At 30.0% G+C, this 55,418-nt stretch carries 59 protein-coding genes; 30 read left to right on the top strand and 29 right to left on the bottom strand.

The window, feature by feature from the left end:
* Positions 1 to 724: 724 nt before the first annotated feature.
* On the bottom strand, positions 725 to 1,330 hold the full coding sequence (locus Q0684_RS13460) for a DUF4294 domain-containing protein (protein ID WP_366140217.1): 606 nt from the start codon (positions 1,328 to 1,330) through the stop codon (positions 725 to 727).
* Between the two features lie 191 nt (positions 1,331 to 1,521).
* Entirely contained in the window at positions 1,522 to 3,519 is a 1,998-nt protein-coding gene (ligA, locus tag Q0684_RS13455; protein ID WP_299017874.1) for an NAD-dependent DNA ligase LigA, read from the bottom strand.
* Between the two features lie 79 nt (positions 3,520 to 3,598).
* Between ligA and Q0684_RS13450 the strand changes: the two genes are divergently transcribed.
* Positions 3,599 to 4,261 carry a hypothetical protein gene (locus tag Q0684_RS13450; RefSeq protein WP_299017870.1) on the top strand — a complete coding sequence of 221 codons (663 nt, stop codon included), beginning with the start codon at positions 3,599 to 3,601 and terminating at the stop codon, positions 4,259 to 4,261.
* Between the two features lie 148 nt (positions 4,262 to 4,409).
* Here Q0684_RS13450 and Q0684_RS13445 read toward each other — a convergent pair whose 3' ends face one another.
* The 3 genes from Q0684_RS13445 to Q0684_RS13435 form a co-directional block, all read right to left on the bottom strand.
* Positions 4,410 to 4,973, bottom strand: coding sequence for a hypothetical protein (locus Q0684_RS13445; protein WP_299017867.1), 564 nt, complete (start codon positions 4,971 to 4,973; stop codon positions 4,410 to 4,412).
* 483 nt (positions 4,974 to 5,456) lie between these two features.
* Entirely contained in the window at positions 5,457 to 6,899 is a 1,443-nt protein-coding gene (locus Q0684_RS13440) for a glyceraldehyde-3-phosphate dehydrogenase (protein ID WP_299017864.1), read from the bottom strand.
* A 153-nt stretch (positions 6,900 to 7,052) separates the two neighbouring features.
* Entirely contained in the window at positions 7,053 to 8,450 is a 1,398-nt protein-coding gene (locus Q0684_RS13435; RefSeq protein WP_299017858.1) for a trypsin-like peptidase domain-containing protein, read from the bottom strand.
* A 131-nt stretch (positions 8,451 to 8,581) separates the two neighbouring features.
* Here Q0684_RS13435 and dapF point away from each other — a divergent pair, with 131 nt between their 5' ends.
* Positions 8,582 to 9,352: a diaminopimelate epimerase gene (gene dapF / locus Q0684_RS13430; RefSeq protein WP_299017855.1), complete on the top strand. Its 771-nt coding sequence runs from the start codon at positions 8,582 to 8,584 to the stop codon at positions 9,350 to 9,352.
* A gap of 19 nt (positions 9,353 to 9,371) precedes the next feature.
* On the opposite strand, the gene Q0684_RS13425 is transcribed toward dapF, so the two are convergent.
* Both Q0684_RS13425 and Q0684_RS13420 read right to left on the bottom strand, forming a co-directional pair.
* The gene (locus Q0684_RS13425; RefSeq protein WP_299017852.1) at positions 9,372 to 9,833 is read right to left on the bottom strand and encodes a DUF6702 family protein; all 462 of its coding nucleotides are present in this window, start codon (positions 9,831 to 9,833) and stop codon (positions 9,372 to 9,374) included.
* Positions 9,830 to 12,412: a sulfatase-like hydrolase/transferase gene (locus Q0684_RS13420; protein ID WP_299017849.1), complete on the bottom strand. Its 2,583-nt coding sequence runs from the start codon at positions 12,410 to 12,412 to the stop codon at positions 9,830 to 9,832. Before Q0684_RS13420 ends, Q0684_RS13425 begins: the two co-directional genes overlap by 4 nt.
* 124 nt (positions 12,413 to 12,536) lie before the next feature.
* Between Q0684_RS13420 and Q0684_RS13415 the strand changes: the two genes are divergently transcribed.
* From Q0684_RS13415 to Q0684_RS13400, 4 genes are all read left to right on the top strand, one after another.
* Positions 12,537 to 13,070 (top strand): GNAT family protein, encoded by a 534-nt coding sequence (locus Q0684_RS13415; protein ID WP_299017847.1) that lies wholly within the window; start codon positions 12,537 to 12,539, stop codon positions 13,068 to 13,070.
* A gap of 25 nt (positions 13,071 to 13,095) precedes the next feature.
* Positions 13,096 to 14,121, top strand: a complete 1,026-nt coding sequence (mltG, locus tag Q0684_RS13410; RefSeq protein WP_299017844.1) for an endolytic transglycosylase MltG — start codon at positions 13,096 to 13,098, stop codon at positions 14,119 to 14,121.
* Between the two features lie 163 nt (positions 14,122 to 14,284).
* Complete coding sequence (locus tag Q0684_RS13405) at positions 14,285 to 15,145, top strand: DUF2279 domain-containing protein (protein ID WP_299017841.1); 861 nt, start codon at positions 14,285 to 14,287, stop codon at positions 15,143 to 15,145.
* A gap of 80 nt (positions 15,146 to 15,225) precedes the next feature.
* On the top strand, positions 15,226 to 15,822 hold the full coding sequence (locus Q0684_RS13400) for a peptidoglycan-binding protein LysM (protein ID WP_299017878.1): 597 nt from the start codon (positions 15,226 to 15,228) through the stop codon (positions 15,820 to 15,822).
* 46 nt (positions 15,823 to 15,868) lie between these two features.
* On the opposite strand, the gene Q0684_RS13395 is transcribed toward Q0684_RS13400, so the two are convergent.
* The 3 genes from Q0684_RS13395 to dnaA all read right to left on the bottom strand — a co-directional run bounded on the left by Q0684_RS13395 (position 15,869) and on the right by dnaA (position 18,638).
* The gene (locus tag Q0684_RS13395; RefSeq protein ID WP_299017838.1) at positions 15,869 to 16,576 is read right to left on the bottom strand and encodes an SAM-dependent methyltransferase; all 708 of its coding nucleotides are present in this window, start codon (positions 16,574 to 16,576) and stop codon (positions 15,869 to 15,871) included.
* Between the two features lie 89 nt (positions 16,577 to 16,665).
* A complete protein-coding gene (locus Q0684_RS13390; protein ID WP_299017835.1) occupies positions 16,666 to 17,115 on the bottom strand; it encodes a low molecular weight protein-tyrosine-phosphatase in 450 nt (149 codons plus the stop codon).
* A gap of 95 nt (positions 17,116 to 17,210) precedes the next feature.
* On the bottom strand, positions 17,211 to 18,638 hold the full coding sequence (gene dnaA / locus Q0684_RS13385; RefSeq protein WP_299017832.1) for a chromosomal replication initiator protein DnaA: 1,428 nt from the start codon (positions 18,636 to 18,638) through the stop codon (positions 17,211 to 17,213).
* 170 nt (positions 18,639 to 18,808) lie between these two features.
* On the opposite strand from dnaA, the gene Q0684_RS13380 reads away from it, so the two are divergent.
* Positions 18,809 to 19,207 (top strand): thioesterase family protein, encoded by a 399-nt coding sequence (locus Q0684_RS13380; protein ID WP_299017829.1) that lies wholly within the window; start codon positions 18,809 to 18,811, stop codon positions 19,205 to 19,207.
* Here Q0684_RS13380 and Q0684_RS13375 read toward each other — a convergent pair.
* The 5 genes from Q0684_RS13375 to Q0684_RS13355 form a co-directional block, all read right to left on the bottom strand.
* Positions 19,204 to 19,806, bottom strand: a complete 603-nt coding sequence (locus tag Q0684_RS13375; protein WP_299017827.1) for a YigZ family protein — start codon at positions 19,804 to 19,806, stop codon at positions 19,204 to 19,206. The genes Q0684_RS13380 and Q0684_RS13375 overlap by 4 nt on opposite strands.
* Before the next feature lie 179 nt (positions 19,807 to 19,985).
* Positions 19,986 to 20,846, bottom strand: coding sequence for a GRP family sugar transporter (locus Q0684_RS13370; protein WP_299017826.1), 861 nt, complete (start codon positions 20,844 to 20,846; stop codon positions 19,986 to 19,988).
* A 1-nt stretch (position 20,847) separates the two neighbouring features.
* A complete protein-coding gene (locus tag Q0684_RS13365; protein WP_299017822.1) occupies positions 20,848 to 21,453 on the bottom strand; it encodes an HAD-IA family hydrolase in 606 nt (201 codons plus the stop codon).
* Positions 21,446 to 22,516 (bottom strand): bifunctional diaminohydroxyphosphoribosylaminopyrimidine deaminase/5-amino-6-(5-phosphoribosylamino)uracil reductase RibD, encoded by a 1,071-nt coding sequence (gene ribD, locus Q0684_RS13360; RefSeq protein WP_299017820.1) that lies wholly within the window; start codon positions 22,514 to 22,516, stop codon positions 21,446 to 21,448. Before ribD ends, Q0684_RS13365 begins: the two co-directional genes overlap by 8 nt.
* A 14-nt stretch (positions 22,517 to 22,530) precedes the next feature.
* On the bottom strand, positions 22,531 to 22,989 hold the full coding sequence (locus tag Q0684_RS13355) for an LEA type 2 family protein (protein WP_299017817.1): 459 nt from the start codon (positions 22,987 to 22,989) through the stop codon (positions 22,531 to 22,533).
* A gap of 51 nt (positions 22,990 to 23,040) precedes the next feature.
* Between Q0684_RS13355 and Q0684_RS13350 the strand changes: the two genes are divergently transcribed.
* From Q0684_RS13350 to Q0684_RS13325, 6 genes are all read left to right on the top strand, one after another.
* A complete protein-coding gene (locus tag Q0684_RS13350) occupies positions 23,041 to 23,532 on the top strand; it encodes a GNAT family N-acetyltransferase (RefSeq protein ID WP_299017814.1) in 492 nt (163 codons plus the stop codon).
* 24 nt (positions 23,533 to 23,556) lie between these two features.
* Complete coding sequence (gene prmC / locus Q0684_RS13345; RefSeq protein ID WP_299017811.1) at positions 23,557 to 24,456, top strand: peptide chain release factor N(5)-glutamine methyltransferase; 900 nt, start codon at positions 23,557 to 23,559, stop codon at positions 24,454 to 24,456.
* A 93-nt stretch (positions 24,457 to 24,549) separates the two neighbouring features.
* A complete protein-coding gene (locus Q0684_RS13340; RefSeq protein WP_299017808.1) occupies positions 24,550 to 26,106 on the top strand; it encodes an FAD-dependent protein in 1,557 nt (518 codons plus the stop codon).
* Positions 26,107 to 26,166: 60 nt separating this feature from the next.
* Complete coding sequence (locus Q0684_RS13335; protein ID WP_299017805.1) at positions 26,167 to 26,607, top strand: RimK/LysX family protein; 441 nt, start codon at positions 26,167 to 26,169, stop codon at positions 26,605 to 26,607.
* A complete protein-coding gene (gene rimK, locus Q0684_RS13330) occupies positions 26,604 to 27,479 on the top strand; it encodes a 30S ribosomal protein S6--L-glutamate ligase (protein ID WP_299017802.1) in 876 nt (291 codons plus the stop codon). The genes Q0684_RS13335 and rimK overlap by 4 nt, the downstream gene beginning before the upstream one ends.
* Positions 27,469 to 28,419, top strand: coding sequence for a succinylglutamate desuccinylase/aspartoacylase family protein (locus Q0684_RS13325; protein ID WP_299017799.1), 951 nt, complete (start codon positions 27,469 to 27,471; stop codon positions 28,417 to 28,419). Before rimK ends, Q0684_RS13325 begins: the two co-directional genes overlap by 11 nt.
* A gap of 6 nt (positions 28,420 to 28,425) precedes the next feature.
* On the opposite strand, the gene Q0684_RS13320 is transcribed toward Q0684_RS13325, so the two are convergent.
* Positions 28,426 to 29,796 (bottom strand): tetratricopeptide repeat protein, encoded by a 1,371-nt coding sequence (locus Q0684_RS13320; RefSeq protein WP_299017794.1) that lies wholly within the window; start codon positions 29,794 to 29,796, stop codon positions 28,426 to 28,428.
* Between the two features lie 191 nt (positions 29,797 to 29,987).
* Here Q0684_RS13320 and pyrR point away from each other — a divergent pair, with 191 nt between their 5' ends.
* Genes pyrR through Q0684_RS13295 form a run of 5 tightly spaced genes read left to right on the top strand, consistent with a single transcriptional unit; the run spans position 29,988 to position 33,049 of the window.
* Entirely contained in the window at positions 29,988 to 30,527 is a 540-nt protein-coding gene (gene pyrR / locus Q0684_RS13315) for a bifunctional pyr operon transcriptional regulator/uracil phosphoribosyltransferase PyrR (RefSeq protein ID WP_299017791.1), read from the top strand.
* A 1-nt stretch (position 30,528) separates the two neighbouring features.
* Complete coding sequence (locus Q0684_RS13310; protein ID WP_299017790.1) at positions 30,529 to 31,458, top strand: aspartate carbamoyltransferase catalytic subunit; 930 nt, start codon at positions 30,529 to 30,531, stop codon at positions 31,456 to 31,458.
* 1 nt (position 31,459) lies between these two features.
* Positions 31,460 to 31,792 carry a hypothetical protein gene (locus tag Q0684_RS13305; RefSeq protein WP_299017788.1) on the top strand — a complete coding sequence of 111 codons (333 nt, stop codon included), beginning with the start codon at positions 31,460 to 31,462 and terminating at the stop codon, positions 31,790 to 31,792.
* A 10-nt stretch (positions 31,793 to 31,802) separates the two neighbouring features.
* The gene (locus Q0684_RS13300; protein WP_299017784.1) at positions 31,803 to 32,135 is read left to right on the top strand and encodes a T9SS type A sorting domain-containing protein; all 333 of its coding nucleotides are present in this window, start codon (positions 31,803 to 31,805) and stop codon (positions 32,133 to 32,135) included.
* Complete coding sequence (locus Q0684_RS13295; protein WP_299017780.1) at positions 32,132 to 33,049, top strand: ribonuclease Z; 918 nt, start codon at positions 32,132 to 32,134, stop codon at positions 33,047 to 33,049. The genes Q0684_RS13300 and Q0684_RS13295 overlap by 4 nt, the downstream gene beginning before the upstream one ends.
* Here Q0684_RS13295 and Q0684_RS13290 read toward each other — a convergent pair.
* Positions 33,046 to 33,408 (bottom strand): CoA-binding protein, encoded by a 363-nt coding sequence (locus tag Q0684_RS13290; RefSeq protein WP_299017777.1) that lies wholly within the window; start codon positions 33,406 to 33,408, stop codon positions 33,046 to 33,048. The genes Q0684_RS13295 and Q0684_RS13290 overlap by 4 nt on opposite strands.
* Positions 33,409 to 33,656: 248 nt before the next feature.
* A complete protein-coding gene (locus tag Q0684_RS13285) occupies positions 33,657 to 34,472 on the bottom strand; it encodes a GLPGLI family protein (RefSeq protein ID WP_299017775.1) in 816 nt (271 codons plus the stop codon).
* A gap of 193 nt (positions 34,473 to 34,665) precedes the next feature.
* Between Q0684_RS13285 and Q0684_RS13280 the strand changes: the two genes are divergently transcribed.
* A complete protein-coding gene (locus Q0684_RS13280; protein ID WP_299017772.1) occupies positions 34,666 to 35,121 on the top strand; it encodes a DUF302 domain-containing protein in 456 nt (151 codons plus the stop codon).
* Positions 35,122 to 35,266: 145 nt separating this feature from the next.
* Here the strand turns inward: Q0684_RS13280 and Q0684_RS13275 are convergent, their stop codons facing one another.
* Positions 35,267 to 36,274: a beta-ketoacyl-ACP synthase III gene (locus Q0684_RS13275; RefSeq protein WP_299017769.1), complete on the bottom strand. Its 1,008-nt coding sequence runs from the start codon at positions 36,272 to 36,274 to the stop codon at positions 35,267 to 35,269.
* A gap of 295 nt (positions 36,275 to 36,569) precedes the next feature.
* Between Q0684_RS13275 and htpG the strand changes: the two genes are divergently transcribed.
* The 5 genes from htpG (at position 36,570) to Q0684_RS13250 (ending at position 41,617) form a co-directional block, all read left to right on the top strand.
* Positions 36,570 to 38,477 carry a molecular chaperone HtpG gene (gene htpG, locus Q0684_RS13270; RefSeq protein WP_299017766.1) on the top strand — a complete coding sequence of 636 codons (1,908 nt, stop codon included), beginning with the start codon at positions 36,570 to 36,572 and terminating at the stop codon, positions 38,475 to 38,477.
* Between the two features lie 250 nt (positions 38,478 to 38,727).
* Positions 38,728 to 39,138, top strand: coding sequence for a carboxypeptidase-like regulatory domain-containing protein (locus Q0684_RS13265; RefSeq protein WP_299017763.1), 411 nt, complete (start codon positions 38,728 to 38,730; stop codon positions 39,136 to 39,138).
* Positions 39,138 to 40,151, top strand: a complete 1,014-nt coding sequence (locus tag Q0684_RS13260) for a transglutaminase domain-containing protein (protein WP_299017761.1) — start codon at positions 39,138 to 39,140, stop codon at positions 40,149 to 40,151. The genes Q0684_RS13265 and Q0684_RS13260 overlap by 1 nt, the downstream gene beginning before the upstream one ends.
* Before the next feature lie 32 nt (positions 40,152 to 40,183).
* Positions 40,184 to 41,080, top strand: coding sequence for a neutral zinc metallopeptidase (locus tag Q0684_RS13255; RefSeq protein WP_299017758.1), 897 nt, complete (start codon positions 40,184 to 40,186; stop codon positions 41,078 to 41,080).
* 21 nt (positions 41,081 to 41,101) lie between these two features.
* Positions 41,102 to 41,617, top strand: coding sequence for a GNAT family N-acetyltransferase (locus tag Q0684_RS13250; RefSeq protein WP_299017756.1), 516 nt, complete (start codon positions 41,102 to 41,104; stop codon positions 41,615 to 41,617).
* A 9-nt stretch (positions 41,618 to 41,626) separates the two neighbouring features.
* Here the strand turns inward: Q0684_RS13250 and Q0684_RS13245 are convergent, their stop codons facing one another.
* Positions 41,627 to 42,670, bottom strand: a complete 1,044-nt coding sequence (locus tag Q0684_RS13245) for an RluA family pseudouridine synthase (RefSeq protein ID WP_299017753.1) — start codon at positions 42,668 to 42,670, stop codon at positions 41,627 to 41,629.
* Between the two features lie 113 nt (positions 42,671 to 42,783).
* The gene (locus Q0684_RS13240) at positions 42,784 to 43,338 is read right to left on the bottom strand and encodes a PASTA domain-containing protein (protein ID WP_299017750.1); all 555 of its coding nucleotides are present in this window, start codon (positions 43,336 to 43,338) and stop codon (positions 42,784 to 42,786) included.
* A 93-nt stretch (positions 43,339 to 43,431) separates the two neighbouring features.
* Here Q0684_RS13240 and Q0684_RS13235 point away from each other — a divergent pair, with 93 nt between their 5' ends.
* From Q0684_RS13235 to Q0684_RS13210, 6 genes are all read left to right on the top strand, one after another.
* On the top strand, positions 43,432 to 44,403 hold the full coding sequence (locus Q0684_RS13235; RefSeq protein ID WP_299017747.1) for a D-alanine--D-alanine ligase: 972 nt from the start codon (positions 43,432 to 43,434) through the stop codon (positions 44,401 to 44,403).
* A 202-nt stretch (positions 44,404 to 44,605) separates the two neighbouring features.
* Entirely contained in the window at positions 44,606 to 44,965 is a 360-nt protein-coding gene (locus tag Q0684_RS13230) for a four helix bundle protein (protein ID WP_299017744.1), read from the top strand.
* Between the two features lie 64 nt (positions 44,966 to 45,029).
* Positions 45,030 to 45,485, top strand: a complete 456-nt coding sequence (coaD, locus tag Q0684_RS13225) for a pantetheine-phosphate adenylyltransferase (RefSeq protein WP_299017742.1) — start codon at positions 45,030 to 45,032, stop codon at positions 45,483 to 45,485.
* Positions 45,486 to 45,491: 6 nt separating this feature from the next.
* Positions 45,492 to 47,234, top strand: coding sequence for a M14 family metallopeptidase (locus tag Q0684_RS13220; RefSeq protein ID WP_299017740.1), 1,743 nt, complete (start codon positions 45,492 to 45,494; stop codon positions 47,232 to 47,234).
* A complete protein-coding gene (locus Q0684_RS13215) occupies positions 47,234 to 48,331 on the top strand; it encodes a lactonase family protein (RefSeq protein ID WP_299017738.1) in 1,098 nt (365 codons plus the stop codon). Before Q0684_RS13220 ends, Q0684_RS13215 begins: the two co-directional genes overlap by 1 nt.
* A 17-nt stretch (positions 48,332 to 48,348) precedes the next feature.
* A complete protein-coding gene (locus Q0684_RS13210) occupies positions 48,349 to 48,720 on the top strand; it encodes a hypothetical protein (RefSeq protein WP_299017736.1) in 372 nt (123 codons plus the stop codon).
* Between the two features lie 40 nt (positions 48,721 to 48,760).
* On the opposite strand, the gene Q0684_RS13205 is transcribed toward Q0684_RS13210, so the two are convergent.
* From Q0684_RS13205 to Q0684_RS13170, 8 genes are all read right to left on the bottom strand, one after another.
* Positions 48,761 to 49,198: a MarR family transcriptional regulator gene (locus Q0684_RS13205; RefSeq protein WP_299017733.1), complete on the bottom strand. Its 438-nt coding sequence runs from the start codon at positions 49,196 to 49,198 to the stop codon at positions 48,761 to 48,763.
* Between the two features lie 214 nt (positions 49,199 to 49,412).
* A complete protein-coding gene (locus Q0684_RS13200) occupies positions 49,413 to 49,661 on the bottom strand; it encodes a glutaredoxin (RefSeq protein WP_299017730.1) in 249 nt (82 codons plus the stop codon).
* A gap of 3 nt (positions 49,662 to 49,664) precedes the next feature.
* The gene (locus Q0684_RS13195; RefSeq protein ID WP_299017725.1) at positions 49,665 to 50,201 is read right to left on the bottom strand and encodes an NAD(P)H-dependent oxidoreductase; all 537 of its coding nucleotides are present in this window, start codon (positions 50,199 to 50,201) and stop codon (positions 49,665 to 49,667) included.
* Between the two features lie 29 nt (positions 50,202 to 50,230).
* Positions 50,231 to 50,623, bottom strand: a complete 393-nt coding sequence (locus tag Q0684_RS13190) for an OsmC family protein (protein WP_299017723.1) — start codon at positions 50,621 to 50,623, stop codon at positions 50,231 to 50,233.
* On the bottom strand, positions 50,623 to 50,976 hold the full coding sequence (locus Q0684_RS13185; protein ID WP_299017721.1) for a DoxX family protein: 354 nt from the start codon (positions 50,974 to 50,976) through the stop codon (positions 50,623 to 50,625). Before Q0684_RS13185 ends, Q0684_RS13190 begins: the two co-directional genes overlap by 1 nt.
* 261 nt (positions 50,977 to 51,237) lie before the next feature.
* Positions 51,238 to 52,926, bottom strand: coding sequence for a hypothetical protein (locus tag Q0684_RS13180; protein WP_299017718.1), 1,689 nt, complete (start codon positions 52,924 to 52,926; stop codon positions 51,238 to 51,240).
* Between the two features lie 210 nt (positions 52,927 to 53,136).
* Complete coding sequence (locus tag Q0684_RS13175; protein WP_299017715.1) at positions 53,137 to 53,661, bottom strand: hypothetical protein; 525 nt, start codon at positions 53,659 to 53,661, stop codon at positions 53,137 to 53,139.
* A gap of 256 nt (positions 53,662 to 53,917) precedes the next feature.
* On the bottom strand, positions 53,918 to 55,153 hold the full coding sequence (locus Q0684_RS13170) for a DUF6638 family protein (protein WP_299017712.1): 1,236 nt from the start codon (positions 55,151 to 55,153) through the stop codon (positions 53,918 to 53,920).
* Between the last annotated feature and the right edge of the window lie 265 nt (positions 55,154 to 55,418).

Here is a 55,418-nt window from a genome sequence, read left to right as displayed (position 1 = left end):
CTCCTTTTTACTTACACAACCCTTTTGTGAAAAAACTTGCAAAGTTTTTTAAAATAAAGCGCAAAAGACTGTAAATGATAATATTATAAAATGAAAGTTTTTTGAAAGAATTGTAAGATTGTTTAACTACTTGAATTTACTCCTAAACAACAACTCTTATAAAGTGAATTTGATTGGGTTTCTATTTCATCTATACCTAGTAAATTTTTGTCTAAATAACTTTTTAACTACTCTTTTTGGAATAAATAATCTTCTTTTTTAACTAAAAAAACTCTAATGGTGTTTGTTTTATCTTCTATAAATGTATTTTACTCTTGTAAAAAAGCTTTTAATTTTGCGTGAAGTTTATTGCTTTTTGTTTTTCTATAATTCAAATTTAATTGAGTGTATATATATTAAGGTATAAGAATATGTGATACTATACTTTATAACGCTCTGTTTATATGTTACTTTTAAAACTATATAATAAGTTTAACTTGTCTTTTTTCTTATTAAATACTACTGTAGATTTTTGATATATACACTGGCTCTTTTAAGAAGGACTGCAGCCCGTGTTAAGGATTGAAGTGGAAATCCTTTTTATGACCAGTTGATATTGATATATGTCTTTTAGCAGCAAATATCTTTCTAAGAAGGAACAAAGGTTTCTACAAATTGATAATAAAAAGATTGCAACGTAAAGCCTGACCGCGCTTTTTTGCGTGGGAACACCCAAATACTTGTTCTAACTTTTCTTCTTCTTTTTCTTTTTCATTTTAGCGAACATGGCTTTGTACTCGTCTACATTTATTTGTGCTTTTTTTTGTGTGACGATTTCTAAAAAATCGAATTTAAGCTGAGATGCTTGCTTTTGTAAACGGCCATTTGTAAACGCAGTTTGTAGAATTTGCTCTATTAAATAGTCTTCGTTATTGTTTGCAGGATTGTACTCTGATTTTAAAGAGAGTTTAAATACGTTTGCTGTTGTGTTGTACCAAAAGGCTTTCCAACCGCTTCTTACATTTTTAATGTTTTCGAAGGCAGTTTTGCCTGTTTGCCTGTGAATTAATTTAATAAGCAGACGCCCCTCTGTAGTAGTCATCTTTTTGATTTGATCTGTAAATTCGCCTTCTACAAATTTTTGTATTTGTTTGGTGTATTTTCTCTTTTTTCTTTTCGATTTTATCTTATCTAAACTTGTATTTAAAGAATCTAATCTTTCTGATGCCAATTTTGCAAATGGATAGGCTTTGAAAACTTTACGTTTGAACCATAGGTAATAACGTATGTCTTCTTTTGCATTAAATTTAGGTTTTGGTAAGAGTGTAATTTCATTTAATTGAATTACCACTGAATCTCCTGGTTTTACAAAAATATAATCGTCTATATTTTTTGGTAACGAGTCTAATTCTCTTTCTTGGGAAAAAGTAAGTAAAGAAAAAAAGGTTATATATATGTATAGAATTTTTTTCAGTGAAAAGGTTTTGGATTATTGAGTTTTATCTATAAGTATGTACTTCAAACTAAATGCCAAAATTAATTTTAGTTTATTTTGTCTATAAAATCTTGTTCGGAAATTATTGAAATACCTAAATCTTGGGCTTTTGTTAGTTTTGATGGCCCCATATTATCTCCAGCAACTATAAAGTTTGTCTTTTTAGAGATTGATGAGCTTACTTTACCTCCATTATCTTCTATAGCTTTTTTAAGTTGGTTTCTAGACATTTGATGAAAAACACCAGATACTACAAAGACTTGCCCTGCTAACTTATTGGTTTGATTTTCTAAACTTTCTGCGGAAACTTCTAATTGTAAACCATAGGTTTTTAATCTTTCTATTAATTGCATGTTTCCTAAATCGTTAGAAAAATCTACAATACTTTGTGCGATTCTGTCTCCAATTTCATCTACATTAATTAATTCTTCTAAGGTTGCTGCCATTAAATTATCTATAGATTTAAAATGTTTTGCTAATTTTTTGGCTACAGTTTCTCCTACAAAACGAATTCCTAGAGCAAATAGTACTTTTTCGAACGGAATTTCTTTTGACTTTTCGATTCCAGAAATCATATTTTGAGCAGATTTTTCTGCCATACGTTCTAAAGGAATAATTTGTTCTACTTTTAAATCGTATAAATCTGCATAATTAGAAATTAGATTTTCTTTACGAAGTAAATCTACAGTTTCTCCACCCAAACCATCTATATCCATTGCTTTTCTAGAGATAAAATGCTGAATTCTACCTGTAATTTGTGGAGCACAACCAAATAAATTTGGGCAATAATGTTTTGCATCGCCTGTTGTTCTTACCAATTCTGTATTACATTCTGGGCAATTGGTTGCGTATTTTGTGGGTTTTGAATCTTCTGGACGTTTTGTAAAATCTACTCCAATAATTTTAGGAATAATTTCGCCTCCTTTTTCTACAAAAACAGTATCATTTTCTCTAATGTCTAATTTTTCTATTTGGTCTGCATTGTGCAAAGAGGCTCTTTTAACTGTGGTACCTGCTAATTGCACAGGTTCTAAATTTGCAACTGGCGTAATTGCACCTGTTCTACCAACTTGATATGTAATTTCATTTAAAACAGTAGAAACTTGTTCTGCTTTAAATTTATAAGCAATTGCCCATCTTGGGGCTTTTGCTGTGTAACCAAGTTCTTCTTGCTGTTGTAAATTGTTTACTTTAATTACAATTCCGTCTGTTTCGTATGGTAAATTGTGCCTTTCTGTATCCCAATAATTTACAAATTGATAAACTTCTTCTATTGATTTTGCTAATTTTATGGTTTCTGGAACCTTAAAACCTACATTTCTAGCAGTTTCTAAAATTTGGAAATGTGTTTTGTATTTGCGTTCTTCTGTAACTACTTGATACAACAAACAATCTAAAGGTCTTTTTGCAACCTCTGCACTGTCTTGTAATTTTAAACTTCCGCTTGCTGTATTTCTTGGATTTCTATATTCTTCTTCGCCATTTGCTACTCTTTCTATATTCATTTTATGAAAACCATCTATAGGTAAAATGATTTCTCCTCGCATTTGAAAATTTTGAACAAAATCTTGATGGATACTTAAAGGAATAGATTTTATTGTGCGAATATTATTGGTTACTTCATCTCCTTGAAAACCATCTCCTCTTGTAACTGCTTTTACAAATTGCCCGTTTTCGTAGGTTAAATTTATGGAAGCTCCATCGTATTTTAATTCGCAAGTAAATTCTAAATTAGATCTACCTAGGCCTTTTTCTATTCTTTTTTCCCAATCTAACAAATCTTCTTTAGAATAAGAATTGTCTAAAGAATACATTCTGTTTTTATGAACTACCGTATTAAAATTTTTGGTAATGGTACCTCCTACTCTTTGTGTGGGCGAATTGGCATCGAAAAAAATAGGATTTTCTTTTTCTAATTTTTCTAATTCCTTCAATTTAACATCAAACTCAAAATCTGTAATTGTAGCATTGTCTAACACATAATAGTTGTAATTATGTTTGTTTAACTCTTCTCTAAGTTGATGAATTTTCTCTTCTGCAGTCATAAATATATCGATAGAAAAACTTGTTTTTATTTTTTAATATTTGTATTTTAAATACTCATTCAAAAATGAAAAAATTAAAATGAAATACGCTGTAAAAATACATAAAATTTCTAACGTTGATGAGCTTGAAAATTCTTGGGATTTGGAAGATTATAAACAACTTTTAACTCTTTTTGAGTTGCCAAATACAGAAACTACAGACATACAAGAATTAAGAGAATTACTATTTATGGCAATTGCAGACAAAGACCCAAGTGAAGCTGCTAGAATTGTTTTAGATTACAAACTAGCTGACCAATTAAATGAAGGGCAAATAGACTCTCTTTCTTATGAAATGTTGGTTGATAAGATTTCTGAAGAATACCCAAAAATTGATTTGCATTGTGAATTGTTTAAGATAAATCAGCTTTTATACAAGGCTTTTAATGGAACTTTTCCGAATGCAAAGGCTACAATTGTAGATTTTGAAATTAAACCGTTGTTAAATTCTGATGCCAATATTACCAAAGAAATTGCTTTAAAATGTTTTGCGAAGAATTTAGATAGTCATAATATAATTATACGATTATTTGGCAAACAACTAAATGCAGAGGAAGCTTTTGAAGAAGCTAACGATATTATTTGGAGTTTAGAGTCTAAAAAAAATGGTTACCAATTAATTACTTCTGAATATTTTATGGCTAAAGCCGAATTTATACAGCCAGAATTTGAAGCAAAAATTGTGTTTTTTGATGAGGAGTGAAATATTAGTTTCTAAAAAGTAAATTAGCTTTTTTATGAGATTTCTCCCAAAAGGTCGAAATGATAATTTTAGATGCAAATTATGTTTTTATACTTCTTAATTAGGTGAAAATAATACTTTATTAGTAAGATTTTTATAAAAAAAATTCTTACTCTCTAACCGTTCCAGAAAAGTGATTTACTTTTGAATTGATAGGATTGCCAGAAGAACGTCTAAAAGTTGCAACTTGACCTGTGTGCCAAATAGCATCTGCAATTGGGCCATTTATTACATTAAAAAACGGAACGCTTACTGCACCATCTTTTATAACGGATAATTTTGCTAAATCTTCAGTTGCTTTTATGCTTTTGCTTATTGCTTCTATATTTAATAAGGTTTGTTTTCTTAATTCTGAAAACGTCATTTGGTCTTTTTCTTTTGCTTGTTTAAAATCGGTTTTTGTTAAGCGCAACATCATATTAGATAAATCGTATAAATGATTTATTGTAGATTGGCAATTTCTACCTTCTCCTGCTGGTTGATATTTTAAATCTTCTGCTCTTAAACCTTCTGTTGCCCAAAAATACCTAAACCCCAAACCATCTATCATTCTACCCACTGTATTTTGTGGTGTGTAACTTTCTTCCAATTTAGGAATTTCGTAATATGGTAATTTGTCTTGAGCATTCATAAAAGAAACAGTAAATATTAAAGCGAATAAAATAGTTTTCATAGTGGGTGTTTTAAAAACAAAGTTATTTTTTTTAAAGGAATATCGCATGTTTAAAAAACAATTAATCTAATAAACTTGTATTAGTTGGCAAACAAGTTTAGCCGCGATTGAAACGACATCCTTTTTATGCCTTTTAATTTTAAGACATTTATTTACTTCAAATATAAGGTTTTATATAAAAAAGAGTTTTGATTTAAGAAAATAGGCATAAAAAGATATAGTGGAAAGCGTGAAATAGCTTCAAAAAAATCTGAAAAAAACCCGAAACAAATTCTGAATCGGGTTTACACTTTCAATTTTTGTTGACTTAATTTACACAACGTGTGTTTTGAAATGTTTTTTTTTAAATAAGCTAGATTAGTTCAACTGGCAATTTTTAATGCGTTGCTTCTATTTCCAATTTAAGATCCCGCTAAAAAGCGGGATTAGTTCAACTGGCAATTTTTAATGCGTTGCTTTGCAACTTTTAAAAATTGAGTTTCACTAATAGTAAGTAAATCTTCTAACTTTGGCAATGTGTTTTGCCAAACGCATTACTTGATGAGAATAGCCATATTCATTATCATACCAAATGTAAATTACTATAGTTTCATTATTTACAATAGTGGCTTTACTATCGAAAATTGAAGGCGCTGTAGTTCCAATAATATCTGATGAAACTAACTCATTATCTAAAGAATATTTAATTTGTTCTACCAACTCTCCTTCTAATGCGTACTTTTTTACTATAGCATTTATACGTTCTGTAGTTACTTCTGTGCCTAATTGTAAGTTTAAAATTGCCAAAGATCCGTTTGGAACAGGCACTCTAATTGCATTAGAAGTTAATTTGCCTGCTAAACTTGGTATGGCTTTTGAAACTGCGGCACCTGCACCTGTTTCTGTAATTACCATATTTAATGCGGCAGCTCTACCTCTTCTGTATTTGCTATGCATATTGTCTACCAAATTCTGATCGTTAGTGTAGGCGTGAATAGTTTCTAAATGACCTTTTTTAATACCAAAATTGTCTTCTAAAACTTTAAGAATTGGTGTGATTGCATTGGTTGTACAAGATGCTGCTGAAAAAATATCTACTGTATCTGGATTGTATTTTTTGTGATTTACACCATGAACAATATTTGGGATACCTTTTCCTGGTGCTGTTAATAACACTTTTGATGCTCCTACTGCTTTTAAATGCCTACCTAAAGCTTTATTATCTCTAAAAGCACCTGTATTATCTATAACTAAAGCGTCTTTAATATCGTATTTTGTATAATCTATATCTTCTGGATTGTTTGCAGAAATCATATAAACTGTGGTGCCATTTATGCGTAAAGCCTTTTTTTCTATGTCTGTTTGCACGGTACCTAAAAAATTACCATGTACAGAATCTACAGCCAATAATGATGCCCTTTTTTCTAAAACGGTTTGGTTAATTTCTCCGCGAGTTACAATAGCTCTTAACCTTAATTGAGAACCTTTGCCCATTTTAGACATTAACTCTCTTGCTAATAAACGCCCAATTCTACCAAAACCATACAAAACCACATCTTTAGGTGTTATATTTTTAAATGTTGTGGCATCTTGTAATTTGTGTTTTACAAATTCTAATTTACCTGTATATTTTTTGGGATTTAAATAAAATTCATAAACCAATTTACCTATGTCTAATTTAGAGCATGGTAAATCTAATTTTTGAATTGCGGTTGCAATTTCTAAAGCATCGTCTATTGTAATTGGTTTGTTTACAAATTCTTTGACATAATCTATTAGGTTTAAAACTTCATTGGCCTGTTTATCTACTAAAGTATTTCTAAATAGCACCAATTCTATTGATTTGTCATACCACAAATTATTTACAACTTTTATAAACGCTACCGTTGTTTTTTTAGTTTTTGTGTGCAACGCAACTTGTTCTTCGTAATTTAAAATTTCTGCCATCTTTTACCACTTTTTTATTATTTCTATAATTTATTAAGAGTTTTTACAAAAGTATTTATTTTTATGACAATACGAAATGGATTTCGTTATTTTATATGAACAAAAAAAATCCTAATCTTACAATCAGGATTTTATAATTTATTAAGTAAATGCTTATCTATACGTATACCGTTCTTTTTCTCCTTTTGGATTTATCATTTCTAGAATAACGTCATAATTATTTAAACCAAGTTTATCTAGTAAAGTAGCCGTATATTTTGCGTTTTTTACAGGTACATTATTTATTTTGGTAATTGTATAGCCCATTAGCTCTTCTTCTGAACTTTTAAAAGTCTTGAAAATTTTTACTCCATTTTCTAGTTTTAACTTTTTAAGCTCTTCAGTTGTTAAGTCTTTTAGTTCCCATTTAAAAACAGAAGTTATGTGCCTTTCTGCTGGCTTAATAAACTTAGATAATTTTATTTTTTTCACCAATGTTTCTCCATCTCTATTAATGGTGACATCTACGTATTCACCAGGTCTTTTGGCTGTTAATTGTCCCTTTAAATCAGAAAATTTAGAAATTTTTACATTATTTATTTTCTTAATAATATCTCCTGCTTTTAAATCTACATTTTTAGCATTTTCAGTTTCTTCTGCAACACCTGCAACTTTTACACCACCTTCTTTAAAGTTAACGTCTACATTTATTCCTAAAATAGCTTGTTGTACTTTACCAAACTCTAAAATATCATCAATAATTTTTTTAGCAATGTTAGATGGTACTGCAAAAGAATAGCCAATAAAAGAGCCTGTTTTAGAGGAAATTGCAGTATTTATTCCTATTAATTCTCCTTTTGTATTTACCAATGCTCCTCCACTATTACCAGGATTTACTGCAGCATCTGTTTGTATAAAAGATTCTATATTTCTATTGCCTTCTAAATCTCTACCTTTTGCAGATACAATACCTGCTGTTACTGTAGATGTTAAGTTGTATGGATTACCTACAGCTAAAACCCACTCGCCTATTTTTACAGAATCTGAGTTTGCAAATGGTGTGTAAGGCAAATCTACATCTGCTTCTATTTTTAATAATGCAATATCATTAGAAGGATCTGTACCAATTAATTCTGCCGGATATTTTTTTTGATTATTTAAGGTGATTTCTATATCGCTTGCATCTTCAATAACATGATTATTGGTTACAATATAACCGTCTGCAGAAATTATAACTCCACTACCTGTGCCTTCTTGCTGGTATTTTCTACTTCCACTGCCACTGCCATAAAATAATTCTGCCCAAGGATTAGACTGTGTTCTTATTGCTGTGTTTTTTATGTGCACCACAGTATGTACCGTTTTTTCTGCGGCCATTGTAAAATCTGTAGTTGTTTCTATAGAGTTTACATGCTTGTAAGTAGGTACATAATTGGTATTTATTATTTGTGAAGAAGGATTTTGTACAACATTTTCTACCACAACTTGATCATTAAAAAGCAATTTATAGCCGCCTAAAGTAAGTGCTCCTCCTAAAATTGCCATTCCTAGAAAACTTAGTGCTTTTTTCATTTTATATTAATTTTTATCTACTCAAATATATAATTTTAACAGATTAAAAAAATCTGTTTAACTTGTTTTTAACGCATTTTAACCGCTTTTTAACACCTCTTTTTTAGCTCCTAAATACCTATATTTGTTGCATGAATTTGAAGTTTTATAAATACCAAGGAACGGGTAATGATTTTGTTATGATAGATAACAGAACAAAAAGCTTTCCAAAACAAAATACTGACATTATTGCACAATTATCTGACAGACATTTTGGTGTTGGTGCAGATGGAATTATTTTAATTGAAAATGACGATACGTTTGATTTTAAAATGATTTATTTTAATGCAGATGGAAGTGAAACTTTCTGTGGAAATGGTGGAAGATGTGCAGTAGCTTTTGCTAAACATTTACAAATTATAGAAACAAAAACAAATTTTATTGCTTTTGATGGCCCTCATTTTGCTGAAATTAAAGATGACATAATATCGCTAAAAATGATTGATGTTGACCAAATTGAAGTAAAAGAAAACTCAGTTTTTGCATATACAGGTACACAACATCATGTAGAAATAGTTGAAAATTTAAATGATTATCCCGTTTTTGAAAACGGAAAAAACATAAGATATTCTTACGAAAACCCTGGTAGTAATGTAAATTTTGCAGAGCAAATAGATGATAAAACATTTAGAGTAAGAACCTATGAAAAAGGTGTAGAAAACGAAACTTTAGCATGTGGCACAGGTGTTACTGCTGTTGCTATTGCCATGCACAAAACTGGTAAAACAAAAAGTAATCATATTGCTTTACCTGTAGAAGGTGGCAATTTAGCCGTTTCTTTTACAGAGAAAAACGGCATTTATACCAATGTATTTTTACAAGGACCTGCTACTTTTGTTTTTAAAGGTACCATTGAAATCTAAATAGTTTTAGTTCTTATATTTAATTATAGTTTACTTCTATTTGTGTTCTCCCTTTATGCAACCTAAAATCTTTATAACTATTATTTAAATCGAACTTTATAATGTTGGCCTGATCTTTAACATCAATTAAAAATTCGTTTTTAACCTTTACTGTTTTTACGTTTTTTCTTGCTTCAACTAAAAAACAAAGTACTTTAGCATGTTCTCTTTGAGATGTAATTGTTAAAACTTGAGGAGTTGTCTCTTTACCATCAAAATACCAACTTGTGGTTTTATTTAAGTACTTTTCTAAGTCTTGTTTTGTAACCTCAAGGCTATTTGCATCACCAAACTTTATATAATTTTCCTCATCAAATTCAATTTCTAGCAATAAAACGTGTCCTTTTTTAATAATATTAAACGTTGCTGAAACAGAATCGTGCGTTGGCTTTGTGCTACTAATAGTTAGCAAAACAATACATATAATAATTAGTACTCTCATTCTACAATTACTTTAATTGTTCCCAATAATTTGCCTTTTGTAACTATTCTAGCCAAATAAACTCCAGAAGATTTTATAGTATTGAATTGTAAAACTCCTGTACCTGTCTTTTTAGCAACTAATCTTCCGTCTAAAGAAAAAATTGCTACTTGATATTTTTCTATGGTAGTAGATATAATAGAAAAATCTCCTTTATTAGGGGTTGAACTTACATAATATCCTAATTCTTCTAAACTTAATTCTGTAGTACTTAAAGTAGCGCCACAACTTTCATCTACTGCTGTTGCAGGATTATTTGTTGCAAAAGGATTTATGTTTGCATTTGTATCATCACAATCAAAGGCACTTACAAAGCCATCAGCATCATTATCTACATCATTTAAATCACCTGCTCTACTTTCAAAACTAGCATTAAAATTCCCTTTCATACATCTAGAAATTTGAGGAAAACTTTGTGTTACCACATAATAATATTCAAAAGTTTCTTCACCTTGTGCAGTTGTTAAAGTTATAGAAGCTGCTATTCCATTACAATCGTCCAAATCTCCTTTTCCTGCAATGTATTCAAAATCGTTTGTGTATTTTCCAGAATATGGTCCACAAGGTGCAGCAATACCATCTCCTGGTCTTAAACCGCTTTTTAACTGAAAACTAGGCAACATTTCTTTGATGTTACCCTCTATATCTGGTCCAAATCTGTATACTATAGGAAAACCATCTGCTGCCCAACCTACTTGTAAAATATTTTCTGGAGGTGTGTTTGTTGTAGAAATTCCTGTTTGTAATTGTTCTACATATTCAAACATATTTCCATGATAATGGTAACCCGAGTTTGGATTAACATGAGCTGTAGCACAATCTAAACTTACAAAATCTCTACCTTCTCCAATATTTGTTGTAGGTTCAAAAACCCAATCCCAGTTGTATTGTCCAGTATTTTTATCTTCAAAAATAAAGGGAGTTGCAGGTGCTGGCATCATATAAACACCGTTTAAACTAATTCCAAAAAAGTTTAAAGGTCTGCCGTTTGTTCTAGTTAAATTTGTTGTAATACCAGACAATTTAGGTTTTAAATCAATTTTATAAAGTCTATAATAAGGTTCTGGAATTCTAGGTGATACATAAGAAAAATTATGATTAGGATAGTTGTTAGAATACACAACCCTTTCATTACCTTCTATAAATTCGTAATAAATACTAGGGCTTGTAGGTTCATCTGTACAAGCAATATTATCATAACTTAATACATCTGTTACTCCACAAGTATTGTTACAATCGTCTATTGTAGTTTCATTTCCATTTTTTACACCATCATTGCAAGACCAATCTGTTCTTATGGTTTGCGCCTCTTGTTTTAGCATTGTTTTTATGGTTTCTTGCTCGGTAGTTAAATTGCCTATTAAATTATTTTCTTCTTTAATATCCTCAACAATATTATAAAACTCTTCATTCCCATTTTCATTTTCTATCAATTTATAAGTCGCATTTCTAGTTGCCCAAGCTTCTACACCACCACTTTCATAATCTGAGTATAAAATTTGCCTTTTAATTTGATTTTGAGAAGTAAGTGTTGGCTTTAAACTTAAACTATTTTCTGTTCCTCCTAATAATTGTACACCTGCCAATTCTAAAATTGTAGCGTGTAAATCTGTTGCTTGTACTAAACTTGTTTCTACTTCATTTACTCTTGCCACAGATTTGCCAGAAATAATCATGGGTACTCTTATACCACCTTCATACAAAGAAGATTTTGCGTGACCATTTGGCCAATAGTTATTTGTTTTTCCTGGTATTCCATTATCACCAATAAAAATAACAACTGTATTTTCTAATGTTTGTTCATCCATACTATCTAGCAACCTTTTTATTTCGAAATCTAAATTTTCTACCATAGATAAATAGGTTGTTCTATTATTAGTAGGTTGTGTAGTATAAGTTCCAGCAGGTGGCGTTTGAAAAGGTGCATGTGGTGCAATATGAGACAGCCACAAAAACCAAGGTTTTGTTTGATTGCCTACCCAAGAAATGGCTCTATCTGTTAAATGAGTTGTAATATATTCGTTTACTTCTTCTTCTTTTTGTGCTGTATTTAATTTTGTCCAATTGTAATAGTCTGAAACTTGAGCAGTAAAAACACCCTCGAAATAAGAAACTCCAGAATTTACAGGATGATTAAAATTAGCACTTGAATTACCACCAATATGCCATTTACCAATTACAGCCATACTATAATCTGTTGTACTTTGTTCTTTTATTTTGGTGAATAAAGAGGTGTGACTAGGGTCTAAAATTAAAGGTGGTCTCATAACACCTGTTTTAATTCCGTATTTCCCACTCATAATTGCTGCACGAGTTGGAGAACATTGTGGTGTTGCCCAAGTGTTTGTAAAAGTTACTCCTTTTTCTCGAAAAGAATTTAAAGTTGGTGTTACTGGTAAATCTTGTTCTATACCAAATCCTGGTGTAGCATCTATGCCCAAATCATCTGCAATAATTAATAATATGTTTGGTGTTTGTTGTTGTGCAAAAATTGTTCCTGTAAAAAAAACGAAGAATAGTACTACTTTGTAAAGTCTCATGCTTGAATTTAAAATAAAAATTTAATTTTGGTAGTGATACAACTATAAGACTTCTATTTTTGTAAATAGTTTAACTATCAGCTTAAAATAATAAAAAAACTTACATATAATTGTTTACATTTAAATGATGACAAAAAATCTTTTAACCGGAAATAATGTAAAACTAAGAGCTTTAGAACCAGAAGATTTAGAGTTTCTGTACAAAATAGAAAACAACGAATCTTTTTGGGAAGTTAGCCATACACAAACTCCTTTTTCTAAATATATTTTAAAACAATATTTAGAAAATGCGCATTTAGATATTTTTGAAGCCAAACAATTGCGTTTGTTAATTGAAGAAAAATCGACAGGAAAACAAATAGGCATGATTGATTTATTTGATTTTAATCCACAACACAAAAGAGCAGGTGTTGGTATTTTAATCCATCCTGATTATCAACAAAAAGGTTTTGCCTTAGAATCTTTATCAGTATTAATTACATATTGTTTTTCTCATTTAAACCTTCATCAATTGTATGCAAATATTACAGTTGATAATGAAAAAAGTATTGCTTTATTTCAAAAAAACAACTTTAAAAAAGTAGGTGTTAAAAAAGATTGGATTTTTTACAACGGAAAATTTAAAGACGAATTATTATTTCAATTGATAAACGCGTAACTTTACCCCATTAAAATTTTTAAAATTGAAGAAAAAAACTTTATTAATTCTGGCCTTTTTTTTAATTCTTGGTGCAGTTTTGGCAAACAATTACTACCAAAAGATTTTTGGAACAGCAATTACCAAAGAACATGTTTTGTATGTTACCAAAAATAGTAGTTTAGTATCTATTAAAGAAGAACTAAAAGATTACTCTAAAAACCCTAATACCTTTCTTTGGGTAGCTGCTAGAAAAGATTTTACAAATCCAAAACCAGGTAGATACATTTTAAAAGAAGGTACATCTAATAATGATTTGGTAAACATGCTAAGAAGTGGCAATCAAACTCCACTAAAAATAGCTTTTAATAATCAAGATACATTAGAAAAGTTTGCGGGTAGATTATCTACCCAAATTGCGGCAGATTCTGCTGCTTTGCTCCAAAGTTTTACTAATGAAGCATTTTTAAAGAAGCATAATTTTACTAAAAAATCTGTTTTACAAATGTTTATTCCTAATACCTATGAAGTATATTGGACAATAACACCAGACAAATTTAGAAGTAAAATGCTTGCCTTTTACAACCAATTCTGGACTAAAAACAGACTTCAAAAGGCAAAAAACTTAAATTTATCTAAGGAAGAAGTAATAACCTTAGCCTCTATTGTACAAAAAGAAACCGCACAAAATAGTGAAAGACCAATTGTTGCTGGGTTGTATTTAAACCGATTAAAAAGAGGTATTCCTTTACAGGCAGATCCCACAATAATTTATTGTGTAAAAGAACAAAAAGGACAAGATTATGTTGTAAAGCGAGTTTTAACAGCAGATTTGGCTATAAAATCTCCTTATAATACTTACAAAAACAGAGGTTTACCTCCTACTTTAATTTCTATGCCAGACATCTCTGCAATAGACGGTGTTTTAAACGCACAAAAACACAATTATATTTACATGTGTGCAAGTGTAGAAAAAATAGGATATCATGCTTTTGCAAGAACACTTGCCCAACACAATAGAAATGCAGCAAAATATCATAATTGGCTAAATAAACAACATATTAATAGGTAAGTTTGGTTGGTGGTTGTTGGTTTGTGGTTAATGGTTGATGGTTGATGGTTGATAGTTTCATTAAAAAAGTACTTTTTCACAACTTTTGAGAACAAAAAGAATTTTAAAAATTTTGATGCACTTAAGTTATCATAAAAAAATAATATTTTTTACTTTCTTCTTAATGTCTTTAACTTTTTACGGACAAACCAAATCTTTCTGGAAAAAATCAGACACACTAAACAAAAAGAGACGTAATACTGTTATTGGTATTCAAGGTGGATTAACAGCTGGTACTTTAGTGGCTTTACATCAATTGTGGTATAAAGATTTTCCTCAATCGTCTTTTCATTTTATAAATGATAATAAAGATTGGCTTCAAATGGATAAATTTGGCCATGTTATGACTTCTTATTATTTAGGAAAAATGGGAATGGATGTTTTAAATTGGTCTGGCGTTTCTAAAAAAAATCAATTAATTTATGGTGCAACTTATGGATTTGCATTTTTAACTGCTGTTGAAGTTTTAGATGGCTTCTCTAAAGAATGGGGAGCTTCATTTGGAGACATTTTGGCGAATGCAGCTGGAACAGGTTTACTTGTTGGACAAGAATTATTGTGGAATGAACAAAGGATTATAATGAAATATTCTTTTCATCAAACAAAGTATGCACAAGAAAGACCAAATTCGTTGGGTAAAAATTATTTGGAACAAAGTTTAAAAGATTATAATGGACAAACCTATTGGCTTTCTGCAAACATTTGGTCTTTTGCTAAAGACAGTAATTTTCCTAAATGGTTAAATATTGCTTTGGGTTATGGTGCAGAAGGTATGTTGTATAGTAGAACTAGAGCTGCTAACAATTTAGCCCAAAACCCTTACAGACAATTTTACTTGAGTTTAGATATTGACTTAACTAAAATAAAAACAGAATCAAAATTTCTTAAATCTGTGTTTTCTGTTGTGAATTTTATAAAGTTACCTGCACCTGCCTTAGAAATAAGTACCAAAAATGGTATAAAATTTCATTATTTACATTTTTAAAAAAAAATTACACACTACTAATCAATTCGATTAGCATTGTGTTGTATATTTGCACCCGCTTAACAGAAAGATAAAATTTTATCAAAAATAAGTTAGTAATATTAGGTATCGGTTTTCTTTTTATAAATGCAACTGCAAAAGTTGAACACAAAGAAAGAAAATCGAAATTAGGAAAGACTATAGTTTCAAAATTCCCTCAAAAAATAGATCATAGCATTCTATTTCTTAAAAGAGACTTTACTGCCTTTAAACAAGCAGTTGCTTTTAAAGAGTCTCAAGGAAAATACAGAGTTGTAAACACGCTTGGTTACTTAGGCAAATACCAGTTTGGAAAAACCACTTTACAACGTTTTAAAATTTACGATACGCATAATTTCTTAAGAAACCCAGAATTGCAGGAAAAAGCTTTTATTGCTTTATGCAAAGTAAATAAGTTTATTTTAAGAAAAGATATTAAACGCTCTGTGGGTAAGACTATCAATGGTATTAAAATTACCGAATCTGGTATTTTAGCGGCTGCACATTTAGGTGGTGCAGGAAATGTAAAAAAGTTTTTACGTAGCAATGGTAGCCAATGTTTTTCTGATGCTTATGGAACTAGCCTTAGTTCTTACTTAAAAAAGTTTAGTAATTACAATGTAGATAATATCGTAGCAAACAAAAAAGCAAAAGTATAATTTGTAAATATTAGAAGATAGCTAATTATTGCTATTTTAAGTAAAACTATTCTTTTTGAATAATAAAAATAGCAGGTTTTTTATGTAAATCTGGTTTTTGTTTTTTCCACTCTTGTACCGTAAGTGTCTTTATAAATTCTGTTGGCAACGTAATATCTGCAGCAATACATATATTAGTTGTAGGCGCTAAGGTTGCTTTTAAGTCTGCAAACATTTTCTCATTTCTATATGGAGTTTCTATAAAAATTTGAGATTGATTTTTATCTTTAGACAGCTTTTCCAAATCTTTAATAGCTCTTTTTCTTTCGGATTTATCTATGGGTAAATACCCATTAAACGCAAAATTTTGTCCGTTAAAACCAGAACTCATCATTGCCATTAATATAGAACTTGGACCAACTAAAGGTACAACTTGTATATTATTTTCGTGCGCCAACTTTACAATACTAGCTCCAGGATCTGCAATTGCAGGCACTCCAGCTTCAGATAATAAACCAACATTAATTCCCTCTTTACAAACATCTAAATATCTTCTTGTTTCTAACTCTTCTGCATATTTATCTAAAGACATTAATTGCAATGCTGGCTGCGATTTTTTTGGAGAAATTTTTTTAATAAACCTTCTTGCCGATTTTTCGTTTTCTACAATATAATAATCTATTTGTTCTACTACTTTTTTTACAGAAATTGGCATTACCTCTAAAGGTTCTGTTTCTCCTAATGTTGTGGGTATTAAATAAAGTTTACCAATCATATTTATTGTTTAAGGCAATTATTATAAAACTAAGAGTTTTTTTATAAGATTTAAAGAGAATCAATTATAAATAAAAAGGTTTTCTAACATTATAAACGTTGTGCAATAATTTCGCAAGCATCATCTAACATTCTGTACACATTTTCAAAACCTGTATCTCCACCATAATAAGGGTCTGGAACCTCGTAATTTTTATCTGGCTTAGCCTCATTTAAAATCATTTTTACTTTAGCCAATTCTTCATCATTACTAGATAACGCAATTATATTTTGATAATTATTCTTATCCATGGCATAAATTACATCAAAGTGTTTGAAATCATCAAAACTAAATTTTCTTGCTTTTTGATTGGTAATATCTATATCATATTTTTTAGCTACAGCTATAGAGCGTTCATCTGGTTTATTACCAACGTGATAAGCAGCTGTTCCTGCAGAATCTACAAATACTTCTTTTTTATTTACCTTAGACTTTAAAATACCTTCTGCCAAAGGAGATCTACAAATATTACCCAAACAAACCATAAGTACCTTTTTCATAGTTGTAAAATTTTAAATTAATTGAAATAAAAAATGAACTTTATAAACGTTTAATGGCTTACAAAATTCATTATAAAATTTAAAAAGTGAGTAATTTAAAACGTTAGCTTTTTAGTTAAGTCTTCTACATACTTTTTAAATTGCTTATCTGTTTCTGTTAAATTATCTACGGTTTTACAAGCATGTAAAACAGTGGCGTGGTCTCTTTGCCCTATTTGATTACCAATACTTGCCAAAGAAGTTTTGGTTAATCTTTTAGCAAAAAACATAGCCAATTGCCTAGCCTGTACAATGTGTCTTTTTCTAGTTTTAGATTGCAGTGTAGCTACATCCATATCAAAATATTTAGAAACTTCTTTCTGAATAAAATCTATAGATACTTCCTTTTTTGTGTTTTTTACAAACTTATCTACAATCTGTTTTGCTAATTCTAACGTAAATTCTTTTCTGTTAAACGAAGCCTGAGCAATCATAGAAATTATAACACCTTCTAATTCTCTAACATTAGATTTTATATTTTTTGCAATATACTCAACAATGTCTTCTTGCATTTCTACACCATCTCTATATAACTTATTCTGTAAAATAGAGATTCTGGTTTCGTAATCTGGTGCTTGTAATTCTGCAGATAAACCCCATTTAAAACGAGACAACAAACGTTGTTCAATATCTTGCATGTCTACAGGCGCTTTGTCTGAAGTTAAAATAACTTGCTTTCCATTTTGATGCAAATGATTAAATATATGGAAAAATACATCTTGTGTTCCAGATTTTCCAGATAAGAACTGCACATCATCAATTATTAACACATCTATCATTTGATAAAAGTGAATAAAATCGTTTCTTGTGTTGGATTTTACAGAATCTATAAACTGTTGTGTAAATTTTTCTGAAGAGATATATAAAACCGTTTTATCGGGATATTTATCTTTAATATCTACACCAATTGCGTGTGCCAAATGCGTTTTACCTAATCCTACTCCACCATATATTAATAAGGGATTAAAAGAAGTTCCTCCTGGTTTATTTGCAACTGCCATACTTGCAGAACGCGCCAAACGGTTAGAATCTCCTTCAATAAAATTCTTGAAATTATAATTGGGGTTTAATTGCGATTCTATTTTTACTTTTTGCAAACCTGGAATAACAAAAGGGTTTCTTAATTCTCTTTTATTAGACTCTAAAGGCATTGATACTTTCTGAGATTTTAATGGATCTCTGTTAGCACTTGGTATTTTAACTGTCTGTGGCCTATTGCTACTATAGTTATTTTCCATTCTAACATCATAAACCAATTTTGCATCATTACCCAACTGTCTTACCAATGCAACTCTTAATAATTTAATATAATGCTCTTCTAACCACTCATAAAAAAATTTACTCGGTACTTGTATTGTTAATGCGTCTCCTGATAATTTAACGGGTTTTATGGGTTCAAACCAAGTTTTATAAGCCTGTGGCTTAATATTGTCTTTTATAAAAGACAAACATTGATTCCAAACTGAGTCAGCAGTTAAAGTCATTTATTGATTATAGAAATTAAATATTAAAAAATAAAATTAGAAAGTGCAAAACGCACCCATTTTAGGGAAGTACAAAAGTGTGAATAAAAAACAGTATAAAAAAATTAAATTACTATTGGTTATTAATTATTTTTTACGTAAACTAACGCCATAATTTTTCTTTATTCTAAATGAAAAAATCATCAACAAAAACAAGAATCAGATATTCTGAAACAGATCAAATGGGTGTTGTTTATCATGGTAATTACGCGCAATTTTTTGAAATGGGCAGAACAGAATGGATGCGTTCTTTAGGAGTTACTTATAAAAGCATGGAAGATAGTGGCACAATGTTACCTGTTATTTCTTTGTCTTGTAAATTTATAAAATCTGCTTTGTATGATGATGAGTTAACCATAACTACCATGCTTAAAAAAAAACCTATGGTTAAAATTGAATTTGATTATGAGATAATCAATCAAAAGGGTGAATTAATTTGCACTGGAAATTCTGTTTTGGCTTTTATGAATTCTAAAACAATGAAACCTACACGTTGCCCCAGTTACCTTTTAGAAGGTTTAGGGTTTTAAATCGCTTTAATTGCAACTTTATACAAATTATTAAAAATAGCAAAAATTTCCTCCGCGTCTTTTTTTCGAATAGCAAGCGTATATTGGCAATTTAAGTCTAATTTTTGTTGAACAATTCTTAACTTCTTTTCTTTTACAATGCGCTGCACTTTATTCATCATATCATAATTAAAGGTTAATAAATAATGTACATCTATTGTTTTTTCTTTAATTTCTGATGCTTCTAAAGTAAGTTGTGCAGAAGTTTTGTATGCAGATATTAAACCACCAACACCAAGTTTAGTACCTCCAAAATAACGAACAGAAACCACTAAAATATTGGTAACTCCAAAAGCTTGCAATTGGCCATAAATTGGCATTCCAGCAGAATTACTAGGTTCACCATCATCATTTGCTCTAAAGCGAATTTCTTCTGTACCTAATTGCCAAGCATAGCAGTAATGTCTTGCAGATGGGTGTAGTTTTTGTAAACTTTCTAAGGCTTTTTTTATTTCTTCTTCGGAAGTTACTGGAAAAGCATACCCAAAAAACTTACTACTTTTCTCTTTAAAAAGTGTTTCTTTTGATGGTTTGTCTATAGTTTTATAAATATCCTCCATTAAATATACTTATTCCCTTTTGTCTTTCAAACATTTCCCAAAAGGGAAAAAAAACTAAATTACCTTATTCCAATTACTACTCTTTACAATATTGGTTGAACTCTCAAACTTTCCAACTTTTCAACTTTCCAACTTTCCAACTTTAATACTTTAATACTTTTCAACTTAAAATCAAAAACCTAAGCCATAGCAACTATTACAATACCTAAAACTGCTAAAACAACACCAATTCTATTTTTAACACTAAATTTCTCTTTAAACAACAGCAGGCCTATTAAAGTAGATACAATTACAATACCTACATTATTTACTGTAAATAAAGTTGAGCTTTCAAAGTTTTTATTCTGTAATGCTTTTATTAAAAAAATGATTGAAAAATAATTAGGTACCCCTAAAACAATACCTGCAATTATATTTTTAAATCCAAAAGGAGTTCTTTTTTTTATGGTTTTTATTGCTAAAATTATAATTCCAAATACAAAAGCAATACCAAATAAGGTTCCAGAAAATATAGAAATATCTCTATCATCTACATGAGTACTTTGTATGTATTTAATTAAAGTATCAATTGCCCCAGAACCTAAAAAAAGTAAAACAGGATACAATAACGTGCCTTTATTATTACTCTTCTCATCTTTTACAGAAGACAAATATACTGCCACTAATGCAATTATAATTCCGATTACTTTTAAAAAAGTTACAGATTCATTGTATAAAATAACGCCAAAGAAAACAGGCACAACAACAGACATTTTTCCTGCAATAGAAGTAACAGAAACTCCATTTTTTTGTGCAGTCATTGCCATTACAAAAAAGATACTAATAAATAATGCGCCCAAAATTAATGCGCCAGGAAACCATTGTTGTGTATAAATTTCTGTGATTGGTATTTTTCTTTCTGCCAATAAAAAACCTAAAGAAAAAGCAACCAAATAATTAACAATAATGGCTTTTAAAACATCTACTTTAAATATGCCAAAATATTTAAAAATCACAAATAAACCCGACGAAATTAAAATACTTAGAATTAAATAAATCAAATTATAGTAGATTTTTGGTTTTTAAATCAATTACATCTTCTTTACCAGGTATTAAATTCCAAACCTGAATTCCTAAAGATTTTGCGGCGTCTGTATTTTCTTTAGTATCGTCTATAAATAAAGTTTCTTCTGCATTTAAGTTGTTTTCTTTCAACACAAATTCATAGATATTTGTGTTGGGTTTTCTTAAATTAATTTCGTGAGTTAAGTAAAATTGCTCAAAACAATTTTTAAATTGAGTATACAATGCTTCGCCCCAATTATTCTGAATCCAAGAGATATGCATATCATTAGTGTTGCTTAACAAGAATAATCTGTATTTTTTTTCTTCGGATAATTGCTGAATAAAACGCAATCTTTTTTCTGGAAAATCTAGTAAGATAGAATTCCATGCAGTTTTTAAAGTTTCTTTAGAAATGGATAATTTTTCTTCAAAATAAGTCAAAAATTCGTCTGTAGTAATTAATCCCATTTCATAATTATTTAAAACAGGAATCCATTTTTTATCTACCTGAGAAATGCCCAAGTTACCTAATTCTTTGGCAAATAATTGTTTATCTAAATTGATAAATATATCGCCAAAATCGAAAATGATATTTTTAATCATTTGTATATTGTTTTAAAATATCGTTTTTAATCTTTTTCTGAATGAAACTTCGGTGTAAAACAGGTGCTTTTATGCCTTTATTAAAAGAATTATCGCCAATAAAAACCAAAGCTTCGTCCCAAAGATTTTCGTCTATAAACGTTTGTAAGGTTTGTGTACCGCCTTCAATAATTACAGATTGTATCTTATGTTTTTGCAAAATATTGCAGACTGTAGCCGCTTTTAATTTCCCCTTTGGGGAAAAACGTGTAGCCTCAAAAATTACATTTTTATTATCAGTAGATAAAGATTCATTATTCTCTTTTGTTTCTTCGTTATAAATAACAATTGTTTTTACAAAACCATCTAAAAGATTGCTGTTTTTTGGTGTTTTTAGATTCCCATCAATAACAACTCTAACAGGATTTTCTCCAGACCAACTTCTAACATTCAACTTCGGATTGTCAGCAATTGCAGTATTTGCGCCTACTAAAATAGCATGCTCTTTTGCCCTTAATTTGTGTACTAATTGTTGTGAATATGAATTAGAAATAAAAACTGGTGCAACTTCACTTTTAGATTCTGGAGCAATAAAACCATCTTTAGTTTGCGCCCATTTTAAAATCACATAAGGCCTTTTTTTATTTTGAACCGTAAAAAAACGCTTGTGATGTGCCAAACATTCTTTCTCTAAAACACCTAATTGCACTTCAATTCCTGCTTTTTTAATACGCTCAATTCCTTTTCCTGCAACTAAACTATTGGTATCTACACAACCAATAACTACTTTATTTAATTGTTGTTTTACAATTAAATCTGCACAAGGTGGTGTTTTACCAAAATGTGCACAAGGCTCTAGTGTTACATAAATAGTGGCTTGCTTTAAAAGCGCTTTATTTTCAACTGCATTTATGGCATTTACTTCTGCGTGGTTTCCGCCAAAAGGCGATGTAAAACCTTCTCCAATAATTTTATCATCTAACACAATTACAGCACCAACAGAAGGGTTTGGTCTTGCTATTCCAATTCCGTTTTTAGCGATTTGTAAAGCTCTTCTAATAAATTTTTCGTGCGTTTTTTGCATTATAAAAAGAATTCTTAAAACTTAATTTCTTGAATCTGATCTACAGCATACACTTTAGAAAAACCAAATACTTTGTATTTTAAATCTCCTTTAAACTGCAGTTTTACCGATTTGTTTAAAACCGAATTTAACAGTCCGCCTAAAATACCACCTTTCTTATTATCAAAAATTTTTCTTGCAGGTATTACCACTTTTAGCGGAATTGCAAACGCTTTTCTTGCAGGTACTTTAAATTCTTCTGAAAATACTTGGGCAACCTCTGCCCCATTTACAATTACTTTAATTTCATCAGTTGCAATTTTACCTCCAACATCATTGGGGTTTTCAAAAAAAGCTTCTGCTTTTAAACGAATTGTATCTCCATCAAAAGAAATTACTTTAACATTGTCTACCTTTTTAAATATAGGCTGTTTATCTATTGAACAACTAGTAATTACTAAAAATAAAAGACCAAAATAGATGCTATTTTTCATCGAAAAAAAATTAAAATTAGGTAACTTGCTCCTGCAAAAATACAGTATTAAATGGCAAGTAAAAATTTTATTATTAGAGCAATAAAACCAACAGATAATTTGGCAATATCTCAGGTAATTAGAACTGTAATTTTAGAAATGGGCGCACCAAAAGTAGGCACTGCTTATGAAGATAAAGCTACAGACAAAATGTTTGAAACCTACCAGAAAAACAAAGCAATTTATTATGTTTTAGAGCATAATAATAAAGTGGTAGGTGGCGCAGGAATTGCCCAATTAGATAATTTTGAAGGGAACATTTGCGAATTGCAAAAAATGTATCTTTTGCCCATAGCAAGAGGCAAAGGTTTAGGCTCTAAAATGATAAATAAATGCTTAACAACTGCAAAAACATTCGGTTTTACATCTTGTTATTTAGAAACCCTACCATATATGACAGCTGCTGTTAAACTATACAAAAAAAATAATTTTGAACATTTAGATGGGCCAATGGGAAACACAAACCACTACTCTTGTAATGTGTGGATGCTCAAAAAAATATAAATTAAATATTTTTACTGTGATTTTATGACTTTAAAAGATTTTAAACTTTTTTTTACGGATGCATTGGTTTCCATTTATCCAAAAACAGAAATAGATGCATTTTTCTTTATTTTAATTGAAGAAAAACTGCAATTACAAAGAATAGATACTGTTTTAAAGCCAGATTTTTTAATAGCTGATGAACAATTAAACAGTTTAAAAGAAATTATTGAAAAATTAAAAAAGGAAGAACCAATACAACACATTTTAGGAAATACAGAATTTTACGGATTGCCTTTTTTAGTAAATAAAAACACACTAATTCCAAGACCAGAAACAGAAGAATTGGTAGATTGGGTTTTAAATAAAGTCCAAAAATTAAACCGTAAAAAAGAAAAAAAGTTAGCGATTTTAGATATTGGTACAGGCACAGGTTGTATACCTATATCTTTAGCTAAAAATTTAAAAAATGTACAAATTTCTGCTATTGACATTTCTACTGAAGCATTAAAAGTTGCAGAAAAAAATGCCAAATTAAATGAAGTTGAAGTTACTTTTATAGAAGCAGATATTTTATCAACAGAAAACCTAAATAATTTATCAGTTCAGGCAAAGCCAAAAACAACTTCTAATCAACAATTTGATATTATCATTTCTAATCCGCCTTATGTTAGAGAATTAGAAAAGGTAGCAATTAAAAATAACGTATTAGAAAATGAACCACATTTGGCTTTATTTGTTGCAGATAACAATCCATTAATCTTTTATGATAAGATTGCAGATTTAGCAAAGCTTCATTTGGCAAAAAATGGTTTTTTATTTTTTGAAATCAATCAATATTTAGGAAAAGAAACGATAACAATGTTGCAGCAAAAAGGGTTTACAAACATCACATTAAAAAAAGATTTTGCAGGTAATGATAGAATGATAAAAGCGTCTTTATAAATCGTTTATTTAAAGGTTAAAAAATCAACTTCATTTTTATATTTTTAAAAACTGAACTTTACATTTCAATCATAATTTAAGTACTTTTGCCAAATGGTTAAAGAAATTCAACTTCGTGTAAATTTAATAGAAGAACGCAAAGAAAACGTTTTGGCTTTTAAAGCAAGTAAACAGCTCAAAATTACCGAAAAAGAAATTTCTGCGGTTAAAGTTTTGCGTAAATCTATAGATGCTCGTAAAAAAGACATTATTTTTAACTACAAAGTTGCCGTTTATATAAATGAGCAAATTCCAGAAAAATCTGATTACGAATTTGACTATAAAGATGTTTCCAATGCCAAAGAAATTCACATTGTTGGTTTTGGCCCTGCAGGAATGTACGCTGCTTTGCGTTGTATAGAGTTGGGTTACAAGCCTGTGGTTTTAGAACGCGGTAAAAATGTACAAGAACGCAGACGAGATTTAAAAGCCATTAATAGAGATCATGTTGTAAACAAAGATTCTAATTATTGCTTTGGTGAAGGTGGTGCAGGAACTTATTCTGATGGTAAATTGTATACTAGAAGTTTAAAACGTGGCGATGTTAGACGAATTTTTGAAAACCTAGTTTTTCATGGTGCAACAGAGCAAATTTTAATTGATGCGCATCCGCATATTGGGACGAATAAGTTGCCAAAAATCATTCAAAATATTAGAGAAACCATTTTAAATTTTGGTGGTGAAGTTCATTTTAACACCAAAGTTGAAGATTTTATTATAAAGGATAATAAATTACAAGCAATTCACTTACAAAATGGTAAAGAAATGCTTGTAAATTCAGTTATTTTAGCAACAGGACACTCTGCCAGAGATATTTATGAGCTTTTAGATAAAAAGAAAATCCATTTAAAAGCAAAATCTTTTGCCATGGGCGTTCGTGTAGAACATCCTCAAGAAATTATAGACCAAATACAATACAGTTGTTCTGGAGAAAGAGACGAACTTTTACCAGCTGCAGCCTATAGTTTGGTGCATCAAGTAAATAATAGAGGTGTGTATTCTTTTTGTATGTGTCCTGGTGGTTTTATTGTACCTGCCGCCACTGCAGATGGTGAAGTTGTGGTAAATGGAATGTCTCCTTCTAGACGAAATAACAAATTTGCCAATTCTGGTATTGTTGTAGAATTAGATATTGACAGAGATTTTAAAAAATACGAGAAGTTTGGCGCTTTAAAAGGTTTAGAATTTCAGAAAGATTTAGAAAAAATTGCTTTTTACGCAGGTGGAAGAACGCAAACTGCACCTGCGCAAAGATTAACCGATTTTGTAGACGGTAAATTATCTACAGATTTAAATGATACTTCTTATCAACCAGGTCTAAATTCTGCTCCACTACACTCGCTTTTACCAAAAATTATTGGTAGCAGACTTAGAAAAGGGTTTACCGCTTTTGGATCTAAAATGCACGGTTATTATACCAATGAAGCTAATATTGTTGGTGTAGAATCTAGAACCTCATCACCAGTAAACATACCAAGAAAAGAAAATTTAGAACACACACAAATTACAGGTTTATTTCCTTGTGGAGAAGGTGGTGGTTATGCAGGTGGTATTGTTTCTGCAGCTATGGATGGCGAACGATGTGCAGAAGCAGCAATTGCAAATTTATAAGCAATTTTCTCAGGCTATCTCATTTACTATATATAACTTTACAGGAAACACCTTATATTTATGAAAACTGTTATTGGAAGAGAAGATAAAGCAGATTTTCCTGAATTTAATTTAGAAAACATAGCTATTAAAATAGACTCTGGTGCATACACCTCTTCTTTAAGTTGTTCTAATATAAAAGAAATTAGAAAAGATGGTGAGAAAGTTTTACAGTATAACGTTTTAGACAAGAAACACGAGCAATATAATAGTAAAGCATTTTTTGCTAGATCTTACAATCTTAAAAAGGTAAAAAGTTCTAATGGTATTGTTGAGGAGCGTTACAGAATAGCAACAGAAATTATTATTTTTAATGAAAGATTTAATATTTATCTTACATTAACCGAAAGAAAAAGTATGAAATTCCCTGTTTTATTGGGAAGAAAATTTTTAAACAAAAAATTTGTGATTGACACCGCAAAGAAAAACATATCACATAAATTAAAATATAAAAACAAATGAGAATTGTAATTTTATCTAGAAATTCAAAATTATATTCAACAAGAAGATTGGTGGAAGCTGCAGAAAAAAGAAAACATGAAGTTTTTGTGGTAGATCATTTAAAATGTGATATTGTTATTGAAAAGAAATCTCCGAAAATTTATTATAGAGGAGAATATTTAAAAGATGTAGATGCTATTATACCAAGAATTGGTGCCTCTGTTACTTTTTATGGTACAGCCGTAATTCGTCAGTTTGAAATGATGAAAGTTTTTACAGCTGTATCTTCGCAAGCTTTAACTAGATCTAGAGACAAATTAAGCAGTTTACAAATTTTAGCAAGAGCTGGTGTTGGTTTACCAAAAACAGTTTTTACTAACTATACAAAAGATGTAGAACATGTGGTAGATTCTGTTGGTGGCGCTCCTTTAGTTTTAAAATTACTAGAAGGCACACAAGGTTTAGGTGTAGTTTTAGCAGAAACTAAAAATGCGGCAACTTCTGTTTTAGAAGCTTTTAACGGTTTAGGTGCAAGAGTAATTGCCCAAGAATTTATTAAAGAAGCTGGTGGTGCAGATATTAGAGCATTTGTGGTAGATGGTAAAGTAATTGGCGCTATGAAACGTCAAGGAAAAGAAGGAGAATTTCGTTCTAATTTACACAGAGGTGGAAATGCAACTGTAATAGAATTAACAGATGAAGAAGAAAAAACGGCATTAAAAGCAACTAAAGCGCTAGGCTTAGGCGTTGCAGGTGTAGACATGTTACAATCTTCTAAAGGACCATTAGTTTTAGAAGTAAATTCTTCTCCTGGTTTAGAAGGTATAGAGGTTGCAACCGGTAAAAATATAGCCAAAGAAATTATACGTTATTTGGAAATCCATGTTGAATAAACCGTTTACAATTTTAGGTAAAGAAATTATTGCAGGTAAACGAACAGTAATCGATTTAAAAGTTGCAAAATTACACACTAGAACTACAGTTAACGTTCCTGTAATTATAGAACATTCTCAAAACCCAGGTCCTGTTGTTTTATTATTGGCAGGTATTCATGGAGATGAAACCAATGGTGTGGGTATTATTAGGGAAATTATCGACTTAAAAATGAACAAACCTAAAAACGGAACTATCATTTGTATTCCTGTTTTTAATATTTTTGGATATTTAATTCAAACCAGAGAATTTCCTGATGGAAGAGACTTAAACCGTATGTTTCCAGGAACCCAAAATGGATCTTTAGCCAGCCAGTTTGCTTATCAATTTTCAGAAAAAATAGCTCCGTTTGTAGATTATGTAATTGATTTTCATACAGGTGGTGGAAAACGCGATAATGTTGCTCAAATTCGTTGTAACAAAAATGATGAAAAAGGCTTAGAGTTGGCAAAAATATTTAATCCGCCAATGATTATGTATTCTAATAACATTGTTAAATCTTTAAGAGAAACATTGCATAAAATGGGTAAAACTGTTTTACTTTTTGAAGGCGGAAAATCAAATGAACTAAACCCTACTATTATAAATGAAGGTGTTAATGGCACTAGAAATGTATTGATTCATTTAGGTTTAATTGATGGTGAAGTTTTAGTTAGAGAAAGGCCAATTATTGTAAAAAACTCTAAGTGGTTAAGGGCCTCCGATTCTGGTATGTTTAAAGTAAGTATAAGAAATGGAAGTTTTGTAAAAAAAAGAGAAGTTTTAGGTGTGATACAAGATCCTTTTGGTGAATTTAAAAAGAAAGTTTTGGCTCCTTTTGATAGTTACGTATTTTGCATAAACAAAGCACCAATTGTAAATAAAGGTGATGCCTTGTTTCATTTAAAAGTGGAGAAATAACTCCGATTACTCTGTAGCCTTCTTATAATCTGCAATTAATTTTTGAAAAGGTTGGTAACTAGCAATGCTAGGAAACAACTGATTCAAAACGGTATAATATTCAAAATCTATATTTAAACCGTTAATTAAGTGTGTTTTCGCAAATCCCTCTTTGTTCATTACATAATATAAGCCTGCAAGACGGTATTCTAGTTCTGCGATATTTTTATATAATTTATTGGCGTTTACAATACATCTTAATGCTTCTTTAAATTCGCCTAAAAAAGATAAAACATCTGCTAAACTCACATAAATTTCAAGAGAAATATCACCTAACTGTAAACAATTACGGTAACCAACAATAGCCTCCTCACAAAAATTTAGTTTTATGTTAATTTCTGCATAGCGTCTCCAATACAACTCATTATCACCATCTATTTCAATTGCCTTCGCTAAATAATGTGCTGCTTTCGCATAATTCTCCTGAATATAATAACAGTTGGTTAGTAAAATCCAAGCTTTATCTAATAAAGGATCTTCATGTACAGCCTTTTTGTAATAAGAAATTGCAGTGTCTAACTTTAATAACTTTTCATAACACTGTCCTATTCTAACATAGGCATACGCGGTTGCATCATCTAACTCTAAAGTAATTAAATAATTATCTATAGCCTCTTTATAGTTGCCAAGTTCTTCTAGTGTTTTTGCTTTTTCTAAATATCCACCAATAAAAGATTCATCAACTAAAACAGCGTAATCAAAAGCAATTAGCGCCTCTTTATAGTTTTTTAAAATAAAAAATTGTCTCCCTAATTGGTGCCATGCTACTTCGCAATATGGATTTTTATCAACATAAGAATTTAAGTAATCAATAGATTCTTCATGTTTTTCATCCATATCAAAACAATAAACAATATTATAAAGCGCAGCATAGTCTTCTAAATCTTCCTCTAGACACTTTATAAAATACGTTCTTGCACTTTTAAAATTGTCTAAATACAAGTGTTCCATGCCCAATAAAGACCAAATATCAAATGGATCATTGGTTAAAGTTAGGGCTTTTTCTAAAGCAATAATAGCCTCTTTGTGCATTCCTTTTTTAGAAGCTATGGTAGCTTTTTGAATGTAAACTTCGTCGTTATTTGGAGAAATAACAGCTATCCTTTTAAGTAATTTAGAAGCCTTTTCAACTTCATTATCAATTAAATATAATTCTACTTGTAATAATTTTAAATCTACAGATGCTGGATGTTGTTCTAAACCCAGTTGCAATGCTTTTTTTGCCAAAGACACCTTACCCACATCTAAATAATGGATAATGATTTCTTCAAACTCAACCAAATCAAAAAAATAAATGCTATTGGTTTTTAGCATCGATTCAAATTTTACCAGAGACATAACTTTGTTATTTGAATTAGTATTTTAAAACTACTATAATTCTTAAGTTTCATCTGCAAAAACCATTTTTGTTTTCAACAATTTAATTAACAACAACAACATTTTATTTAAGCACTAATAATTTTGTGCATAAACATATTTACGTTAATTTTGATTTTCGATATACATCAACCTAAAATGATGGATTTCTTATGAGCAGAAAAAACTTATTAAACTCAAAAGATATTGAAATTATACTGCATAGATTAGCTTGCCAGTTAATTGAAAAACACGATGATTTCTCGAATACTGTGTTAATAGGGTTACAACCTAGAGGAACATTCTTAGCCAACAGATTAGCCGATTTGCTTAAAACAGCTTACGCTATAAAAGACTTAAAACTTGGCGTTCTAGATATTACTTTTTACAGAGACGATTTTAGAAGAAAAGACAAACCTTTGGCGGCAGAAACCAATGAAATGAACTTTTTAATTGAAGATAAAAAAGTGGTAATTATAGACGATGTTTTATTTTCTGGAAGAAGTATTAGAGCTGCATTAACTGCCTTAGAATCTTATGGAAGACCAGAAGAAATTGAATTACTTGTTTTAATAGACAGACGTTTTAGCAGACATTTACCTATACAACCCAATTATAGAGGCAGACAAGTAGATGCCATAAATAAAGAAAAAGTATTAGTTACTTGGGCAGAGACTCATAAAAAAGATGCCGTTTACATAGAATCATTATAACATGTCAGAATTAAGCGTAGAACATTTATTGGGCATCAAATATCTAAAACCAAATGATATTGATGTAATTTTTAAAACAGCAGACCACTTTAAAGAAGTAATTAATAGACCTATTAAAAAAGTACCTTCTTTAAGAGATGTTACCATTGCAAATTTATTTTTTGAGAATAGTACCAGAACAAAACTTAGTTTTGAATTGGCAGAGAAAAGGCTTTCTGCAGATGTTATTAATTTTTCTGCCGGTCAATCTTCTGTTAAAAAAGGAGAAACTTTAATTGATACCGTAAACAATATTTTGGCCATGAAGGTAGATATTGTTGTTATGAGACATGGAAATGTAGGTGCAGGTGTTTTTTTGTCTAAACATGTAGATGCTAAAATTATTAATGCGGGAGATGGTACCCATGAACACCCAACACAAGCGCTATTAGACTCCTACTCTATTAGAGAAAAATTAGGCACTGTTAAAGGGAAAAAAATAGTAATTGTTGGTGATATTTTACACTCTAGAGTAGCACTTTCTAACATATTTGCTTTGCAATTACAAGGCGCAGAAGTAAAAGTTTGTGGCCCAACAACATTAATTCCTAAATACATTTCTAGTTTAGGAGTTACTGTAGAAACGGATCTTAAAAAGGCTCTTGAATGGTGTGATGTTGCCAATGTTTTACGTGTGCAACATGAAAGAATGGATATTAAATATTTCCCTTCAACTAGAGAGTACACACAACTTTTTGGAATAAATAAAGAAATTTTAGACAATCTTGGCAAGAAAATTGTAATAATGCATCCAGGTCCAATAAATAGAGGTGTAGAAATTACAAGTGATGTTGCAGATTCTAATGATGCAATTATTCTAAACCAAGTAGAAAATGGTGTTGCAGTAAGAATGGCAGTTATTTATTTATTGGCGCAACAAATAAAAAGATAAGATGCAAATTATAAATAAAGACAATTATTTACTAATTACTTCCGAAGAAAATAGCTTTACAGCGTTTTACAATGCACTTGTAGAAGAAAAGGTAAATTGGATAACACAACACACTATTGTAGAGATTTCTGGCGACTTAAAGGTTAATCCTAAAGATTTTTCGCTATTTTTGGATATCGCTAAGGAAAAAAAAGACTTAAAAACTTCTTTTGTTGTAGTGTATAAAGATGTTGATGTTGATGAAATTTCTGAAGAAACGAATATAGTGCCTACTTTACAGGAAGCAGAAGATTTGTTAGAAATGGAGAATATAGAAAGAGAATTAGGATTTTAAGAATTAGAAGATGTTTAAAAAAATACTTTTTATTGCTTTTTTAAGTGTTTCTTCTATTGGTTTTTCTCAAAATAATGTAGAAAAAAAAACAATAGTAGGTTTATCTGCTGCTCCAAATCCTTTTACAAATACAACTAAAATAAGCTTTACTGCAAATACAAACACAGCTGTTTTTTTTACAGTAAAAAATGTGTTAGGTAAAACCGTTTATAAAAAAACGATGAAAGCCATTAAAGGCAAAAACACAATTCCTTTTTACAAAAATAATTTAGCTTCTGGCATGTATATTTACAGTATAAGAGATAATAGAAAAACAACTTCTAAACGCTTTGTAATTAAATGATAAACCTAACCATACTAGGTTGTCATTCTGCAACGCCGCGTGTTAATGCTTTTCCTACTTCGCAATATTTAGAAATTAATAATAGACACTTTTTAATTGATTGTGGTGAAGGTACACAGCGTCAAATGCGCAAATACAAAGTAGGTTTCTCTAAAATAAATCACATTTTTATTTCTCATTTGCATGGCGATCATTTTTATGGTTTAGTGGGCTTACTTTCTACCTATGGTATTTTAAGCAGAGAAAAGGAAATGCATATTTTTGGTCCTAAAGGAATTAAAGAAGCTACTCTGCAAATGCTAAAAATATCTGAATCGCACGCAAAATTTGAGATGATCTTCCATGAATTGTCTTCTAAAGAAAGTGAATTAATTTTTGAAGATGACAAAGTAATTGTAAAAACAATTCCATTAACCCATAGAGTTTACACTAATGGTTATCTTTTTATAGAAAAGGATAAACCTAGAAAATTAAACATGCTTAACATTTCTGGTTATCCAGAAATAGACAAAGCAGATTATTTAAATTTAAAATCTGGTAAAGATATTGTTTTAAGTAATGGAGAAACTATTAAAAATAGCATGTTAACTACAGATCCTGCAAAAGCCTTGCGTTTTGCTTTTTGCAGTGACACCTGTTACAAACCAGACATTGTTCCTATTATACAAAATGTAGATTTACTATATCATGAAGCTACATTTTTAGCAGATAAACAAGATTTAGCCAAGAAAACCAAACACGCCACAGCAGAAGAAGCTGCTAAAATAGCGCAAAGTGCTAATGCAAAACAACTAGTTATTGGTCATTATTCTGGCAGATATAAAGATATAAGTGTTTTTAAAACGGAAGCAGAAACTGTTTTTAAAAATGTAACTTTGGCAGAACCTGGCAAAATATTTACTGTAAAAAATTAATATTGTTTTGTTGCTAATAAAACCAAAGTACAAGCAATTTCGCTCTTAATATTATGTTCTTGTAGCAACTTTACAAACTCCATGTTTTCTGTACCTGGGTTAAAAATTACTCTTTCTGGTTGTAAACTTATTATATAATTGTAATACCCTACTTGCCTTTTAGGGTTTAGATAAAGCGTTACTGTATTTATATTTTCATATGGCATATTACTAGTGTCAATGCTTACGCCAGCAACTTCACCTGCTCTTAAACCCAAAGCTACAACAGCTATATTATTAGCTGTTAAACGTTTTATGGCCTTGTTAGAATATCTTTGTGACTTTAATGATGCACCTATTACCAATGTTTTTTTATCCATATTATATTCTAAAACTCGTGTATTTACTTTTTAATTGCGGCTTCAAAAGAGGCTTTAAGCGCAATAATAATATTGAAAATGCAACATAAAAATATCAATAATCCATTCATCCAACTTGTTGGAAAAAGTATAAATTTTACAAACAAATTAAGAATAAAAACGAGTAAAAATAAGTTAGAAATAAGTAGCAGTAATTTGTATTTTTTTTTCATAATAAACTATCAAATACAAATATGCGTAAAAAAAGATTAACCTCTTCTTCTTCCTCTATTATTTCTCATATCTAGCATTTTTGCTTGTACCGTTTCTGTATAAATTACTTTGGTAACTTCTTTACCTTTATCTGGCGCCTTAATTTCTAAAACGTCATTTTTACTTATGGCAATTTCTGTACAAAGTAATGTTGTATTTTCTGCACTAACCTCTAATATGAATCCTGGCAAACCCCAAAACTCTGCTGGGCCATGTGCCAAAGGTATTTGTGGTGTATACCAAGCTTCTACAAGTACCATTTTTTCTTCTGGCTCTTCACCTTCTTTTGTTTCTGGCTTTCTTAAATCTCCCCAAGAAAAATTATACCAATTCAATTCTTTGTATGGCACAAATGCTTTTGCTCTAAAACAAGTGTAATTGCCAATTTGTTTTGTTTCAGAACCCATTGTCCAATCTATTTTATACAAATCGTCTTTTATTAAAAATCGTTTTCCATAAAACTCTTGTGCCTGTACAATTTTGCTATCTGCTATGTTTTTATACTGATATCCTCTAGAAAAATAACTACCCCAAGAATCTGTAGCCCCAGAAATAGCATCTATTTTTTCTTCTTCTTTAAACGTAGCTGCTTGCTTGTTAAATTCCAAAATATATGTTTTCTCTAACCTATTTTTAAGGCGTTCTGCTACTTGTTTTTTTCTAGCCTCACTCATTTTAGCTCCCCAACTCCCTAAATCCATTTTAGTTTTAGACATATAAACGGCCTTACCACTAAAATTTTGAGCAGTTAAAGAAAATGAAAAAGTAATTAATAAGATAACTATTGAAAGTTTAGAAAAGTAACGTCTCATAATCAGATTGTTAAAGTTTTAAGTTTAGCTTTAATCCAAAAATACTAAACAATATATAGGACACTGTTAAATTTAATACAAATTACAATTATCTGAAGTTGAGCGTAATTCATCTCTTTTTTTGTAGGTTATTGTGTTAATTTTCGACTGAAATCTAAAATCGATTGAAACCAAAAATTTAAACTTCAATTAAATGAAACATTTAACGCTAACAATTTTAATATGCACCTTATTTATGTCTTGTAAAACTGAACAACAAAACGGACTTGTAACTAAAGACAGTCCTTATAATGTAGAAATTACCTATAACAAGTTAAGAACAATAATTGATACGAACCCTAACCTAAAAATTTTATTAGAATTAGACCATAGCAAGAATGCTGCCTCTGTTGATTTAGAATTAAATTCAACAAAAATTATAATGTTTGGCAACCCTAAATTAGGCACATCTTTAATGCAAGCAAGCCCAACTGCAAGTATAGATTTACCTCAAAAAATTATTGTTTATACAACAGATAATAAAACAGCTAAAATTGCTTACAATAATCCTACTTACTTAAAAGAAAGACATAATATTGAAGGAAAAGATGCCATCTTACTTAAGATTACAGATGCTTTAGACAACATTACAAATAAAGTTATTGAATAATAAAACAGAAATACTTAATCTAAAAGTATATAGAATAAAGGCTTTCTAAAGAACATTTACAATCTATTATTTTCTACTGAGTAGAAAAATTACGTAAATCTACATTTTTTAGACAGCCTTTTTTTGATCTTTAAATTTCACAAAACTACCACTTTATTACAACAGAGCCCCATGTAAATCCACTACCAAAAGCGGCCAAAACAACCAAATCGTTATCTTTTATTTTACCTTTTTCCCAAGCTTCAGTTAATGCAATAATTACAGAGGCAGCTGTAGTATTTCCATATTTCATAATATTATTAAAAACTTGATCGTTTGATAAACCAAACTTTTTCTGAATAAACTGGGCTATACGCAAATTCGCTTGATGTGGAATTAACATATCAATATCCTCTTTTTGCAAATTATTTGCCTGTAAACCTTCTACTATAGCTTCTGAAAAACGTGTTACAGCATGTTTAAATACAAATTGCCCATTCATATAAGGAAAATAAGAAACATCATCAGCATTATTAGCCTCTAAAATTTCTGGCACCCATCTTTTTGTTGATGGTCCTTCTAAAACCAATTCTTTGGCATGTTTTCCTTCCGAATGCAAATGAGAAGATAAAATACCTTTTCCTTTTTCCTCTGTTCTAGAAAGTACAGCTGCTCCTGCTCCATCTCCAAAAATTACAGTTACTCCTCTACCTCTAGTGCTTTTTTCTAAACCACCAGAATGATTTTCTGAACCAATTACTAGAATGTTTTTATACATGCCTGTTTTTATAAATTGATCTGCAACAGACATTGCATAAATAAAACCAGAACATTGGTTTCTTACATCTAACGCGCCAATTGTAGGCATTTCTAAAATATCTTGCACTTGCACGCCACCACCAGGAAAATACATATCTGGACTTAAGGTAGCAAACACTATAAAATCGATATCATCTTTGGTTAAACCAGATCTTTCTATGGCAATTTTAGCTGCTTTAGCGCCCATAATTGCAGTAGTATCTTCTGTTTTTGGATCTATCCAACGTCTTTCTTTAATTCCTGTGCGTTCTTGTATCCACTCATCAGAAGTATCCATAAAATTCTTTAAATCGTTATTAGTAACAACGTTTTCTGGGACATAATATCCTAAACCTGTTATTTTTGAATTATACATATTTGATGCCTTTTTTAACTATTTAATGAGCGAAAATAGTCAATTATTTTCACGAATCGTTTTTATAACTGCTTAAAAAAAGTCAAAAATTAGCATATACCCATTAAATTATGTCATCTTGTCATAATCTATTTTTTGGTATTTTTTTTGACTACTTGTTGTTCAGAAAATAAGTTGTCATTTCGAATGAAGTAAAACGAAATTGAGAAATCTCATAATACAATCGAGATTATTCGACTTCACTCTGTTTCGCTCAAAATGACAAAGCAAAAAATAAAACTAAATAACATAAATTATGAGCAAAGGAAACATTAATGTATCAGTAGAAAATATATTTCCGCTGATTAAAAAATTCTTGTATTCTGATCACGAAATCTTTTTACGTGAATTAATTTCTAACGGTACAGATGCAACTACAAAATTAAAACACTTAATTTCTATTGGTGAGGCCAAAACAGAATTGGGTGATGCTAAAATTGAAATCAGCATAGATAAAGATGCAAAAACGTTGACTATTAAAGATCAAGGTTTAGGAATGACTGCTGATGAAGTTGAAAAATACATCAATCAGATTGCATTTTCGGGCGCTGAAGAATTCTTAGATAAATACAAAGACGATAAAAACGAAACAGGTGTTATTGGCCATTTTGGTTTAGGTTTTTATTCTGCTTTTATGGTTGCTGATAAAGTTGAAATTAAAACAAAGTCGTTTAAAGACGAACCAGCTGCACATTGGACTTGTGACGGTTCTCCTGAATATACTTTAGTTGAAAACGACAAAACTGACAGAGGAACTGAGATTATTTTACACATTGCAGAAGATTCTACAGAATTTTTAGAAGAAGGTAAAATTAGAGGGTTATTAACCAAATACAATCGTTTTAACCAAGTGCCAATTAAATTTGGAACCAAAAAAGTAAACGATCCAACTCATGAGCCTGCAACCACTAAAGATAAAGATGGTAAAGAAACTACAGAGCCACACAGACAAATAGAGGTTGATGATATTATTAACAACACAAGCCCTGCTTGGACAAAAGCACCTGCAGATTTAGAAGCAGAAGATTATACAAATTTCTACCGAGAATTGTATCCAATGCAGTTTGAAGAGTCTTTGTTCCACATTCACTTAAATGTAGATTATCCGTTTAACTTAACCGGTATTTTATTTTTCCCTAAGTTAACGCAAAACATGGATATGCAGAAGGATAAAATTCAGCTATACCAAAATCAAGTTTTTGTAACGGATAATGTTGAAGGTATTGTACCAGACTTTTTACAAATGTTAAAAGGTGTAATAGATTCTCCAGATATTCCTTTAAATGTTTCGCGTTCTTATTTACAAGCAGATGGCGCTGTAAAAAAGATTTCTGGATACATTACTAAAAAGGTTGCTGATAAGTTGAGTTCATTATTCAAAAAAGATCGTGAAGATTTTGAGAAAAAATGGAACGACATTAAAGTAATTATTGAATATGGTATGTTATCTGAAGACAAATTCTTTGATAAAGCAAAGAAGTTTGCGCTTTACCCAACAGTTGCAGATACCTTTTTTACTTTTGATGAATTAATTGAAAAGACAAAAGATAACCAAACAGATAAGGAAGGAAATCATGTTATTTTGTATGCCTCTAACAAAGAAGCACAACACAGTTATATACAAGAAGCAACTGCCAAAGGTTACGAAGTTTTAGTTTTAGACTCGCCAATTATATCGCATTTAATGCAAAAATTAGAAGGTGGAGATGCTAAAGTTAAGTTTACTAGAGTTGATGCGGACTTTATTGATAATTTAATTAAAAAAGACGAAAACGTAATTTCTAAATTATCTGATGAAGAAAAAGAGAAATTAAAACCTGTAATAGAAAGTGCTGTAAACAGCAAAAGCTACACAGTACAGTTAGAAGCTATGGATTCTACTTCTTCTCCGTTTATAATAACTGTACCAGAATTTATGCGTAGAATGAAAGAAATGCAAGCTTCTGGTGGTGGTGGAATGATGGGAATGGGCAACATGCCAGACATGTACAACTTGGTTGTAAATACTAACAGTCCTTTAGTTTCTGAAATTTTAGCGGCAGATGAAGACAAGCAAAAAGGCTTAATTTCGCAAGCTTTTGATTTGGCAAAATTATCTCAAAACCTATTGCATGGTGAAGAGTTAACCAACTTTATCAAACGCTCTTATGAGTTGATTAAATAATCAGAAATTTATCATTCCTGCGTAAGCAGAAAGATAATATTTAGAAACCGCTTTGTAAAGACAGAGCGGTTTTTTTAGTTTAAAAGTTTTAAACTAAATTTATGCATTATTCGTTCTTTTTTAAAATATTGATTTTACTTCCCTAAGTAAAAAATGATTTTATCTTTAAAAAAGTAAGCTTTACTAATTGAGATTTTTATAAACGAAGCAATACCGCTAATTTTAAATTGAATTTTAAAATAAATACATTATGAAAACATTAAAAAAAGTATCAGCAAAACAAACTACAAAACTGGTAACATTTGTATTGTTCTTAACACTATTATTTTCTGGTGTTCAAACAAATGCACAAATACTAGTAAAAGGTGTTGTAAAAGGAAAAACAGCAACAGAGACCGAAGTTTTAAATGGAGCTAACATTTACTTAAAAGGAACTGCAATAGGAACTAGCTCCAATAAAAAAGGAGAATTTACATTTCCTAGAAAATTAAAAATTGGAGATGTTTTAGTTTTTACCTATTTAGGTTATGAAAAAAAGTTTGTAAAAATAAACAATGATGCTACTAATTTGGCAATTACTTTATTAGAAGATGCCAATGAAATGTTAGGCGCGCTTAACACAAACAAACGCTTTAAATCGAAAAGAAAACAAGGCAACTAATGCAAAAAAGACACCTTATTTTATGTTTACTTTTTTCTGTAATTGGTTTTGCGCAACAAGCAGATTTTAAGGAAATAGATTTTTCTAAAGCAGATTATATTGCAGAAAAAGTAAAGGTAAAAAGGCTTTACAACTTAAATAAACTCACATTTAACCTAACCCAAAACTTACCTACAGATGTAGAAAAAGTAAGGGCAATTTATATGTGGATTTGTACTAACATTGCAAACGATTTTCATTTGTTTGCTTTAAATGATAGAAAACGAAATAAATACGCACAAGATTCTATTAAGCTAGTAAATTGGAATTCTAAATTCAAAAAAAAACTTTTTAAAAAACTATTAAAGAGGAAAAAAACCATTTGTACCGGTTATGCCTATTTGTTTAAAGAAATGTGCAATTTTGCAGGTATAGAAAGTAAAATGGTAAATGGTTTTGGCAGAACAAGCGCCGTAGATTTTAGCAAATTAACTATGCCAAATCACACTTGGAATATTGTAAAACTACGCAATAAATGGTATTTGTGCGACCCAACTTGGTCTGCAGGAATTTCTTTACCACAAAATGGAAAATTTCAGTTTTCTTATAACAATGGTTATTTTTTAACTGAACCCAAACTTTTTTTTCAAAATCATTTTCCCTTAAAAAAAGAATATGCATTATTAGGCTCTAAAACACCAAGTTTTAAGACGTTTACAGAATTACCTTTATTGTATGGTGATGCTTTTAAATATATTAAAACAAGTCCATTTCCTTTAAAGATGTATCATCAAATTAAAAGGGACACCATAATATCTTTTAAATACCTTTTAAAAGAAAATAGTACTCCAAAGAAAATTAAATTTATAGTAAACAACGGCAATAGCAATATAGAAGCAAAACCTGCCACAATTAGTCTCAAAAAAAATGAATTAACCCTACAACATCTTTTTACAAAAAAAGGTTATTTTGATCTGCATTTATTTTTTGATGATAAAATTATTGCAACTTATATATTTGATGTTAAAAAATAAAGAGTAGCTTTATATTTTTAAAACGATAAACCATGCAATGGAGAACAAAAAGAACAAGTAGTAATGTAGATGATAGAAGAGGCGCCTCTTCTGGCAGAGGTTCTGGCGGTTTAAGTGGCGGTTTTGCAAAACTATTAATTCCTTTAGTTTTAAAGCTAGTTTCCACAAAAAAAGGATTAATAATTTTAGCAGTTGGTATTGGTGTTATGTACTTTACAGGAAATAATCCTTTAAACTTTATAATAGGAAACTCAAATAATCAAGTTACAAACACACCTTATAAAGGAACTGCCAAAGAAAATGAATTGGCAGATTTTAGCAACCAAGTTTTAAGAAGTACAGAAGATGTTTGGAACCAAATTATACCCAATTACAAAGAACCAACTTTAGTTTTATTTACCAATAGCGTTTCTTCTGCTTGTGGTTCTGCTTCAAGTGCAACAGGCCCTTTTTATTGTCCTGGAGACGATAAATTGTATATAGACTTGAGTTTTTTTGAAGAAATGACAAGAAAGTTAAACGCTCCTGGAGATTTTGCACAAGCTTACGTAATTGCACATGAAGTTGGGCATCATATTCAGAATTTAACGGGAATGACTAGAAAAGTACAAACTCAAAGGGGAAGAATTAGTCAAAAAGAGTATAATAAATTATCTGTGATGCTAGAATTACAAGCTGATTTTTATGCGGGTGTTTGGGCACATCATGCAAAATTTGACAATTTAATTTTAGATGATAGCGATTTAAGAGAAGCTTTAAATGCTGCTAATGCTATTGGCGATGATCGTTTACAGAAAAAATCTACTGGTAGAGTTGTACCCGATTCTTTTACACATGGTACTTCTGCCCAAAGAATGCGTTGGTTTAAAAAAGGTTTTGAAACTGGTGATATAAACCAAGGTGATACTTTTAACGTAAGAAATTTATAATTTACTACTGCAAATATTAGTATGATAACAATTAGAAAAGCAACGGATAAAGATGTAAAAGCTTTAGCTGAAGTAAGTAAAAAAGCATTTTATGTGCCACACAAAGATGTTATTCCAGACCATATAATGCAAGACTATCTAAAAAATAGTTTTAACGAAAAAACACTTTTATCAGAAATAAACAATCCCGATTTTAAATACAATTTAATTTTTAAAGATGCTATTTTAGCAGGCTTCTCCAAAATAATCATCAACACAAAAAACAGCAATATTAAAGCAGAAAATGTTACTAAATTAGAACGTATTTATCTTACAGAAACCTTTTATGGTTTAGGCTTAGGTAAAGAATTGTTCGCTTACAATTTAAAATTAATTAAAGAGGCTAAACAAAAAGGCGTTTGGTTATACGTTTGGATTAAAAATGATAGAGCTATCGATTTTTACAAAAAAGCAGGATTCAAAAAAATTGCCATGTATGATTTTCCTATTTCAGATACAGAAACAAGACCAAATGATGTTTTTTATTTAGAATTATAGCAAATACTCCTAATCTTCTAACTCAATATTTTTAGAATTCTCGGAATAAGTTCTCCACTTTTCTAAACAATTAGCAATATCACTTGGCACTTCTGAATTAAATTGCATAAACTCGCCTGTTTTTGGGTGTGTAAAACCTAATGTTTTGGCATGTAAGGCTTGTCTTGGCAAAACCTTAAAGCAATTGTGTACAAATTGTTTGTACTTGGTAAACGTTGTTCCTTTTAAAATATCATCACCTCCATAACGTTCATCATTAAAAAGTGTATGCCCAATATGTTTAAAATGCGCTCTAATTTGGTGTGTTCTTCCTGTTTCTAACTTGCATTGTACTAAAGTAACATAAGTTAAACGCTCTAAAACTTTAAAATGGGTAACTGCATGTTTTCCAAAATCACCATCAGGAAAAACAGCCATTTGCAATCTGTTTTTTAAACTACGTCCAATATTGCCTTCTATCCTGCCCTCATCTTCTTCTATATTTCCCCAAACCAAAGCATAATACAAACGCTCTGTAGTTCTGTCATAAAATTGTTTAGACAAATGTGCCATTGCAAATTCGTTTTTAGCAACAACCAATAAACCACTGGTATCTTTGTCTATTCTATGCACTAAACCTGGTCTTTCATTAGAATTTGTAGGTAAATTTTCTATGTGATGAATTAATCCATTTACCAAAGTACCAGAATAATTTCCATGGCCAGGATGCACAACCATACCTGCAGGTTTATTTACTACAATTACAGTATCATCTTCAAAAACAATATTTAATGGAATATCTTCTGCAACCAGTAAATTTTCCGCTGGCGGATAAGACAAAACCACGCGTACAACGTCTTTTGGTTTTACTTTATGATTCGATTTTACAGCAACATCATTCACCAAAACATTACCAGCCTTTGCGGCTTGTTGCACTTTATTTCGTGTTGCATTTTCAACAAAGTTCATTAAAAACTTATCTACACGCAAAGGTTCTTGTCCGTCACTTGCCACAAATTTATAATGTTCGTATAAATCGTCGTTTTCTATATCTTGATTTTTATTTTCCTGCAAATCGTTTTGTTTATTTTTTAATTATCCTTAGAATACCTACTGTAGACTGCCAACTGATTACTGAATACTGCCAACTGAAGACTGCCAACTGATTACTGCCCACTGAAAACGGACTACCTTTTCCCATCACCTAAAACTAAATCTACAATAGAATTTAGCGGTAATTTATCACCTTCATTAACTATTTTACCCTTAAAACGTAAACCTCTTACTACATCTTTTCCTATATCGTTTACATACGTGTAATTTGTTCCAACATTTAAACCAATTGCCCTTAACTCTGAGCTGGCTTGTCTTTTGGTTCTACCATTTAAATCTGGTAAGGTAACATCTCTGTATTTAGAAGGGTTTAAGGTTAAATAAATTTTACGTTTTTCCTTCACAAAATCTCCTGCTTCTGGTGTTTGTTCTATTACAGATTTTTTTGGATATTCTGGATTGTAACTTGCGCTATCAATAATCTTATAACTTAAATCTAATTCGTTTAGCTTTCTTTCTACCTCACTTAACGTAAGTTTCTGTAAATCTGGCACCTGTATTTTCTGATTATGATTAGTAGTAATGCCCAGCCAGTATTGTAACGCAAACACAAAAAGTAGCAAACCAATTACAGCAATGGCTATTTGTATAAAAAAAGTTTTACTTTTTAAAAACTGAAACAAACTCATTCTTAGATATTTTTAGTCCCACAAATATATAAAAAGTAAACGTGGCTGTTTCTATTTATATTTTGATAAATTTGTTTTATTATTTTAAATAAAATGAAGAAAAATATTGCCATTGCAATGGGTGGTTATTCATCCGAAAAAGACATTTCTATAAAAAGTGGAAATGTAGTTTACAAAAATCTAAACACCAAAAAATATAATACCTATAGAGTATTAATTTTAAAAGAAAAATGGGTAGCTTTAGATGAAACTGAAAATGAATATATAATTGATAAAAACGATTTTTCTTTCATTAGAAAAGGTACAAAAATTAATTTTGACTGTGTTTTCAACGCTATTCATGGTGCTCCTGGAGAAAATGGACAACTATTGGCTTATTTTAACCTTATTAATTTAAAACACACTTCTGCACCATTTTACCAAATGGCACTCACCTTTAATAAAAGAGATACCTTAAGTGCTGTAAAAGCTTACGGCATACAAACCGCCACTTCTATTTATTTGAATAAAGGTGATGAAATTAACCTAGATTCTATTATAGAAAAAGTAGGTTTACCGTGTTTTATAAAACCTAATAATGCAGGTTCTAGCTATGGAATTTCTAAAGCACATACAAAAGAAGATATTTTACCAGCCTTAGAAACGGCCTATAAAGAAGACTCAGAAATTTTAATTGAATCTTTTTTAGAAGGTACAGAAGTCTCTGTTGGGGTCATTCAGTATAAAGGAGAAACCAAAGTTTTACCTATTACAGAAATTGTTTCAGAGAATGATTTTTTTGATTATGAAGCCAAATATTTGGGAAAATCGCAAGAAATTACACCTGCAAGAATTACTGCTATTCAGCAAGAAAAAGTAGAGAAAACAGCTAAAAAAGTATATGAAGTTTTAAACATGACAGGTTTTTCTAGAGCAGAATATATTTTTGTAAATGATACCCCGTTTTTCTTAGAAATAAATACAGTACCAGGTTTAACTGAAGAAAGTATTTTGCCACAACAAGCGCAAAAAGCTGGTATATCTTTGGAAGAATTGTTTGAAAATGCAATTGAAAGTTGTTTTTAAAAGTTTCTTTTTAGTGAAACGAGATTTTTTGAAACTGAAGCAGGAAACAGGAATCAGGAAACAGGAAACAGGAAACAGGAAACAGGAAACAGGAATTAAGGTATTAAGGAATTAAGGTATTAAGGAATATTTATCTTTGATAGAGAAGACAAAAATTAAAAATAATTGAGTTTACTTATATTTGGGTAAAAACTGGAATATTATGAAAAGACACAATTTTAAAAAATTACAAATCTGGCAAGAATCAATAGAATTAGTAACACTAAATTATAAATTTACAGCGTCTTTACCCAATAACGAAAAATTTGGTTTGGTAAGTCAATTAAATCGTTGTTGTGTTTCTATTCCTTCAAATATTGCAGAAGGAACAAGTAAAAGTTCTACAAAACATTTTAAAAACTTTTTAGAACATAGTTTAGGGTCTGCATTTGAGTGGGAAACACAATTAATAATCTGTAATAATCTAAATTTTATTTCAATAAATAAATTTGAAGAATTTGAAGCAAGAATCAAAAAAATACAGCAAAAAATTTCTAATTTTATTGAATCTTTAGAAAAATAATTTTTCAAATTCTATACCTCCTGTTTCATGGTTCAAAAAAATCAAAAACATCAAAAATAAAAAAATGAAAAAAGCAATATTTCCAGGATCTTTTGATCCGTTAACTTTAGGACATTATGATATTATAGAAAGAGGTGTAAAACTTTTTGACGAACTAATTATTGCAATTGGAGTTAATTCTAGTAAGAAATACATGTTTTCTTTAGAAGAACGCAAAAAATTTATAGAAGAATCTTTTAAAGACAATCCTAAAATTAAAGTGGTTACTTATGAAGGTTTAACGGTAGATTTCTGTAAAAAAAATAATGTAGATTTTATTTTTAGAGGCCTTAGAAATCCTGCTGATTTTGAATTTGAAAAAGCCATAGCACACACAAACAGAGATTTAGCACCAATAGAAACGGTGTTTTTATTAACTGCTGCAAGTACTTCTTATATTTCTTCTTCTATTGTAAGAGATGTTATTAGAAATAATGGAGATTACACAAAACTAGTACCTAAAGCAGTAAGAGTTAAATAATTACAAATGAAAAAAATTCTATTTTTACTACTTACCATTCTTATTATTTCTTGCAATTCTAAAACTGAAAGTGAAGTTGATTTCACCACAATTTTCGAAAAATCTAACGGAACAGAAACACCTGAATATGAGGACGTCATATCATTTTATAAGAATTTAGCCGAAGAATATTCGCAAATCTCTTTGTTTTCTTTTGGGCAAACAGACTCTGGTAAACCTTTACATTTAGTTGTTTATAATAGTGAAGGTGTTTTTAATGTTGATGAAATTACAAAATCTAGAAAAAATAGAATTTTAATAAATAACGGAATTCACCCAGGAGAATCAGATGGAATTGATGCTTCTATGATGCTTTTAAGAGATATCGTACAAAGCGATTCTTTGCAAAAAAAATATAAAAACTCATTAGTTGCTGTAATTCCTGTTTATAATATAGGTGGTGCTTTAAATAGAAATTCGCACACAAGAGCCAATCAAAATGGGCCTGTTTCTTATGGCTTTAGGGGAAATGCTAGAAATTTTGATTTAAATAGAGATTTTATTAAACAAGACACCAAAAATGCAGCTGCTTTTGCAGAAATTTTTCATACTGTAAATCCTGATGTTTTTATAGACAACCATGTAAGTAATGGTGCAGATTATCAATATGCAATTACACATTTGTTTACCCAATATAATAAATTAGGCGGAAACTTAGGTGCATTTTTAGAAACTAAAATGCGACCACAAATAGAAAAATCTTTAGAAGAAAAAGATATTTTAATTACACCTTATGTAAATGTTTGGGGAACTACACCAGAAAATGGATTTTCGCAGTTTTTTGATTCACCAAGATATTCTACAGGATACACTACTTTGTTTCACACACTAGGTTTAATGGTAGAAACACACATGCTAAAACCTTATAAAACACGAGTTGAGCAAACATATCAATTGATGTTATCTGCCTTTGATTTTACTGAAAATAATTCAACAGAAATTAAAGAATTACGTAAAAATGCAGTGGCTGAACTCTTAGCTAAAAAAAGTTACCCAATTGCTTTTAAAGCGGACAAAGAAAACTCAACAAAACTACAATTTAAAGGTTATGAAGCTGAAATGATAGAAAGCAAAGTAACCAACGGAAAACGTTTGTTTTACGATGTAACTAAGCCATTTACTAAAGAAACAAATTACTACAATAATTTTATAGCTACAAAAGAAGTAAACATACCAAAAGCTTATATTTTAAAACAAGGTTGGCATAAAATTGTATCGCGTTTAGACAATAATAAAATTGAATATACGCGTTTTAAAAAAGACACTAGTTTTATTGTTGAAGTAAACCATATTAAAGATTTTGAAACAAGAAACGCTGCTTATGAAGGGCATTATTTACACTATAATACTTCCATTTCTAAAACAAAAGAAAAAGTTACTTTTAAAGCCGGTGATTTATACATACCAACAAATCAAAATGGAATACGCTATTTGTTAGAAACCCTAGAAGCAACAGCAACAGATTCTTTTTTTAATTGGAACTTTTTTGACACTATTTTACAGCAAAAAGAAGGCTACTCTGCTTATGTTTTTGAAGATATTGCTGAAAAAATTCTACTAGAAAATCCTTCAATAAAGGCTAAGCTTCTAGAAAAAATGAAAGATGAAGCTTTTACTAAAAATCCAAGAGCACAGTTAGATTTTATTTACAAAAATTCACCCTATTACGAGCCAGCACATTTACAATTGCCAATTTATAAAATTTATTAATGAAATATTTTACCACTTTACTACTAGTAATTACATTTTTAGGATGTAAACAAGAAAAAGAGACAATGAGCACAGAACAAACGTTTTACGTAGGTACTTACACTAAAAAAGATAGCAAAGGTATTTATAAATATAGCCTTTCTAAAGAAGGAAAATTAAGTGAAATTGGCCTACAGGCAACTGTTGTAAATCCTACTTTTTTAGTAAAATCTAAGGATAAAAAAACATTGTTTGCTGTTGGTGAAACCGATAAAAATGGTGTTGGATTTGTCCGATCTTTTAAAATTGAAAAAGATTCTTTAACACAAGTAAGCAAAGAAAAAACAGGTGGTGCAGGACCTTGTTTTGTTGGAATAAATGATGATAATTATATTGTAACTGCCAATTATAGAGCAGGTACTGTTGGTTTACTTAAAACAGATACAAATGGTAAACTAAGTAATTTATTAGATGTACAACAACATTTTGGTAAAGGCACTACAGAAAGACAAAAAGCACCACATGCACATTCTGCATGGTTTCACCCAACTAAAAAAGAGCTTATTTCTGTAGATTTAGGAACGAATGAATTGTGGTTTTCTAAAATTGAAAATGATAAATTAACACTTACAGCACAACAAAAATTGGCAATGCCAAAAGGTTCAGGACCAAGACATTTAACTTTTCATCCGAATAAAAAATGGATTTTTGTTTTAAATGAACTAGCAAATACCGTTTCTTTAGTAAAAGAAAACAACGGCAAATATTTTGTAGAAAGTACAATTACCACCTTACCAAACGATTTTACTGAATTTAGTAAAGCTGCAGATATTCATATTACAAAAGATGGGTTGTTTCTATATGCTTCTAATCGAGGACATGAATCTATTGCTATTTTTGAAGTAAATACAGCAGATGGATCACTAAAAACTGTAGGTTATGAAAATGTTAGAGGCGAACACCCAAGAAACTTCTCTTTATCACCAAATGAAGATTTTTTAGTAGTTGCCAATCAAGATACAGATAACATCATCTCCTTTAAGAGAGATGAAAAAACAGGTAAATTAATTTTTGTAGATGAAATTAAAGCACCAATACCTGTTTGTATTTTATTTTAAAAATTAAACAAAAAAAAATGACATTAATTGCTATACTAAATTTTTTCTCCAATGTATTTGGATTTACAATAACCATTTTAGGTGGAATTTTGTTAATAAGACACAGGCAATGTATTGCCTACTTTAAAAGTTCTTTTACATTTATAAAACAAGATTATGAACCTGAAATAGTTGAAGATTATGATAACATTTTTAAAGAAGCTTTAAAAGCCATTAAATATGGTTTTAGTACTTTAAAGAAAAGTAATTCTAAACAAAGGTATTTTAGTAATCAATCCAATGAAATTAATCAAATTATTGTTTTAATTGGAAAGCTAGTTGTATTTTCTGGAATTTTAGGCATTATCACAACTTTTATTAGTAGTATTTGGATGATTTTTAAAATGTAAATACAATTTTTAATAAAAATTCGCGTGCTTATTTTATAAACTACCTAATTTTATCCAGTAAATCACTTAACATAAGTGCTTCTAAATCGGTTAGTTTCTCTAAAAAAGATAAGTTTTTGTTCTTATCTATGTTAGTAAGCAATGCCAAACCTTGTTCAGATATTTGTACATAAACTACACGTCTATCATGTTCACAACGTGTTCTTTCTATTAAATTTTTATCACACAACTTATCCATTAAACGTGTTGCATTAGGCGCACGTTCTATCATTCTATCTTTTACAACCTGAACCTTAACTTGTTTTTTAGCGCCTCTTAAAATTCTTAGAATATTGTATTGTTGTGGCGAAATTCCATAAGGTTTAAAAAACTCGTTTTCCTTACTATTTAACCAATTAGCGGTATATTTTAAGTTGATTAAAGCTTTTAATTTATCGCTTTTAAAACTTGATTTTATGTCTTTAGCTATATCTCCCATTTTGCTCTGTTGTGAGTTGTGCGTTGTTGGTTGTTGGTTGTTGGTAAAAAATAAATTTGATTTTGAATAAAAAAGAAAAAATTGTTAATTTTTCACCCTTCACTCTCTTCTCTCTTCTCTTTTCTCTCTTCTCTCTTTTTTCTTTGATCTCTATTCTCTTCTCTTTATTCTTTATTCTTTATTCTTTATTCTCTCTTCTCTTTAATCAAAAAACCTACGCTCTCAACTTTAAATCTTGCATAATTTTATTAAACTCCTCTGTTGTTGGTGTTAAATACGCTTGATCATCTACAAATAAGGTTGGAAATTTAGCCACACCATTATACAACTCCTTACTATGTTCTCTAGCTTCAGCGTCTTTAGAAATGTCTTTATAAACATAAGGCACATCTGTAGAATTTAAAAAATTTTTAAATGCTACTGTATATGCATGTCCTTGTTTACCGTATAAAGTTATTTTCATTTTTTATTGATTTACTGCGTTTTCAAATTGTGCCAATTGCTCTTGTAAACTGGCTAAAAGTTCTGTATTAGTTATTTTATCCTCTTTAAAGTTTTCTGAAAAAGTAGGTAACGAAAATGTAAAAATTGGTTTAGCTGCATGTCTAGGAAAACGTTGTTCTGCTGCAGCTAATACAAACCTACCTCCCATTGCTCCTGGTGAAGTTGCCATTAGTAATACTGGTTTTTCTCTAAATATTTTACCATTAACTACAGAACACCAATCGAAAATATTTTTAAAAGCAGCTGCATAAGAACCATTATGCTCTGCTAGTGAAACCATAAAACCATCATAAGTATCTAAACTTTTAGAAAAGTTAACAATATCTTCTGGTATTCCGTTTTCTTTCTGCTCATCTTCACTATACATAGGTACTGTAAAGTCTCTAAAATCTATAATATCAAAATTAGTTTTAGTTAAACTTTTTGCGGTAAAGGTTACCAACTGCTTATTTATAGAAGTTGAACTAGTGCTTCCTGCAAAGGCTAATATTTTTTTCATAATGTTATTAGTTTAGATTTTATAAATTACTAATCTTTAATTGTAGTAATTATAGGTGTTTCTCCTTTTACCATTTTGGCAACAGGGCACTTGCCTGCAAATATTAATAATCTCTTTTTTTGATAGTCAGAAACTTCTTTTTCAAATGAAATTTCTTCGGCTAATAAAAAGGTTCCATCTTCTTTTTTTGTTTGCGTTACATTCACTGTAATTTCACCTACGTCCCAACCTTTTCTTTCTGCATACATTCTTAAAGTCATAGAAACACAACCACCAATTGCAGTTAATAAATATTCTACTGGTGATGGACCTGTATCTCCTCCTCCATAAAAACCGGGTTCGTCTATTACCGCAAAATGATTTCTCATTTTTGCTTCTGCCAAATACTTTTTGGTACTTAAAACTACATTTGAATTTGCCATTATTGTATTTTTTTGCTAAAAATATAAGATACTATCAGCAAAACTAATGCAACTAAAGCACCCATTTGCTCGCCATCTGAAATCATGTAATGTGCAAAAAATGCCAAGATAAAATTGAAGAAAAAACCTGCATAAGCCCATTCTTTAACCGCTTTATTTTTTACAAACCAAATTGCGATTAAACCTAGTATTTTTGCAGTGGCTAAAGGATAAATAATGTAAGTTGGATAACCAAAACTAATGAAAGCTTTTGTAATTGCATCATTATTGAAAAGATACATACTTACCGAAAAAAGCATTAATAGCGTTAATAAGCCTGTGGCTGCGTAATAGACTATTTTATTAATCTTCATATTATCTTTTTAAAATGAATACAAAAATAGGTGTTTTAAATTTATTTGCCAAGGAAAATAAATCCAAGGAAGTATATTAATTAGAAAGTGAATAGTTAATTAAAGATAGGACCAAAACTAGCAAACTGGAGTAGCCCAGATTGAACGGCCTGTTTGAGCTCTCACGCTTTTGGGCGTGAAGCGAGTAGTGAAAGCTGGAAATAGCTTCAAATAAAATTTGTTATTTATTTAAAAAGATTTGTACGTAAACTGATAAACCAATTAATTGTTCATTTTAATAGAATCTATTTGTTGTTGCAGCTTTTTTATGCGTTCTAAATCTTTTACTTGTTTAGAAATTAGTTTAATAGAATCTAAAATAGCACGATTTGTCTCTAAAATGGTTTCTTCTTTTTCGAAGTAAATATTTTGTGTTTCACTACTTCTCCAGGCTTCATTTAACTGCTTATACACTTCTTCATTCCATGTACTTGGGCGTTTTGCTTCTATCCACACAACATCTCTATACTCGCTATCTATTAAAGCCAAATCTGGTGTTGCAGAACCATCAAACTGTGCATTTTCTTTTTGAATTGCAGAAATTGTACCCAAGAAAAACATACGTTTTCTGCCAGCAATTTCTTTAATATAAGGTCTAAATTCTACAGGTTTATTTACAGACCAATCATACTCTTTACGAGATTCTATAACTTTTAAAGGCATTGCAGAAACGCCTGCATAGCCTTCTTTTTTAGAGGCATGATCGTAATAATACACCTTGTCTGAACCGTCTGCAGGTATAAAAACACTAAACGTTAAACTAGTTCTTTCATTACCAACTGGCTCTAAACCAAACCAATGATATAAGCCATTGTAAGCGCCAACATTTGTGCTAGAAAAATTAAAATCGGTTACAAATGGTTGTTGATTTTGATCGTCTGGTAAATTTGGAATTTTAACGGCTGTTTTCATATTCCAAGGCAAAGGATCTGAAAAACCTGCCAAAAACTTTAAACTTTCTGCTTGTAAACGCGATACTTTTTCTGCCAACGTATTTTGCCTAGTTAAATAATTGTGATTTTTCATTTCTTCTGGCGAAATGTAAGTTCCTTTACCAATGGCAATTCTTTCTAAATAATCTTTAAAATTATGTTCTCCATTTTCTATGACCATAACTCCGCCAAAAGTGGGATAAGGAAAGAAAAAACCTTTCCATTTAATTAAGCTAACTACTTGTACCCAAGCACCTTTATCATTTTTCATATAATAGGTGTCACTTGGCTCGTAATTAAATAACATCCAAGGGGTTAAGCGTTGTACAACTGCGTTGTAAGTGTTTCTGCTGAATTTTAAAGACTCGCCAATAGAAAAAGTTACGGGAATTCTATTTTCTGATGAAAAACGCGGAAAAGGTGTGGTACTAGAAACTGCAAAAACTTCCTCTGTATTGTCTTTTAAGCCTTGCCAATAGTATTTTTCTGTGGGTTGAATTGCCATTGTCCATTGATTATGGTCTTCTATTCTAACCAAGTGTGGCAAGGAAACGTCTTTTGTTTCTCCAACAGATTCGTTTGCCATAGAAAAAATATTTCTTAGAGGCTGAATTCTTTCGTTTTGCGTAAGTGGCAGTTCTACAATTTCTACTTTTTGTAAATCGTTAAAAACGTTGTAGGTTTTCATGTAATCGTAAAAATTGAGGTTCCAACCTACGTAATATAAGATTCCGAAAAATGCCGATAGAAATAGTAAAATACCAATTCTTTTGCCTGTACCTACTGATTTTCTAAAGTTTCTTAAGCCTAAAATTAAAACTAAAAAACCTAAGAGAATTATAAATATAAATTTTCTAACAAATAATAATGCTGGTTGATAATCGTCTCGTAAAAAGAATAATAAGGCAATAATTATAATGCCTAGTAGTATTGTATTTCTTTTTTGTTTTGCTCCTTTGTTCCAGTATGTTTTGATCATAATCCCATCTTAATCTTCCCATTTCGACTGCGCTAAATGCAGGCTTGAGAAGAAACTCATAATCTGAGTTTGTTATGTTAACAATTTTACAATTTTAATGATTGTATTTTTTTTAAATCTAATTTTATACCTTGTTTTTAATTCAAGACCTTTCTCTTTTTAACTGCTCCTGTCTCTTGTCTCTTGTCTCTTGTCTCAAAACTACAACTCCTACTTCAAAAACCCTTTATCTTTTAAACGATCTCTTGCACTTTTTTCTTGTGCTTTTGGCTTTTCTATTTCTTTTTGTGCGCGTTCAATTACTTCTGGTTCTTTTGTGGTTAAATCCTCCACAAAGTCTTTTCCCTTTTCTACAACATCTTTAAATTTTTCTTCAAAAGTATCTGAACTTTCTTCAATAATTGCTGTTGATTTAAAAATAAAACCTGCACAATATGTTCCTATTAAAGTACCAAAAATCATAGATGCAAAAAGTGATATTGTTGCAATATCTATTGGTATTAAAAAACGAGTAATTAAAATTACAACTAAAAATAATACTGTAATGTAGACCAACCTTAACAATAAATTTTGCTGATAAATAAAACCTTTTTTGTTATCAGGTTTCATCTGTAATTCTTTAGAATTCATTACTTTATTAAAAAAACGATATACTCCGTTAGTTTGTGATTCTCTCCAGTAAATTACTGCGCCAAATAATAATGTTGCAATAAATGTAATTAGTTCTAGTGTCATAGTTTTATTTTTAGTTTGATATAGGAAGTTTTAAGTGGGAAGTTTTCTTACTTAAACTTCAAACTAAATACTTTTTTTATTTTTAATTATTTTACTTCACTTCTAAAAGCTATTGTAATATTCATTAAGTGATAACAATCTTTACAAAATTTATCAAAGTCATTTTTTTATTTTTATAAAGATAGTATTTTCACAAATTACCTCGAACTACTTCCAGCTTATCCGTTCAAACTTCCAACTTCAAACTTCTTACTTATCAAAACCCTGCTTTTATGGTTTCAATAATCCACTCTTTTGTAGATTCTGATTGTTTTTTAAATAATTTATAAAACCTTTCTTTATGATACCAATATAAAAATAACACATCTTTTGGAGCTATATTTACTAATAAACTCCAAATTAAATCTTGTTCATTTGCCCTTAAAGAAGAATGTGGTTTATATAAAGCATTTAGCATTTCTGTATGCAAAACCTCTTCTGGTTTTATATTTTTTGATAACTTTTGCTTTTCTAAAAAAATAGACAAACCCATTACTTTTTTACGGGCTGTAACATCTATTTTATTTAAATAACTTTTAAATAAAATATTATCTTTTAAAACATCTTTAATTGGATGCGTATTTTCTGTAATATATTCTGCCAACATAAATTGCTGAATCCTTTGATGTCTTTTTTTGGTAATGGGTTCATTTAAATCTAGCTCAATTACATTATAAGATTTTAATTTATCTAGTAATTCTTTGTGAGAAATATGATACATTAAAACATCATAAGTAGTATTTGTAATGGCTTCTTTATAGATTGCCAAATCTTCGAAAACCAAAATAGGCATTGCCAAATCTCTTAATAAATAAATACCTCCAAAAGCTTTTGTGTAAAAAGATTCTGTTTTAAAAAGAACAGCATCTAAATCTAAAGTTCTAGTTCTTAAATCGCCATATTTTTTTGCTGAGTCTAGTAACTTTTGGTGAATTTTCTCATCAATAAAATTTTGATCTTTTTTAAATTCTTTAATTAACGCTAACTGTTTTTGTTTTGCCTTTTTTAAATCATTTATCAAATGAAATTTAACCGTTATTTCTTTATATTTTAAAATATCTAAAGGCTCATAAAAAGCATCTATTTTCTGATCAAAATCTAAACACAAGGCAGAATCTCTTGTAATATTTTTAATTTTTTCTGCGTGTGTTTTAAAAACGGCTTTCATTAATTCTTTATCAAAAGAATGAAACGGATTATACAACGCAATTCCTTTTTGCTTTGGAGTAATTATTATTGCATGCGTGTTTGCCTCTCCATTATTTAAGTAAAACTGTTCTTGTTTTTCTTCTGCAATTTCTGGACTCCACCCCATACCATCAATAAAAAAAGAAGATAATTCTGTGGGCGTAAAACCTAATTTTTGTAAACACCTATTGTAACGTTCTACTAATTTTCCGTTTACGAGAATTAGTTCGTTTCTGTATAAATTGGCTTGTTTTAGTTTATCCATATTCCTATCCTAAATCCTTTCCAAAGGAAAGGACTTTGCTTACTCAATTGTTTTTTTTAACTTTTAAATGATACAACAACATTATGGTTCTTGCGTCTATGATTTTCCTATCCTAAATTCTTTCCAAAGGAAAGGACTTTGCTTACTCCATTATTTTTTTAACTTTCAAATAATACAACAACATTATAGTTCTTGCGTCAATGGTTTTCCTATCCTAAATCCTTTCCAAAGGAAAGGACTTTGATTACTCAATTGTTTTTTTAAC

The sequence above is a fragment of the uncultured Polaribacter sp. genome (assembly GCF_947503875.1).
Classification (GTDB): domain Bacteria; phylum Bacteroidota; class Bacteroidia; order Flavobacteriales; family Flavobacteriaceae; genus Polaribacter.
Note: the sequence above shows the minus strand (reverse complement) of the source record. Positions and strands in the feature narration are given on the sequence as shown.

Coding starts and splice junctions, on each gene's coding strand:
- ligA (WP_299017874.1), bottom strand. CDS start 3,519: ATGACTGCAGAAGAGAAAATTCATCAACTTAGAGAAGAGTTAAACAAA.
- Q0684_RS13450 (WP_299017870.1), top strand. CDS start 3,599: ATGAAATACGCTGTAAAAATACATAAAATTTCTAACGTTGATGAGCTT.
- Q0684_RS13445 (WP_299017867.1), bottom strand. CDS start 4,973: ATGAAAACTATTTTATTCGCTTTAATATTTACTGTTTCTTTTATGAAT.
- Q0684_RS13440 (WP_299017864.1), bottom strand. CDS start 6,899: ATGGCAGAAATTTTAAATTACGAAGAACAAGTTGCGTTGCACACAAAA.
- Q0684_RS13435 (WP_299017858.1), bottom strand. CDS start 8,450: ATGAAAAAAGCACTAAGTTTTCTAGGAATGGCAATTTTAGGAGGAGCA.
- dapF (WP_299017855.1), top strand. CDS start 8,582: ATGAATTTGAAGTTTTATAAATACCAAGGAACGGGTAATGATTTTGTT.
- Q0684_RS13425 (WP_299017852.1), bottom strand. CDS start 9,833: ATGAGAGTACTAATTATTATATGTATTGTTTTGCTAACTATTAGTAGC.
- Q0684_RS13420 (WP_299017849.1), bottom strand. CDS start 12,412: ATGAGACTTTACAAAGTAGTACTATTCTTCGTTTTTTTTACAGGAACA.
- Q0684_RS13415 (WP_299017847.1), top strand. CDS start 12,537: ATGATGACAAAAAATCTTTTAACCGGAAATAATGTAAAACTAAGAGCT.
- Q0684_RS13405 (WP_299017841.1), top strand. CDS start 14,285: ATGTCTTTAACTTTTTACGGACAAACCAAATCTTTCTGGAAAAAATCA.
- Q0684_RS13395 (WP_299017838.1), bottom strand. CDS start 16,576: ATGATTGGTAAACTTTATTTAATACCCACAACATTAGGAGAAACAGAA.
- Q0684_RS13390 (WP_299017835.1), bottom strand. CDS start 17,115: ATGAAAAAGGTACTTATGGTTTGTTTGGGTAATATTTGTAGATCTCCT.
- dnaA (WP_299017832.1), bottom strand. CDS start 18,638: ATGACTTTAACTGCTGACTCAGTTTGGAATCAATGTTTGTCTTTTATA.
- Q0684_RS13380 (WP_299017829.1), top strand. CDS start 18,809: ATGAAAAAATCATCAACAAAAACAAGAATCAGATATTCTGAAACAGAT.
- Q0684_RS13375 (WP_299017827.1), bottom strand. CDS start 19,806: ATGGAGGATATTTATAAAACTATAGACAAACCATCAAAAGAAACACTT.
- Q0684_RS13365 (WP_299017822.1), bottom strand. CDS start 21,453: ATGATTAAAAATATCATTTTCGATTTTGGCGATATATTTATCAATTTA.
- ribD (WP_299017820.1), bottom strand. CDS start 22,516: ATGCAAAAAACGCACGAAAAATTTATTAGAAGAGCTTTACAAATCGCT.
- Q0684_RS13355 (WP_299017817.1), bottom strand. CDS start 22,989: ATGAAAAATAGCATCTATTTTGGTCTTTTATTTTTAGTAATTACTAGT.
- Q0684_RS13350 (WP_299017814.1), top strand. CDS start 23,041: ATGGCAAGTAAAAATTTTATTATTAGAGCAATAAAACCAACAGATAAT.
- prmC (WP_299017811.1), top strand. CDS start 23,557: ATGACTTTAAAAGATTTTAAACTTTTTTTTACGGATGCATTGGTTTCC.
- Q0684_RS13340 (WP_299017808.1), top strand. CDS start 24,550: ATGGTTAAAGAAATTCAACTTCGTGTAAATTTAATAGAAGAACGCAAA.
- Q0684_RS13335 (WP_299017805.1), top strand. CDS start 26,167: ATGAAAACTGTTATTGGAAGAGAAGATAAAGCAGATTTTCCTGAATTT.
- rimK (WP_299017802.1), top strand. CDS start 26,604: ATGAGAATTGTAATTTTATCTAGAAATTCAAAATTATATTCAACAAGA.
- Q0684_RS13325 (WP_299017799.1), top strand. CDS start 27,469: ATGTTGAATAAACCGTTTACAATTTTAGGTAAAGAAATTATTGCAGGT.
- Q0684_RS13320 (WP_299017794.1), bottom strand. CDS start 29,796: ATGTCTCTGGTAAAATTTGAATCGATGCTAAAAACCAATAGCATTTAT.
- pyrR (WP_299017791.1), top strand. CDS start 29,988: ATGAGCAGAAAAAACTTATTAAACTCAAAAGATATTGAAATTATACTG.
- Q0684_RS13310 (WP_299017790.1), top strand. CDS start 30,529: ATGTCAGAATTAAGCGTAGAACATTTATTGGGCATCAAATATCTAAAA.
- Q0684_RS13305 (WP_299017788.1), top strand. CDS start 31,460: ATGCAAATTATAAATAAAGACAATTATTTACTAATTACTTCCGAAGAA.
- Q0684_RS13300 (WP_299017784.1), top strand. CDS start 31,803: ATGTTTAAAAAAATACTTTTTATTGCTTTTTTAAGTGTTTCTTCTATT.
- Q0684_RS13295 (WP_299017780.1), top strand. CDS start 32,132: ATGATAAACCTAACCATACTAGGTTGTCATTCTGCAACGCCGCGTGTT.
- Q0684_RS13290 (WP_299017777.1), bottom strand. CDS start 33,408: ATGGATAAAAAAACATTGGTAATAGGTGCATCATTAAAGTCACAAAGA.
- Q0684_RS13285 (WP_299017775.1), bottom strand. CDS start 34,472: ATGAGACGTTACTTTTCTAAACTTTCAATAGTTATCTTATTAATTACT.
- Q0684_RS13280 (WP_299017772.1), top strand. CDS start 34,666: ATGAAACATTTAACGCTAACAATTTTAATATGCACCTTATTTATGTCT.
- Q0684_RS13275 (WP_299017769.1), bottom strand. CDS start 36,274: ATGTATAATTCAAAAATAACAGGTTTAGGATATTATGTCCCAGAAAAC.
- htpG (WP_299017766.1), top strand. CDS start 36,570: ATGAGCAAAGGAAACATTAATGTATCAGTAGAAAATATATTTCCGCTG.
- Q0684_RS13265 (WP_299017763.1), top strand. CDS start 38,728: ATGAAAACATTAAAAAAAGTATCAGCAAAACAAACTACAAAACTGGTA.
- Q0684_RS13260 (WP_299017761.1), top strand. CDS start 39,138: ATGCAAAAAAGACACCTTATTTTATGTTTACTTTTTTCTGTAATTGGT.
- Q0684_RS13255 (WP_299017758.1), top strand. CDS start 40,184: ATGCAATGGAGAACAAAAAGAACAAGTAGTAATGTAGATGATAGAAGA.
- Q0684_RS13250 (WP_299017756.1), top strand. CDS start 41,102: ATGATAACAATTAGAAAAGCAACGGATAAAGATGTAAAAGCTTTAGCT.
- Q0684_RS13240 (WP_299017750.1), bottom strand. CDS start 43,338: ATGAGTTTGTTTCAGTTTTTAAAAAGTAAAACTTTTTTTATACAAATA.
- Q0684_RS13235 (WP_299017747.1), top strand. CDS start 43,432: ATGAAGAAAAATATTGCCATTGCAATGGGTGGTTATTCATCCGAAAAA.
- Q0684_RS13230 (WP_299017744.1), top strand. CDS start 44,606: ATGAAAAGACACAATTTTAAAAAATTACAAATCTGGCAAGAATCAATA.
- coaD (WP_299017742.1), top strand. CDS start 45,030: ATGAAAAAAGCAATATTTCCAGGATCTTTTGATCCGTTAACTTTAGGA.
- Q0684_RS13220 (WP_299017740.1), top strand. CDS start 45,492: ATGAAAAAAATTCTATTTTTACTACTTACCATTCTTATTATTTCTTGC.
- Q0684_RS13215 (WP_299017738.1), top strand. CDS start 47,234: ATGAAATATTTTACCACTTTACTACTAGTAATTACATTTTTAGGATGT.
- Q0684_RS13210 (WP_299017736.1), top strand. CDS start 48,349: ATGACATTAATTGCTATACTAAATTTTTTCTCCAATGTATTTGGATTT.
- Q0684_RS13205 (WP_299017733.1), bottom strand. CDS start 49,198: ATGGGAGATATAGCTAAAGACATAAAATCAAGTTTTAAAAGCGATAAA.
- Q0684_RS13200 (WP_299017730.1), bottom strand. CDS start 49,661: ATGAAAATAACTTTATACGGTAAACAAGGACATGCATATACAGTAGCA.
- Q0684_RS13195 (WP_299017725.1), bottom strand. CDS start 50,201: ATGAAAAAAATATTAGCCTTTGCAGGAAGCACTAGTTCAACTTCTATA.
- Q0684_RS13190 (WP_299017723.1), bottom strand. CDS start 50,623: ATGGCAAATTCAAATGTAGTTTTAAGTACCAAAAAGTATTTGGCAGAA.
- Q0684_RS13185 (WP_299017721.1), bottom strand. CDS start 50,976: ATGAAGATTAATAAAATAGTCTATTACGCAGCCACAGGCTTATTAACG.
- Q0684_RS13180 (WP_299017718.1), bottom strand. CDS start 52,926: ATGATCAAAACATACTGGAACAAAGGAGCAAAACAAAAAAGAAATACA.
- Q0684_RS13175 (WP_299017715.1), bottom strand. CDS start 53,661: ATGACACTAGAACTAATTACATTTATTGCAACATTATTATTTGGCGCA.
- Q0684_RS13170 (WP_299017712.1), bottom strand. CDS start 55,153: ATGGATAAACTAAAACAAGCCAATTTATACAGAAACGAACTAATTCTC.